This window comes from Stenotrophomonas sp. ZAC14D2_NAIMI4_7, from assembly GCF_003086675.1.
In the GTDB taxonomy this organism is placed as follows: domain Bacteria; phylum Pseudomonadota; class Gammaproteobacteria; order Xanthomonadales; family Xanthomonadaceae; genus Stenotrophomonas.
Map to the genome: position 1 here is coordinate 1721698 of NZ_CP025995.1, position 54887 is coordinate 1776584.

The following is a 54887-nucleotide window of genomic DNA, read 5'->3' on the forward strand; positions in this document are numbered from 1 at the left end:
GGCACCAAACAGGAAGAGGGTGTCGTGCATCGCTCGAGTTTCAGATCCGGGTGACATCGTTGTCAATCGCTTCATGGCTGGGTTCAGGGGACATCCGCGCTACTGTCTGTCCGAGGTTCGCTGGAGGCGGCTTTCCGGACTTCCGGACGACCGTTCCATTCGAAACCACCGCAACGGCCCGCTTTCGGTTGGCCGCTGTTGCAGGTCGGTGCGCGCCGACTATCGGATAGTGCCACGTGAAAACGTTTACATGGCAGAATGGGCAACTGTATTCGATTGCAGTGCTCGCCGTCATGCGGCGACCGCGCAATCATCACTGCCATCGGGAGGGCCGAAGGCAGTCCCCAATGACAGCCCGGCACCGGGCGGACTGGATAGAGTGATATGGCAAAAGTGCAGTTGCAGGGTGTGCGCAAGGTCTACGACAACGGCCAGGTCGCAGTGAAGGACGCCACCTTCGAGGTGGCCGACGGCGAGCTGATGGTGCTGGTCGGACCGTCCGGCTGCGGCAAGTCGACGCTGCTGCGGATGGTGGCGGGCCTGGAGGAAATCAGCGGCGGCACGCTCACCATTGGTGACCGGGTGGTCAATGACGTGGCGCCGAAGGATCGCGACATCGCGATGGTGTTCCAGAGCTACGCGCTTTACCCGCACATGACCGTGGCCGAGAACCTGGCCTTCGGCCTGAAGCTGCGCGGCCACGACAAGGCGACCATCGACAGGCGCATCGCCGAAGCGGCGCAGACGCTGGGCCTGACCGAGATGATGGACAAGCTGCCCAAGGCGATGTCCGGTGGCCAGCGCCAGCGCGTGGCCCTGGGCCGCGCCCTGGTGCGCGAGCCGGCGGTGTTCCTGCTGGACGAACCGTTGTCCAACCTGGACGCCAAGCTGCGCCACAGCGTGCGTACCGAAATCGCACAGCTGCACCGCAAGCTGGGCACGACCATGATCTACGTGACGCATGACCAGGTCGAAGCAATGACCCTGGGCCAGCGCATCGTGGTGCTCAAGGACGGCATCATCCAGCAGATCGACACGCCGATGGCGCTGTACGACCGCCCGGCCAACCTTTTCGTGGCCGGCTTCCTGGGCAGCCCGGCAATGAACGTGCTGCGCGGCACGCTGCAGGGGGATGCCGGTGGCGTAAGCGTGGTGGACGGTGCGTGGAGCGCCCCGCTGGGCCAGGCCACCATCGACCCGGCATGGCTGCAGAAGTCGATCGCCGTGGGCGTACGTCCGGAGCATCTGCAGCCGGCGGCCGCCGATGATGCGCATGCCTTCATCGCGCGCATCGAGGGCATCGAGCCGGTTGGCAACGAGATCTTCGTGAACCTGAGCAGTGGCCAGCATGCGCTGACCATGCGCGTGGCGCCGCAGGCACTGCCGGCGGTGGGCGAGGAGATCCGCGTGGCAATCCACCCGCAGGGGCTGCACTTCTTCAGTGCAGAAACCGGCGAGCGTCTGTAAGGACGTTTGGTCGGCGTGCGGACCAAGGTCCGCACCTGCCAAAGCGGGGTACCGTGGATCCACGCCATGCGTGGATGAGGCGCCATCAGAAGCAGTGCGGACCAAGGTCCGCACCCACCAGTTCAGGTCCGCACCCGCCAGATCAGATCCGCATCCGCGGGCTGGGTTCAGCGCGCCAGGCCGTCCAGCAGTGGCACGCGCTGGGCGGCCACGCCGCCGACCTGCAGATCGCCGTCGCTGGTTTCCAGCGGCAGCACCGCCAGGGCCAGGTCTCCGGCGACGCTGGCGATCGTGCCGAGCGCCGCCCCATCCTGCTGCACCGTTTCACCAGCCTGCGCCGGCGCGGCAGTCTGCAGCAGCTGCACCGCACGCTTGGCCTTGCCCAGGAAATGGGTGCGGGCCACGATTTCCTGGCCCGGGTAGCAGCCCTTCTTCACGCTGTAGCCGTTCAGCCGGTCCAGGCCCAGCTGCTGAGGTGTCCACACTTCGCGCTGGCTATCTTCCAGGCGCGGCAGGCCGAAGCGCAGGTCAGCCTGGCGCCACGCCAGGGCGAATGCGGCTTCGTCGGCCTCGCTGCTGGCCGCAAAGCCTTCAGCCGGGCCGATGCGCAGGGTGCGCGGCAGGGCGTCGCTGCCCAGGTCCAGTTCCCAGCCTGCATCGCCACCACCGGCAATGGCCGCGCCACTGGCCGCTTCCGGCGCAGTGAACGCGCCAGCGACGGCAATATCCGCATGCACCTGCACCTTCACCTTGCGCCGGAACACGAAGCGTTGCAGTTGCGACGCAATCGCATCGGCGTCGCCGTCGGCCAGCACCAGCATCACGTGGTCTTCGGCCAGCCGCAGCAGCTGGAATACCGCCAGCGTGCGGCCTTTGGCGCTCAGCCAGGCGCTCCATTGCCAGTGCAGCGGGGGCAGGGCGGTCACGTCGCTGCTGAACTGGGCGTGGGCGAACGCGGCCGCATCGGCGCCCTGCAGGCTCACCAGCTGGTGGCCGGGCAGGCGCGGATATGCGACGAAAGCAGGGGGAAGGTTGTCAGGCACGTGAACGAGGTCTAAAATTTGTGCGTTGCGAGACCGAACATGATAGGCCAAACAACCCCCACTCCCGACGACGAAACTGAAGCCCCGCTGGTTCCTGCGGCACCCGTGCCCGTGGAAAAACCAGAGGCGGAAGAGGAATTCGGCGGCCGCGGCGGACTTGATCCGGTGCGGTATGGCGATTGGGAGAAAAACGGACGCTGCATCGATTTCTGATCAGCATTGAGCCAACGCGGCATCGTGCCGCCCAGCCGAGACAACGAGCCCAGCGAATGGCGACCAGACAACGCCCCCTATCCCCGCACCTCCAGGTGTATCGCTGGCAGATTCAGATGGCCACCTCGATCCTGCATCGAGCCACTGGCGTCTTTCTGTCCGTGGGTGCCCTCATCATCGCTGCCGGCCTGCTGGCCCTGATGATGGGCCCCGATTCGTGGAACTGCTTCACCGGCCATGCCGGGGCCTGGTATGGCCGCGTGTTCCTGTTTGCGTGGACATGGTCGTTCGCCTATCACCTGTGCAATGGCATCCGCCACATCGTGCAGGACTTCGCCGTTGGTTTCAGCATTCCGGCCTTCGTGCGCAGCAGCTGGATCTCGGTCTTCGGCAGCCTGGTGATCACCGCGCTGGTCTGGGCCTACGTGTTGTTCGGAGGTGCTGCATGAGCAAGTTCCGTACCCCGCTGAAAAACGTGCGCGGCCTGGGTTCGGCCAAGACCGGCACCGAGCATTTCGTGCACCAGCGCCTGACCGCCGCCGCTCTGGTGGTGCTGGGCCTGTGGTTCCTGGTGTTCGTGGTGCGCATGGCCGGCGCCGATTACGCCACGGCCGTGGCCACCATCGCCAAGCCGTGGAATGCCGTGCCGCTGATCGGCCTGCTGATCACCATGTTCTGGCACGCACAGCTCGGCATGCAGGTCGTGCTGGAAGATTACATCCACGAATCGCTGCTGGCCCTGGTGCTGCAGACCGCGGTGAAGTTCGTCGCCGTGCTCGGCATGATCGTCAGTGTGTTTGCGGTGGGCCGCATCGCCCTCGGCGTTGCCTGAGCCCAGGCACCAAGACAGGAATCCAGACTAGATGTCCGCTTACAAGATCACCGAACACAAGTACGACATGGTCGTGGTGGGCGCCGGCGGCGCCGGCCTGCGCGCCACGTTCGGCCTGGCCGCCAAGGGCCTGCAGACTGTGTGCCTGACCAAGGTCTTCCCGACCCGTTCGCACACCGTCGCTGCACAGGGTGGCATTTCCGCCGCGCTCGCCAACATGGGCGAAGACGATTGGCGCTACCACTTCTACGACACCATCAAGGGCTCGGACTGGCTGGGCGACCAGGACGCCATCGAGTACATGTGCCGTGAGGCCATCCCGGCCATCATCGAGCTGGAACACTACGGCGTGCCGTTCAGCCGCACCGCCGAAGGCAAGATCTACCAGCGCCCGTTCGGCGGCATGACCACCAAGTACGGCGAGGGCCCGGCGGCGCAGCGTACCTGCGCGGCGGCCGACCGTACCGGCCACGCCATGCTGCACACGCTGTACCAGCAGTCGCTCAAGCACGACGCGCGCTTCATGATCGAGTACTTCGCACTCGATCTGATCTTCGATGACGAAGGCGTGTGCCGTGGCGTGCTGGCCCTGGACATGTCCGACGGCACGCTGCACCTGTTCCGCGCCCAGGGCGTGGTGCTGGCCACCGGCGGCTACGGCCGTGCGTACTTCAGCGCCACCTCGGCGCATACCTGCACCGGCGACGGTGGCGGCTTGGCCATGCGTGCCGGCATCGCCATGCAGGACATGGAGTTCGTGCAGTTCCACCCGACCGGCATCTACGGCGCCGGCTGCCTGATCACCGAGGGTGTCCGCGGTGAAGGCGGCATCCTGCGCAACAGCAGCGGCGAGCGCTTCATGGAGCGCTACGCACCGCATTACAAGGATCTGGCCTCGCGTGACGTGGTGGCCCGTTCGATGACCATCGAGATCCGCGAAGGCCGCGGCGTCGGCGAGCACAAGGATCACATCCTGCTCGACCTGACCCACCTCGGCCCGGGCGTGATCGACGAGAAGCTGCCGGGTATTGCCGAAAGCGCCCGCATCTTCGCCGGCGTGGACGTGCACAAGCAGCCGATCCCGGTCATCCCGACCGTGCACTACAACATGGGTGGTATCCCGACCAACTTCCACGGCGAAGTCGTGCGCAAGGACGGCGACAACCCCGATGCCGTGGTGCCGGGCCTGTATGCCATCGGCGAAGCGGCCTGCGTGTCGGTGCACGGCGCCAACCGCCTGGGCTCGAACTCGCTGCTGGACCTGGTGGTGTTCGGTCGTGCCGTGGCCAACCGCTGCGCCGAGACCATCAAGCCGGGCGCTGCGCACAAGCCGCTGCCGGCCGATGCCTGCGACAAGGCGCTGGGCCTGCTGGACAAGCTGCGCCATGCCAATGGCGATACGCCGACCTCGGTCATCCGCGACAACATGCAGCGCACGATGCAGGCCGATGCCGCCGTCTTCCGTACCAGCCAGACGCTGAAGGAAGGCTGCGAAAAGATGGCCAAGGTCTTCGATTCGTTCCAGGACGTGAAGGTCAGTGACCGTTCGCTGGTCTGGAACTCGGACCTGATCGAGACCTACGAGCTGAACAACCTGCTGCTGAACGCGGTGGCGACGATCAACTCGGCCGAGCAGCGCAAGGAAAGCCGTGGTGCGCACGCGCACGAAGACTTCCCGGACCGCGACGACGTCAACTGGCACAAGCACACGCTGGTCACCGTCGACGAGAAGGGCAAGTGCAGCTTCGACTACCGTCCGGTGCACATGTACACGCTGACCGACGAGGTCGACGTGGTGCCGCCGAAGCCGCGCGTGTACTGATCGCGACCCCCGCCTACCATGCAATCCGCGCCGTGATGGCGCGGGCCGCCTGAGCCAACGAGAGCAGCCATGGCCGAGTTTTCACTCCCCAAGAATTCCAAGGTCACGAAGGGCCAGCACTTCCCCGCCAAGACCGGCGGCAAGAACGTGCGCACCTTCAAGATCTACCGCTGGAGTCCGGACGACGACAGCAATCCGCGCACCGACACCTATGATATCGATCTGGACGCCTGTGGCCCGATGGTCCTGGACGCGCTGATCAAGATCAAGAACGAGATCGACCCGACCCTGACCTTCCGCCGCTCGTGCCGCGAAGGTATCTGCGGTTCGTGCGCGATGAACATCGACGGCACCAACACCCTGGCCTGCACCCGCGCCATCGCGGACTGCGGCAAGAAGGAAGTGCCGATCTACCCGCTGCCGCACATGAACGTGGTGAAGGATCTGGTTCCGGATCTGACCCACTTCTACGCGCAGTACGCGTCGATCAAGCCGTGGATCCGTACCCAGACCCCGGCACCGCCGGACCGTGAGCGCCTGCAGTCGCCGGAAGACCGCAAGAAGCTGGACGGCCTGTACGAGTGCATCCTGTGCGCCTGCTGCTCGACCAGCTGCCCCAGCTACTGGTGGAACGGTGAGCGTTACCTGGGCCCGGCGATCCTGCTGCAGGCCTACCGCTGGATCATCGACTCGCGCGATGAAGACACCGGTGCGCGCCTGGACGATCTGGAAGATCCGTTCAAGCTGTACCGCTGCCACACCATCATGAACTGTGCCCGCACCTGCCCGAAGGGCCTGAACCCGGCGCTGGCGATCGCTGAGATCAAGAAGCTGATGATGGAACGCCGCGCCTGATACGGCGCCGCGTTGTTGCATGACCCCAGTAGAGCCACGCCATGCGTGGCTTTGCTGTATCTGGAGAAACACGATGGAAGAAGACGTCCTGCTGAAGAAGCTGCGCTGGCGCTGCCGCCGCGGCATGCGCGAACTGGACCAGCTGTTCGGCCGCTACCTCGACCGCGAATGGAGCACTGCGCCGACCGAAGAGCGCGAGGTTTTCCTGTTCCTGCTCGAGTGCGAGGACGATAAGTTGTGGCGCTGGTTCATGGGCTACGAGGCCTGCCCGCATGCCCACGCCATTCCGCTCATGCAGAAGATCCTCGCCCTCAAGGCTTGAGTGGCGCCCCTCGCGCCTGCAGGGCGCAGCGCAGCTGGCGGCGCTGATCGCTGTCCCCTGGCTGCTGCAGGCGTCGGCGCTGCCGCACGCGCTGTACTGGCCGGTGCTGGCGGCGGTGTGGGCGGTGGGCCTGGCTGAACTGCTCTGGCGCCTGTACCGGCCGCGGCGCGTGCTGCTGCTGCCTTCGCTGCCGGCGCCGCTGCAGGTGGCCGGGCAGGACATCGACAGCCCTCGGCTGCTGTCCCGTGGCCCCTGGCTGCTGCTGCGCTGGCGGCAGCAGGGCCGGCGCCGGCACCTGTTGTTCTGGCCGGATGTGCTGGATCGCGCACAGCGACGTGAACTGCGACTGGCCGTGGCAGCACGAGCGGTTTCCCGTCAGCCCCGGACGGTGGCACCATAAGCTGAATTGACCGGCGTGCCTGCATGTTCAAACCCATCCCCGTGGCCATCGGCCTGCGCTACCTGCGCGCCAAGCGCCGCAACGGCTTCATCTCCTTCATCTCGATGGCATCGATCCTGGGCATTGCGCTCGGCGTGACGGTGCTGATCACCACCCTGGCGGTCATGAGCGGTTTCCAGAAGGAAATCCGCAGCCGCCTGCTGCAGATGACCGCCCACACCACCATCAGCCGTGACGGCGAACCGATGCCCGACTGGATGCGCGTGGTGGACGTGGCCAGCAAGGACCCGCGCGTGGCCGGCGCCGCGCCGTACATCGAGATCCAGTCGATGATCAGCGGCCCGCGCGTGCAGGGTGCCATCGTGCAGGGCATCGACCCGGCGCTGGAACCGAAGGTGTCGGTGATCGACCAGAAGGTGGTCAAGGGCAGCTACGACAGCCTCAAGCCGGGCAGCTTCAACCTGCTGCTGGGCAAGGAGCTGGCGATCTGGCTGGGCGTGGACGTGGGCGACCAGGTGCTGGTCACCTTCGCCGAAGTGCAGGGCACGCCCGCCGGTGCGGTGCCGCGCATGAAACGCTTCACGGTCAGCGGCATCTTCGAGGCCGGTTACAACGAAGTGGACCGCGGCGTCGGCTTTGCCAACATGCAGGATCTGCAGCGCGTGCTGCGCAGTGATGGCGCCACCGGCGTGCGCCTGAAGCTGCACGACATGGACCGCTCGCTGGAGGTGGGTGTGGACCTGGCGCAGAACCTGGGTGGGGCCTACCGGGTAAGCGACTGGACCCAGCAGAACGCCAATCTGTACCACTCGCTGCGCATGGAAAAGGTGGTGATGGGCATCCTGCTGTCGCTGATCATTGCCATGGGCGCGTTCAACCTGGTGTCCTCGCAGGTGATGCTGGTGACCGACAAGCAGGCCGACATCGCGATCCTGCGCACGCTGGGCCTGACCCCGGGCGGGGTGATGCAGGTGTTCATGGTGCAGGGCTCGCTGATCGGCATCTTCGGCACCCTGGCCGGTCTGATCGGCGGCATTACCCTGACCCTGAACCTGGAGCGCATCCTCAGCGCCATTGAATCGGTGTTCAACGTGAAGCTGCTGCCGGAGGACGTGTACTACATCACCGGCCTGCCGACGGACATGCAGACCGGCGACATCGTGGCGATCACCCTGATCGCGCTGCTGATGAGTTTCCTGGCCACCCTGTACCCCGCCTGGCGGGCCGCACGCACCCAGCCGGCCGAGGCCCTGCGCTATGAATAAGATCGTCAACCGCGGCGATGAAGTGATCCGCGCCGAAGCGCTGGGCAAGACCTACGCCGAAGGCCGCATGCAGACCCCGGTGTTCGATGGCCTGGACCTGCGGGTGAATGCCGGCGAGACCGTGGCGATCATCGGCGCATCCGGGGCCGGCAAGAGCACCCTGCTGCATCTGCTGGGCGGGCTGGACGTGCCCAGCGCCGGCGAAGTGTATGTGACCGGCCAGCGCATGTCGGCGCTGTCGGACACCGCGCGCGGCCTGCTGCGCAACCAGGCGCTGGGCTTCGTCTACCAGTTCCACCACCTGTTGCCCGAATTCACCGCGCTGGAAAACGTGATGATGCCGGTGATGCTGGCCGGTACCGCGGTGGCCGAGGCGAGCTCGCGCGCCACTGCATTGCTGGAGGCCGTTGGGCTGGGGCACCGCTTGGACCACAAGCCGGGCGAACTGTCCGGTGGCGAGCGCCAGCGCGCGGCCGTGGCACGCGCGCTGGTGAACCACCCGGCCTGCGTGCTGGGTGACGAACCCACCGGCAACCTGGACGATCGCACGGCGGCCACGGTGTTCGAGTTGATGCTGGAACTCAATCGCGCCCGCCATACCAGCCTGGTGCTGGTGACCCACGACCGCAGCCTGGCGCGACGCCTGGACCGGGTACTTGAGCTGCGCGAAGGGCGGCTGCACGCGCTGGCGCACGCCGAGGTCTGAGTGGCGTTTGCCGCGCGCCCACCAAGGTGGGCGCCTACCGGGGCGGGGCGTGCCCACCAAGGTAGGCGCCTACCGGGGCGGGGCGTGCCCACCAAGGTGGGCGCCTACCGGGGCGGGATGTGCCCACCAAGGTGGGCGCCTACCGGGGTGGGGTGTGCCCACCAAGGTGGGCACCTACCAAGGCTACGTGCGGGCGGATCTCGCCGACCAGCGGCTGAATCGGGCGGCCGATCGTCGCGCCGGTGTTGCCCGGCGGGGCGCATGATGTGCGCACTTCCCCGTGGAGATGCCGATGAAGACCCCGTTGTTGCTGGCTGGGCTGTGCCTGGCCTTGGCCGCCTGTGCCACCACAGGTCGGCTGAGCAGTGCCGAGCGCCTGGATCTCTATCGCGCCCACGCTGGCGCGCCGCAGAAGGACATGCAGTTCTTCGGCACGCTCAATGGCTGGACCGAACTGGGTGACAGTGCGCTGGCGGTCTGGACCAAGCCCAGCGAGGCCTACCTGCTGGAACTGACCGGGCCCTGCCCGGATCTGTCCTTTGCCCCGGCCATCGGCCTGACCAGCCACATGGGCCGGGTCAGCGCGCCGTTCGACAAGGTGCTGGTGCGCGATCCCACTGGTGGCCCGCGCATGCCGTGCTTCATCAAGACCATCCGCAAGCTGGACGTGAAGGCACTGCGCGCGGAGGAAAAGGAAATGCGCCAGGCGCAGGTGCAGGAACGCGAAGAACCCGGGAAATAACCGATAGCGCCGGGCCGTGCCCGGCGGAACCCGGCTCAGGCTTCGGGAGTGAACCCGGCCGGCTTTTCGGCATCCTTTTCGAACAGGAACTTCACCAGTTCCGCCTCCAGCATCGCGCGATGTTCCGGGTTGCGCGGCGACAGCCGGTTTTCGTTGATCAGCATGGTCTGGTGCGCCAGCCATGCCGTCCACGCCGGCTTGCCGATCTGGTTGAACACGCGCTGGCCCAGCTCGCCGGGGTAGGGCACGAAGTCCAGGCCCTCGGCATCGCGTTGTTCGTAGTGGCAGAAGACGGTACGGGGCATGGTGGTTACTCGTGGTTGCGGGGTTTCGGGGTCTTTCGTTTCGGCGCCTTGGGGCTGGTGCCATCCAGCAGCTTGCGGATCGGTGCCGGCAGGCCCAACGCGGGCAGTTCTTCGGCGGCGACCCAGCGCAGCGTGGGTTCTTCCACGCGCAGGCCGCGCACCTGTCGCGACAATACCTGCAGGTGCAGCCTGTAGTGGCTGAAAGTGTGCTGCAGCAGCGGTAGTTCTTCGGCATCTTCCAGCGAGCCGTCGACGTTGGCGTCGAACCAGTCCTGCAGCGCGCTGCCGGCGTCGGCCTGGGGAAGGGTCCACAGCTGGGCCCAGATGCCGGTGTCCGGCCGCTTCTGCAGCAGCACGCGCTGGCGCGCATCGCGCAGCAGCAGGGCCACCGCTTCGCGCTCGGGAAGGGTCTTGCTGGGCTTGGTGGTGGGCAGTTCGGCGGTGCGTCCTTCGCGGCGGGCCACGCAGTCGTCCTGCAGTGGGCAGATCACGCAGGCCGGTTTGGCCCGGCTGCAGACCGTAGCGCCCAGATCCATCTGTGCCTGGGTGTAATCGGCCATGCGCCCCTCCGGCACATGCGCGACATGACCTTCGGCCAGAGCCCACAACTGTTTCTCGACGAGCGGCAGGCCGGGGAAACCCTCGATGCCGTGATAGCGGCTGAGCACGCGTTTGACGTTGCCATCGAGGATGGCGAACCGGTCGTTCCAGGCCTGGCTGAGGATCGCGCCAGCGGTGCTGCGGCCGATGCCGGGCAGCGCATGCAGCGCCTCGAAATCGCGCGGCAGCTCACCGTCGTGCAGTTCCACGCAGCGCTTGGCGGCGGCATGCAGGTTGCGCGCGCGGGCGTAGTAGCCGAGCCCGGCCCACTGCGCCATTACCGCATCGTTGCTGGCGGCAGCCAGGTCGGGCAGGGTCGGGAAGTGCTGCAGGAAACGGTGGAAATACGGGATGACCGTGGCCACCTGGGTCTGCTGCAGCATGATTTCCGACAGCCAGACCCGGTAGGGGCTGCGCGGGTGCTGCCAGGGCAGGTCGTGGCGGCCGTGCGCGTCGAACCAGTGCAGCAGGCGGGCGACGAAGCGGCCGTCCTGGGCAGTGTTGGTGCTGGCGTGCGGCTGGCGGGGCATGTGTGTTCCGGGGAAGGGCAGCCACCCGTGGGGGGGCTCTACCAGGGCGCAGCGTTTGGGCCGGTAGAGCCACGCCATGCGTGGCTGCACGGTGTATCAGCCGCCCAGTGCTTCAGGCAGCAGGGCGTCGACAAAGGCTTCCGGGTCGAACACGCGCAGGTCTTCCGGACGTTCGCCGATACCGGCAAAGCGGATCGGAATGCCGAACTCGCGGGCCAGCGCAAACACCACGCCCCCCTTGGCCGTGCCGTCCAGCTTGGTCACCACCAGGCCGGTCACCTTCACCGCCGCATTGAACTGGCGCAGCTGCGAGAGCGCGTTCTGGCCGGTGGTGCCGTCGATGACCATCAGCACTTCGTGCGGCGCGGTCGCGTCGATCTTGCCGAGCACGCGGCGGATCTTGCCCAGTTCGTTCATCAGGCCGGACTGGGTATGCAGGCGGCCTGCGGTATCGGCAATCAGCACCGAGGTGCCACGTGCCTTGCCGGCCTGCAGCGCGTCGTAAGCCACTGAGGCAGCGTCGGCGTTCTGCCCCTGGGCGACCACGGCCACACCGTTGCGCTCGCCCCAGGCCTGCAGCTGGGCCACCGCTGCGGCACGGAACGTATCGCCGGCGGCCAGCATCAGGCTGTGGCCGTCGTCCTTGAAGCGCTTGGCCAGCTTGCCGATGGTGGTGGTCTTGCCGACGCCGTTGACGCCGACGGTGAGCACAACGAACGGTTTTGCGTTGCGGTCGATCACCAGCGGCTGCGCCACCGGCTGCAGGATCGCGATCAGTTCGCTGCGTAGGGCGGCCAGCAGGGCATTGGCATCGGCGAATTCACGCGACTTCATGCGCTTGCGCAGGCCTTCCACCAGATCGGTGGTGGCGCCCACGCCGACGTCGGCGGTGATCAGCGCGGTTTCCAGCTCGTCCAGCAGGTCGTCGTCGAGCTTGGGGTTGCGCGAGAACAGGCCGCCGAAGCTGCGTGCGATGACGCTGTTGCGCAGGCGCTCGCGCCAGCCCGGCTTGCCGGCCGGGGCCGGCGGGGCGTCCACCAGGGCCGGCAGGTCAGCGGCGGGCGCGGCCGGTTCCACGGCCGGAGTGACCGGGGCCAGCGGGGCCAGCACGGCGGCTGCGGCGAGCGCTTCGGCCTGCACGTCCTCGGCGGCGATGACCGGCTGCGCAGGCGGCACGGCGGGCGCTTCGGCGACGGGCGCCGGCACTGGGGCCGGGGCCGGTTCTGGGGCCGGTTGCGGTGCCGGTGCAGGTGCTACGGCTTCGGCCACCGCAGCGGTGGGCGCTTCTTCGGCCGGGGCGGCAGACGGGAACGCCGCCGCCAGCTCTTCAGCCGAGTAATGCTGGGTCTTGGGCGCGTCCGGTGCGGCGGCGTCCTGGGGCTTCTTGCGGCGGAAAAAACTGAGCATTGGCAAAAGGCGCTGAAATCAGGGGGATATGCTACCACTCGGGCCTGTCGGGCCGATGTGGACTGAAGGTTGCTGCCTGCCGGCCGCTAACGGGTACGGAGGGCTGCGTTGGGCGGCCCGGAGGCCAACATGAACAGCGTGATGGGAACCGCTCTTTCCGGCATGCGCGCCGCCCAGCAGGGCGTGCAGGTGGCCGCACACAACGTGGCCAACCTGGCGACCCCGGATGCGCAACGGCTGCAGGTGCAACGCAGCGTGGTGGAGCAGGGTGGGGTGGAGACCGTGGTGATTACCGCCGAGCCCGATCCCAGCGCACCGCTGGGCGACCTGCTGGCGGCGAAAACCGAGGTGGTGACCTTCGCTGCCAACGCTGCGCTGGTGCGCCGCCAGGACCAGATGCTGGGCAGCCTGCTGGATCGCAACGCCTGAACTGACTGGCCCCGGTAGGTGTCAACCTTGGTTGACACGCCCTTGATGTGCCAACCAAGGTTGGCACCTACCAGAGCAGGCATGCCAACCAAGGTTGGCACCTACCAGGGCAGGCATGCCAACCCAGGTCGGCAACCGCATTGGTCAGGCCGACAGTTCCAGCAACAGCTTGTTCAGGCGGGCCACATAGGCGCCCGGATCCTTCAGGCTGTCACCGGCGGCCAGCGCGGCCTGGTCGAACAGCACCCGGCCCAGATCGTCAAAGCGCGCACCATCGGCTTCGGCATCCAGCTTGGCGATCAGCGGGTGGCCCGGATTGATCTCCAGCACCGGCTTGCTGTCGGGCACCTTCTGTCCGCTGGCTTCCAGGATCTGGCGCATCTGCAGGCCCAGGTCCTGTTCGCCGATGGCCAGCACCGCCGGTGAATCGGTCAGGCGGTGCGACACGCGCACTTCGGCCACGTCATCGCCCAACACCGTCTTCAGTCGCTCGACCAGGGCCTGCTTGTCCTTGGCGGCCGCTTCCTGTTCCTGCTTGTCGGCCTCGCTTTCCAGCGCGCCCAGGTCGAGGTCGCCGCGGGCGATGTCGACGAAGCCCTTGCCGTCGAAATCGGTCAGGTAGCCCATCAGCCATTCGTCGATACGATCGGTCAGCAGCAGCACTTCCACGCCCTTCTTGCGGAACACTTCCAGGTGCGGACTGTTGCGCACCTGGCTGTAGCTCTCGCCGGTCAGGTAATAGATCTTGTCCTGGCCTTCGGCCATGCGGCCGATGTAATCGGCCAGCGAAACGCTCTGCGCATCGGCCTCGCCACGGGTGGAGGCGAAGCGCAGCAGGCCGGCCACCTTCTCGCGGTTGTTGTAGTCCTCGGCCGGGCCTTCCTTCAGCACCTGGCCGAATTCCTTCCAGAACGTGGCGTACTGCTCCGGCTTGTCGGCGGCCAGCTTGTCCAGCATGTCCAGCGAGCGCTTGGTCAGGGCGGCCTTCATCGAGTCGATGACCGGGCCGGACTGCAGGATCTCGCGCGAGACGTTCAGCGACAGATCGTTGGAATCGACCACGCCCTTGATGAAGCGCAGGTACAGGGGCAGGAACTGCTCGGCCTGGTCCATCACGAACACGCGCTGCACGTACAGCTTCAGGCCCTTGGGCGCATCGCGGTGGTACAGGTCGAACGGCGCGCGGCCGGGCACGTACAGCAGCGAGGTGTATTCCAGCTTGCCTTCGACCTTGTTGTGGCTCCACGCCAGCGGGTCGCTGTGGTCGTGCGCCACGTGCTTGTAGAACTCGGTGTACTCGGCGTCGCTGATCTCGGTGCGCGGGCGGGTCCACAGCGCGCTGGCGCGGTTGACGGTCTCCCACTCGCCGGCGGCGTCGTCGCCTTCCTTCGGCATCTGGATCGGCAGGCCGATGTGGTCCGAATACTTCTTCAGGATGCTGCGCAGGCGCCAGCCGTCGGCGAAGTCATGCTCGCCGTCCTTAAGGTGCAGCACGATGCGGGTGCCGCGCTCGGCCTTGTCGACGGTGGCTACCTCGAAATCGCCTTCGCCGCGCGAGGTCCAGCGCACGCCTTCGCCAGCGGCCAGTCCGGCGCGGCGCGAGGTCACTTCCACTTCGTCGGCGACGATGAAGGCGCTGTAGAAGCCGACGCCGAACTGGCCGATCAGCTGGGAATCCTTCTTCTGGTCGCCGGACAGCTGGCGCAGGAAATCGCCGGTGCCGGACTTGGCGATCGTGCCAAGGTGGGCGATGGCTTCGGCGCGGCTCATGCCGATGCCGTTGTCTTCGATGGTGATGCTGTGGGCGGCGGCGTCGAAGCTGACGCGCACGCGCAGCTCGCTGTCGCCTTCCAGCAGGGCGGGCTGGGTCAGGGCTTCGAAGCGCAGCTTGTCGGCGGCGTCGGCCGCGTTGGAGACCAGCTCGCGCAGGAAGATTTCCTTGTTCGAGTACAGCGAGTGGATCATCAACTGCAGCAGCTGCTTGACCTCGGTCTGGAAGCCAAGGGTTTCGGTCTGGGTGGTCTCGGTCATCGATAGGGCTCCGTGTGCAATGCCGCGCCAGCGCGTGCGGCCTGGCCCAAGGGGTATGGCTGATTGTCCCGAAATCAAGGGGTTGTTCGGGCAGGGCTGCGCCCTGCACCCGCCGAGTCAACGTCAACGTCAACTTCAACGTCAACTTCAACGTCAAAAGCGTGCATTCCGTGGGATGGCGGGGCGGTGTGGGTGGGCAGGACACGCCGTAAACCCCCAGGCCGGCCCAGCCGCTGGCGGCTGTGCGTTCGGGCGCTTGCGAAGCAGTGCTTCGCAAGCAAAGCGCCCTCACCCATGGGGGCTCGTAGGCGCCTTGCTCGTGTGCGCAATCCTGCGCACACGGCAAGACCGGGGTTGGGCGTCCTGCCCAACCCGCCCGAGGCATGCCTCGGGCCCATGGCGCCTGCGGTCCTGCCCACCCACACCGCCCCACCTCTGACAGTCCCCCGCGGCTGTTGGTAGGTGTCGACCTTGGTCGACACGGTAGATCCACGCCATGCGTGGATGAAATCTGTCAGATACCGATATAGAACTGGGGTCGGAGCCCGTTGCGGAGCAACGGGATCTGACCCCCGGGATCGCGTCTGGGGCAGAGCCCCCTGAGTCAGGGGGCGGCCGCGAAGCGGCGGGGGTGTGGGAGTTGGTAAGGGGGGCCCACGTTTCGCGCAGCGAAGCGTGGGAGCGACAGCGCGTATGCGTTGGCGCGTACCCGGGCGCCGCCCGGCCGACTACAATCACGACCATGCTGAATTTCTCGAACAACCCCCACCGGGGGCGCCGGTGAGCGGCCGTGGTGGCAATGACGGCCAGGTCCGCATCATTGGTGGGCGCTGGCGCAATACCCGCCTGCCGGTGCCGACCCTGCCGGGCCTGCGGCCCAGCAGCGACCGCGTGCGCGAAACCCTGTTCAACTGGCTGATGCCCAGGCTGGCCGGTGCGCGTGTGCTGGACCTGTTCGCCGGCAGCGGTGCGCTGGGCCTGGAGGCCGTCTCGCGCGGCGCCGCCCACGCCACCCTGGTCGAGCGCGATGCCCAGCTGGGGCGCAATCTGTCCGCCGCAGTGGCCAAGCTGCAGGCCGCCGACCAGATCACCGTGGTCCCGGCCGACGCCCTGCGCTGGTTACAGGGCGCGCCGGCCCAGCAGGCGGACCTGGTGTTCATCGACCCGCCGTTCGCCGATGGCCTGTGGCAGGACGTGCTGGCCCAGCTGCCGCGGCACCTGGCTGCCGATGCCTGGCTGTACCTGGAATCGCCGGCCGGGCACGCGCCGCTGCTGCCGCCGGAATGGCTGCTGCACCGCGAGGGCGCCACCCGCGAAGTCCGCTTTGCCCTGTACCGCCGCGCCGCTGCTACACTTTGACCTCATCTGAACATCTGCAACCGCCCATGACCGTGGCCAACCGCCGCATTGCCGTCTACCCCGGCACGTTCGACCCCATCACCAATGGTCACATCGATCTGGTGAGCCGGGCCGCGCCGCTGTTTGAAAAGGTCGTGGTAGGCGTGGCGCAGAGCCCGTCCAAGGGTCCGGCGCTGCCGCTGGAGCAGCGCGTGCAGCTGGCCCGGGGCGCCCTGGGCCACCATGGCAATGTCGAAGTCATCGGCTTCGATACCCTGCTGGCCCATTTCGTACGCTCGGTGCAGGGCGGGGTGCTGCTGCGCGGCCTGCGCGCGGTGTCCGATTTCGAGTACGAATTCCAGATGGCCAGCATGAACCGCCACCTGATTCCCGAGGTCGAGACCCTGTTCCTGACCCCGGCCGAACAGCACAGCTTCATTTCGTCTTCGCTGGTCCGCGAGATCGCGCGCCTGGGCGGCGACGTGTCCGGCTTCGTGCCGGCCGCCGTGCTCGAAGCGCTGCGCAAGGTCCGCGAAGCGAAGGCGGCACAGTCGTAACCGCTGCCAAGCGGCCGTTCCTGTAGTACCACGCACCCCCATTACGTAAACCAACACGCACCATCTCGGGAGGAAACCCATGAACACCACCATGCGCGCGATGCTGATCGCCTCGTTTGCCCTGGCCTTCACCGCTTGCAAGAAGGAAGAGGCTGCTCCGGTCGAAGAGGCCAAGCCGGCCCTGGTCGCACCGGCCAAGGACGACGATGCGGGCTGGAAGAAGTACCTGCAGGAAGTGGCCATCCAGAACATGGGCAACATCAGCAACAGCCCGTTCCTGTACTACCTCTCGCCGGAATCGGACCCGGACTTCCAGGCCAAGTACGAGCGCCAGACCGAAAGCGCGACCCAGGCGGTGGCCCGTGGCGTGCAGCCGGGCAACATGCTGGCCTTCGGTTCGTCGGCCTCGGGCAAGATGGCTGACATGATCCAGGCCGTGTTCAAGGACGTGTCGCCGGATTCGATGAAGGGCGTGCGCGTCGTCTTCATCGGCCTGTCGGCCGACAACGCCCGCGTGCAGGCTGCCGTGCAGCCGACCGGCGCCGAGTACATTTTCGTCGAAGCCAAGTAAGACCGAGCCGTGGCGGCCACGCTGCGGCGTGGCCCGGGCGGCATCCCGCAAGGGGTGCCGCCGATGACCTGACCGGTGCGCGCGCCCGCGCGTGCCGGTCCTTGTCCCAAGGCGCGGGCGAGGAGTATCGCCATGTCGCTGAAAATCAATGAGCTCTGCGTCAACTGCGACGTATGCGAGCCGGCCTGCCCGAACCAGGCCATTTCGATGGGTGAAACCATCTACGTGATCGATCCCGCACGCTGTACCGAGTGCGTGGGTCATTTCGACGAACCCCAGTGCGTGGTCGTCTGCCCGGTCGAATGCATCGACCCGGACCCGGATATCGTGGAAACGGAAGTCCAGCTGCTGGCCAAGCTGCGCCAGCTGCAGAACGATCATCCCGAACTCTATGCGGAGCCCCCATCCGAATGAAGCTGATCGTCCGCCCCCTGTTGCTGCTCGGCCTGCTGTTGGCCCCCCAGGCCTGGGCTGAAAGCCCCGCCCAGACCCCCGCCCGCGCCGAGCGCCCCGATGGGGTGGCCGTGGCCAGTGGCCATGCGCTGGCCACCCAGGCCGGCATCGACATCCTGGCCCAGGGCGGCAACGCCTTCGACGCGGCCGTGGCGGTGTCGTCCACGCTGGCGGTGGTTGAACCGATCAGCTCCGGCCTTGGTGGTGGCGGCTTCTTCCTGCTGCACGACGCGGCCACCGGCAAGGACGTGATGCTGGACGCGCGCGAAACCGCGCCGGCCGCGGCCACGCCGCAGGCGTTCCTGGACAAGCAGGGCAACCTGGACCGCGACCGCTCGGTGAACGGGCCCTGGTCGGCGGGCATTCCGGGCCTGCCGGCCGCGCTGGTGGAACTGTCGTCCAAGCACGGCAAGCTGCCGCTGGCCACCTCGCTGCAGCCGGCCATCCGCATTGCCCGCGACGGCTTCCCGGTGTACGAGCGCATGGCCAAGGGCTACGCCTCGCGCCGTGAGGTGATGGAGCGTTTCCCCGGCACGCGCGAGGTCTACCTGCGTAATGGCAAGCCGATCGCCACCGGCGATCTGTTCAAGCAGCCCGAACTGGCGCAGACCCTGGAACGCCTGGCCGCCGGCGGCCGTGATGGCTTCTATAAGGGCCAGACCGGCAAGCTGCTGCTGGAAGGGGTGAAGCAGGCCGGCGGCAAGTGGACCGCCGATGAGCTGGCCGGCTACCAGGTCAAGCTGCGCGAGCCGATCGTGTTCGACTACAACGGCTGGAAGATCACCACCGCGCCGCCGCCGTCGTCCGGCGGCATCGCCCTGGCCAGCATGCTGCAGATCCTGGAAGGCTGGGACATCAAGCAGATGGATGCGGCGCACCGCACCCACCTGGTGGTGGAGGCCATGCGCCGCGCCTACCGCGACCGCACGTTCTTCCTGGGCGACCCGGATTTCGTGCAGATTCCGCAGAAGGTGCTGACCAGCAAGGACTACGCCCAGGGCCTGCGCGCCACCATCCACCCGGAAAAGGCCACCCCCAGCGACCTGCTGTCGGGTAACCCGACCCCGCTGGAAGATGACGAAACCACCCATTTCTCGATCATCGACCGCGATGGCAACCGCGTGGGCGCCACCCAGACGGTGAACCTGCTTTACGGCTCGGGCCTGATTCCCAGGGGCACCGGCGTGCTGCTGAACAATGAAATGGACGACTTCGCGCTGAAGCCGGGGACCCCCAATGCGTTCGGCGTGATGGGCTATGCGGCCAATGCACCGAAGCCGGGCAAGCGCATGCTCAGCTCGATGACGCCCACCTTCATGGAAAACAGCGACAAGGTGGTCGTGCTCGGTACACCCGGTGGCAGCCGCATCATCACCATGGTGCTGCTGGGCATCCTGGGCTATGACGCCGGCCTGGACGCACAGCAGGTCGCCGCGCTGCCGCGCTACCACCACCAGTGGCTGCCCGACCTGATCGAGGCCGAGAGCGATGCCTTCGACGCCGAGACCGTGAAGCAGCTGCAGGCGATGGGCCACAAGATCGATCTGCCGGGCGATGTCGCCGCCGGTGGCCGCGGTTCCAGCCACGTCTGGGGCAACCTGCAGACCGTGGAATGGGACCGCAGGGCCAACAAGCTGTTCGGTGGCAGCGATCCGCGCAACCCGGTCGGCAGCGCGCAGGTCGTACCGGCGCACTGAATTGCCGCTGGCGCCGGACCACGCCCGGCGAATGTAGAACCCGCGAACCCCGCCACCCGGCGGGGTTTTCCATTTTCCGGCTAGCGATTATTTAACGGCAGTCGACTGATAATCGCTGCATGAAACTCTGGTCAATTCGTGGAAACTCGCAGCGCCTGGATGGCGGGGCGATGTTCGGCAACGCGCCGCGCGCGTTGTGGGAAAAATGGGCGGCTCCGGACGAGCTCAATCGCATCGAGCTGGCCTGCCGTGCGCTGCTGGCCAGCCCGCTGGAAGGCAAGACGGTGTTGTTTGAAACCGGCATCGGCGCCTTCTTCGATCCGCGCATGCGCGAACGCTACGGCGTGCAGGAAAGTCGGCATGTGCTGATCGATTCGCTGCGCGAAGCCGGTTTCGAACACGAAGATATCGACGTGGTGGTGCTCAGCCACCTGCATTTCGATCATGCCGGCGGCCTGCTGGCGCCGTGGACCGAAGGCCGTGGCCCGGAACTGCTGTTCCCCAACGCCACCTTCGTGGTCGGTGCACAGCACTGGCAGCGGGCCTTGCAGCCGCATCCGCGCGATCGGGCCAGCTTCATCCCTGAATTGCCCGCGCTGCTGCAGGCCAGCGGTCGGCTGGAAGTGGTGGAGGGTGAATACTCGCAGGTGCTGGGCCGCAGCGTGCGCTTCAGCTACAGCGACGGCCACACGCCGGGGCTGATGCTGGCCGAGATCGTCGGCCATGCGCATGCCGACCAGGCGCCGCAGGGCGGCGTGGTGTTCTGTGCCGATCTGATTCCCGGGCGCTCCTGGGTGCACGTGCCGATCACCATGGGCTACGACCGCAATGCCGAACTGCTGATCGACGAGAAGCGCCAGTTCCTGGAAGACAAGCTGGCGCGCAACGTCCATCTGTTCTTCACCCACGACCCGCAGGTGGCACTGGCCCAACTGGGGCGCGATGAGAAGGGTCGTTTCGTGACCCTGCATGAGCAGGGCGAACTGAAGGCGCGCGCGCTGGGCTGAGCAGGGGTCAGAGCCCTGCGTGGTCGTAGAGTCGAGCTTGCTCGACTGGCGCGGGATGCATCCGCGCATCGGGGTCAGAGCCCTTTCTGCGAAAGGGATCCGACCCCTGGCGCGGTTCACGCCACGCGGGTACCGAAAATGCGGTCGCCGGCATCGCCCAGGCCGGGCAGGATGTAACCCTTCTCATTGAGATGGGCATCGATCGCGGCGGTGTAGATCTCCACGTCCGGGTGCACGGCCTTCACTGCCTCGATGCCTTCCGGTGCGGCGACCAGGAAAATGCCCTTGATGCGGCGGGCGCCAGCACGCTTGAGCATGTCGATGGTGGCGATCAGGGTGCCGCCGGTGGCCAGCATCGGGTCCAGGATCAGCGCGTCGCGCTCTTCCAGGCGGCCGGTCAGGCGTTCGAAGTAGGGCACCGGCTGCAGGGTTTCTTCATCGCGCTGCAGGCCGACCACGCTCACGCGCGCGGCCGGAATGAGCGACAGCACGCCGCTGAGCATGCCCAGGCCGGCGCGCAGGATCGGCACCACGGTGATCTTGGCACCGGCGATGCGCTGCACGGTGACCGGGCCGGCCCAGCCGGGCAGGGTGTGCGGTTCGGTGTCCAGGTCGGCGGTGGCCTCATAGGCCAGCAGGGTGCCCAGCTCGTTGGCCAGTTCGCGGAAATCCTTGGTGCTGAGCGCAGCGTTGCGCATCAGGCCGATCTTGTGCTGCACCAGCGGGTGGCGCACTTCGACGATCTTCATGGTCGGAAAGGGGGTCTGGGAGAGGGCTCCATTTTGCCGGAACGCCGGTCCGAACCCAAACGCCGGATGCCGCCGGCTGCACCGGCATGTCACGCCCGTGCAACCTTGCGGACATACCGTGCAGACCCATTCTTAACAGGAACGGGGCTTCAACGTGCATATCAAGACTCCGCTGGCCATGGCCATCACCCTGACGCTGGCGATGGGGGCTGCAGCGCCACTGCACGCTGCCGGGCAGCAGGTCGTGGCTGGTGCCGGAGCGGTTGCCGCCGATGCGGTCGACCTGGACCGCATCGAAGTGCGCGCCCAGCTGGAATCGCAGGTGCGTGCCGTCGATCTGAAGCGCAGCAGCAACGCGATCGAAGATGCGGTCTCGTCCGATGCGTTGGGCCAGTACCCGGACAAGAACGTGGCCGAATCGCTGCAGCGCCTACCGGGCATCAGCGTGACCCGCGACCAGGGCGAGGGTCGCTTCGTGGTCATCCGCGGCCTGGATGCCAACCTCAACAGCGTCAGCGTGGATGGCATTGCCGTGGGCACGCCGGAAGATTCCAGCCGCGCCGCACCGCTGGACGTGATTCCGTCCGATTCGACCGAACGCCTGCGCGTGGTCAAATCGCCCACCCCGGACATGCCCGGTGATGCCATCGGTGGTGCGGTGCTGGTCGAATCGGCCTCGGCCTTCGACCGCGATGGCCGCAGCCTGCGCGGCAAGATCGAAGCCAGCCACCAGCAGCTGTCCGGCGAAACCAGCCCCAAGGCGGCCTTCAACTACAGCGAAGTGTTCGCCGATACCTTCGGCGTGGCACTGGGCGTGAACTACCAGAAGCGCACGTTCGAGTCGGACAACAGCGAAGTCGAGTATGACAATCTCGACGGTGACATCGATCCGCAGGACGTGAAGCCCGGTGACGTCACCGCGATCAACCTGCAGCACCGCAAGTACGAGATCGAGCGCAAGCGCATCGGTGCCAACCTCAACATGGACTGGCGCCCGAACGAGGACAGCCAGTACTACCTGCGCACGCTGTACAGCCAGTTCGACGACGCCGAAACCCGCCAGCGCGTGATCTACAACTTCGACAAGGCCAGGATGGCCAGTGCCGGTGACGACCAGTACCGCCTGGACGGCATGACCAAGGATTCGATCGACAAGCGCATGCGTTACCGCACGAAGGAGGAAAACACCTTCGCGGCCAGCCTGGGCGGTGAAAACAAGCTCACCAACGCAGTGGTGGACTACAGGATCGGCTACACGCGTACCGAAGAACGCGTGAACGATGAGATGGAAGCGCGCTTCAAACTCAATGGCAAAGCGTTCAATGGCACGCTGGACCAGAGCAGTCGCTTGCCTACCTACACCTTTGACAACCCGCAATGGATGGACAACGCGAACTACGCGTTCGACCGCTTCGTGATCTCGCCCAAGCAGGTCAACGACGAAGAGCGCAGCGCGCAGGTCAACGTGCGTTTCGACGGCGACAACAGCAGCATCAAATTCGGCCTGCTCGGCCGCTGGCGCGACCGTGATGTCAACGTGGACGAGAGCGAGCTGCGCCGCGGCCCGGGCATCGACCTGGCCAGCTGGACGGCCGCCGATCCGGAACACCGCCATGGCGTGATGGGGCAGGGCATGAGCTCGGCCGCCATGCGCAGCTACTGGGCACAGAACGGCAGCCGCTACACCGCGCGTCCGCAGGACGTGGCCGGCAACGCCGCGACCTCGCTGGAAGAGGATTACACCGCCAGCGAAGACATCTTCGCCAGCTACGCGATGGGCACCTGGGACATCGGTGCGCTGCGCATCATCGGCGGCGTGCGCGTGGAGAACACCCACTTCAAGGCCACCGGCAACAGCGTCGAGCTGGACGACGATGACGGCTATACCGCCAGCCCGGTGCAGGCCAACCGTAGTTACACCAACGTGCTGCCGGGCCTGCACCTGCGCTACGACGCGGCCGACGACTGGGTGCTGCGTGCCTCGGCCAACAAGACGGTCTCGCGTCCGTCCTTCGGTGACATCTCGCCGCGCCGCGCGCTGAACGCCGGCGACGAAGAGCTGCGCTTGGGCAATCCGCAGCTGGATCCCTACGAATCGAAGAACATCGACCTGTCGGTCGAGAAGTACATCGGCACCACCGGCATCGTTTCACTGGGCCTGTTCCACAAGTCCATCGATGGCTACATCGTGGAAACCGTGAGCCAGAATGACCCGGCTTACGACGGCCTCGACGTGACCCGTCCGATCAACGGTCGCAAGGCCACCGTGCGCGGCGCCGAGTTCAACTGGCAGCAGCAGCTGGCGTTCCTGCCGGGCGCGCTGGACGGCCTGCTGGTCGGTGCCAGCGGCACCTGGCTGGATACCAAATTCGATGCGGGCATCGCTGACCGCGAAGGCGAGGAGTTCATGCTGCCGCGTGCCTCCAAGCACGTGTACAGCGCGCACATCGGCTATGAGAAGTACGGCCTGAGCACGCGCCTGGCCGCGGTCTACCGCAGCGAATACCTGGACACCGTCGGTGCCGGCCGCGCGTTCGACATCTACGTCGCGCCCAATACCCAGCTCGACTTCTCGCTGGACTTCAAGTTCACCCCGCGCATCAGCATGTACTTCGAAGCGCAGAATCTGCTGGACAAGCCGCTGGAGCTGTACCAGGGCACCCGTTCGCGCACCCTGCAGATGGAAGAGTACGGCCGCACCTACGCGGTCGGCCTGAAGGTGGCCCTGTGATGGCGCGCGGTATGACCCTGCTGGCAGCCGCGATGGCCGCCTGCCTTGCCGCTGGTTGCACGCCGGCGGCTGCTCCGGCCGGTGCCGATGCAGGCACCGACGCGAAGGCCCCGGCGGAGACCGCACGCGCGGTGTCGACCATCGCCGAGGCGTTCCTGACCCCGATGACCCCGGCCGACAACATCGATTCGCCGGCCAGCTGGCAAGCACCGGATGGCGCCACCTGGCTGATCGCCACGGCCAAGGCCACCGACAAACTGGTGGTCTACGATGGCAGCAGCGGCAAGCACCTGCGTGATGTCGGCAGCAGCGGGACGGCGCTGGGCCAGTTCGACCGTCCCAATGGCATTTCGGTGACCGATGACCTGCTGTGGATCGTGGAGCGCGACAACCACCGCGTGCAGGTGTTCTCGCTGCCCGATTTCACCCCGCTGGCGGTGTTCGGTGGCGAGGATCTGCGCAAGCCCTACGGCCTGTGGGTGGACAAGCGGGCCGACGGCTACAGCGTGTATGTCACCGATTCCTGGGACAACGGCGAGGACGCGCAGGGCAAGGACATCCTGCCGCCGCTGGCCGAGCTGGACAAGCGCGTGCGCCAGTACGACGTCAGCCGTAATGGCATGAAGCTTGAAGCCACCCTGGCCGCCAGCATCGGCGATACCAGCGAGGCCGGTGCGCTGCGCGTGGTCGAATCGATCTGGGGCGACCCGGCCAACGACCGCCTGTTGATTGCCGAAGAAGACGAAAGCTACGCCAGCGAATTCAAGGTCTACACCCTGGCCGGCCGCTTCACCGGCACCACCTTCGGCCGCGATGTGTTCAAGGCGCAGGCCGAAGGCGTGATGCTGCGCACCTGCGGCAAGGATGGCTGGTGGATCACCACCGAACAGGGCAAGCAGCGCAGCGTGTTCCATCTGTTCGACCGCCACACCTTGAAGCCGGTCGGCGCGTTCCAGGGCAATACGGTGGCCAACACCGACGGCATCTGGATGATGCAGCAGCCCACGTCGCGCTTCCCGCATGGCGCCCTGTATGCGGTGCATGACGACCAGGGCGTCGTCGCCTTCGATTGGCAGGCCATCGCCAAACAGCTTTCGCTGCCGCTGGAGTGTGGCGCATGAGCGGTCGCTGCATGCGCGCATTGACTGTCGCCCTGTTGCTCGCCGCACCGCTGCTGGCGGGTGCGGCAGCCGAGCCCAATACCCAGGTTCCGCAGGGCAGCCGCCATTACGCGGCCACGCCACTGCCGGACCGCATCGTGGCCTCGCCCTCGGCCGATCCCGCGCACGCGTTCGCGGTGGCCTGGCGTACCGACGGCAGCGTGCAGGCGCCGCTGCTGGAAGTGGCCGTGGCTGGCGATTCGCCGGCCATCGAGGGCGTGCGCCAGCTGCGCGCGAGCACGCAGACGCTGCAGACCGAGAACGGCCTGTCCCATCACCACCGCGTGCAGGTGGAAGGGCTGCAGCCGGATACGCTGTATGTCTACCGCGTGCAGGGCAAGGGCGGCTGGAGTGCCTGGAACCAGCTGCGCACCGCAGGTGCAGCGGGACAGCCGCTGACCCTGCTGTACTTCGGTGATACCCAGAACAAGAACCTGAGCCATGTCAGCCGCGTGGTGCGTGCCGCGCAGAAGGCCGCGCCCGATGCGCGGGTCAGCCTGTTTGCCGGCGACCTGGTCAGCGGTGGCGACGGCGCCGATGACAGCGAGTGGGGCGAGTGGTTCGCGGCCACGGGCTGGCTGGCGCAGGAAACGCTGGTGGCACCGGCCATCGGCAACCACGAATACTTCGAGGAATTCGAAGACACGCCGCAGGAACGCCGCGTGCTGGGCCGCCATTGGCCGGTCACCTTCGCGCTGCCGGGCAACGGTGTGGCAGCGGCGGATACCAGTACCTACTGGTTCGACGTGCAGGACGTGCGCGTGGTAGTGCTCGATGGCACATCGGCGCTGGACCTGGGCACCGCGCAGGCGCAGGCGCAGTGGCTGGACACCGTGCTGAGCAGCAACCCGCGTGCATGGACGATAGTGCTGCTGCACCAGCCGTTCTATTCGCCGCGCGAAGGCCGCCAGAACGCCGCGCTGCAGCAGGTGCTGCAGCCGGTGATCCGTCGCCACAAGGTGGACCTGGTGCTGCAGGGCCACGACCACACCTACGGCCGTCGTGGCGAAGGCCAGGCGGCTACGCCGCAGTACGTGGTGACCGTGGCCGGGCCGAAGCAGTACCGGCTGTCGGACGAGGCGAAACAGACCATGGACCCGGTGGCCGAAGACACCCAGCTGTTCCAGGTGCTGCGCATCGATCCGCAGAAGCTGCGTTACGAGGCCCGCACGGTCACCGGTCGTCTGTACGACGCCTTCGAACTGCGCCGCGCTGCCGATGGCAGCACGCAGAAGGTGGAGCTGCAGCAGGGGCGCATCACCCCGCGTGCATGCCCGCGTGCGCAGACTGCCAAGGGTCGCGCAGACCGCTGCTGGGAATGAGGAACCAACGATGATCGTATCCCGACGTTTCGTGCCGGTGGCGGCGCTTGCCGCGGCCGTGCTGCTGGTGGCAGGGGCTGCCACCGCTGCCGAAGCCGTACTGCACCCGTTCCTGGCCGCGCAGCCGAAGCAGGCCCCGCAGGAAGTGAACCTGGCGGTGGAGATCCCTGCCGGCAGCTTCACCAAGTACGAGATCAAGGAAGACGGGCTGGTCCACGTGGACCGGTTCCAGTCGATGCCGGTGGCCTATCCGGCCAACTATGGTTCGATGCCGCGCACCCTGGCCGGTGACAACGACCCGCTGGACGCCCTGGTGCTGACCCGCGAGCCGCTGCATCCTGGCGTGATCGTGCGCTTTCGTCCGATCGGTTACCTGAAGATGATCGACAACGGTGAGCACGACGAGAAGGTGATCGGCGTGCCTACCGACAAGGTGGACCCCAGCTACGCCAATATCCGCGACCTGGCCGATCTGCCCGAGATCGAGCGGCAGCGCATCGAAGCCTTCTTCCGTGTCTACAAAGACCTGCCAGTCGGGCGCAATCCGGTGCAGCTCAATGGCTGGGGCAATGCGGCCGAGGCACGGGCGGTGATCAGCGAGGCGATGAAGCGTTTCGAAAAGTAGATCCACGCCATGCGTGGATTCACCCCTGCAGCGTCTCGATGAACGACTCGGCCTGCAGGCGGTCGCCCAGCACCTGGGCCACCGCCTGCACGGCTGCCTCCTGGTGCTCGGCGCGGATGCCGCCCTCGTCGTCATCGTTGTAGAGATCATCGCCGGCTTGCAGATACACCGCGCCGGCGGCGGCCAGCGCGGCCATCAGAGTCGGCAGGTCTTCCAGGAACACACCGGCGTCCCAGTGCCCGCGCCCATGCTGGGCAAACAGGATGCGGCCATCGTCCATGTCCAGGATGAAGGGGTCGGCGCCAAGGTCGGCAATCACCAGCCAGTTCGAAGGCCAGTCCTCGAACGGCTCGCCGCTGATGCCATGCCAGCGATAACCGGCCTGGTGGCTCCACAGGCGCTGCAAGGGCGGAATCCAGACCTCAAGCCCGGGAATGGTGATGCCGGCATGGCCGACCTTGGCATTGATCTCGCGGCCCAGGGGCCCGACCTGCGCGTAGAAGCGGGCCACGACCGGCGGCAGCGGGAACGGTCCCTGCCAATCGTTTTCATCCTGCGCCTGCAACGGGCCAAACACGGTGAACCGGTCACGTAGATCCTGCATGCAACGTTCCACTGGTGGGCGGGCCAGCCTAGCAGACCGCGCCGCGCACGGCCTTCACTGTCGCTGGCTATCATGTGCGGCACTCAGAACGAAGGCGATGCACGTGTCGGTAGCGTTGGTATGGTTCCGCCGCGATCTGCGGCTGCAGGACAATCCGGCCCTGCAGGCCGCATGCGATGCCGGGCATGACGTGGTACCGGTGTACATCCATGCGTCGCAGGAAGAAGGCGAGTGGATGCCGGGTGCCGCATCCGACGCCTGGCGCCACCGTTCGCTGGCGGCGCTGGATGCCGATCTTCGTGCACGCGGTTCCGCGCTGGTGCTGCGTGCCGGCGACAGCCTGGCCGAACTGCAGTCGCTGATCGAGCAGACCGGCGCCGAAGCGGTGTACTGGAACCGCAAGTACGAGCCGGCCACCCAGCCGCGCGATGCCACCATCAAGCGCACGCTGCGCGAGCAGGGCATCGATGCGCAGAGCTGCAATGGCAGCCTGTTGTTCGAACCGTGGGATATCGCCACCCAGCAAGGGCAGCCGTACAAGGTATTCACCCCGTACTGGCGCAACGTGCTCAGCCACTGGCGCCTGCCCGCGCTGCATGCCGCGCCGCAGCGACTGCCGGCGCACGCGGTACACGGCCTTGCGCTGGACGCGCTGCAGCTGGCGCCCACGCTGGACTGGGACAAGGGCTTCTGGGAGCACTGGCAGCCGGGCGAAGCCGGTGCGCTGGAAGCGCTGTCGGTGTTCGAAGACGGCGCGTTGCGCGGCTACCGCGAGCAGCGTGACCTGCCTGATCGCGTGGGCACCTCGCGCATGTCGCCACACCTGCATTTCGGTGAAATCGCACCGTGGCGCATCGCCCATGCATTGGAAGCCCTGCGCAGCGCCGGCACCGACGCCGATATCGATGGCTACCTGCGCCAGCTGGGCTGGCGCGATTTCGCCTACCACCTGCTGCATCACTTCCCGAAGACGCCCACCGACAATCTCAATCCGCGTTTCGACCGCTTCCCGTGGGCCAATCCAAGTCCCGCGCAACTGCACGACTGGCAGCGTGGCAACACCGGCGTGCCGATCGTCGATGCGGGGCTGCGCGAACTCTGGCACACCGGCTACATGCACAACCGGGTGCGCATGATCGTGGCCAGCTACCTGTGCAAGCACCTGCGCGCGCATTGGCTGCACGGCGCACGCTGGTTCTGGGACACCCTGGTCGATGCGGACCTGGCCAACAACACGATGGGCTGGCAGTGGGTGGCCGGCACCGGTGCCGATGCGGCGCCGTACTTCCGCGTGTTCAATCCGGTTACCCAGGCCGAGAAATTCGATCCGCAGGCGCGCTACATCAGCCGTTGGGTACCGGAACTGGCGGCGTTGCCGGTCAAGGCGCGCTTTGCCCCGTGGCAGCACCCGCAGCTGCTTGCCGGGAAAGCGCCCGGCTACCCGCGCACGCCACTGGTCGACCTGGCGGCCGGCCGCGATGCCGCACTGGCCGCGTACCGAAGCACGGGCGGGGCGTAAAGAGGCTGGATGAAGGCCGGGTCAGAAAGCTGAATGCAGCACGTCCGGCCTTCACATTCATCATCCCGGCATCGCGCCGGCGTGTATATCCTCCTGACCGTTCGCACGCCGCATCGGCCGGCATCCAAGGAGACCACCATGATCCGCAACACCACCCGCAACGTCGCACTGGCCCTGATGACTGCCGCCGCGCTGAGTGCGTGCGCCACCGGCGGCTCCTACGTGCAGAGCGATCAGTACGGCAACCCGACCGAGCAGCAGAACCGCACCGGTCGTGGCGCGCTGATCGGCACCGCCGTGGGTGTGGCGGCCGGCCTGCTGACTGGCAACAGCGCCACCGAACGCCGCCAGCATGCCTTGATCGGCGCGGGCATCGGCGCGCTCAGCGGTGCAGCCATCGGCAACTACCAGGACCGCCAGGAACGCGCGCTGCGTGAGCGCACCGCCAACACCGGCATCGACGTGCAGCGCCAGGGCGACAACATCACCCTGAACCTGCCCGATGGCATCACCTTCGATTTCGGCAAGTCGGCGCTGAAGCCGCAGTTCTACAGCTCGCTCAACGGTGTTGCCAGCACGCTGAACGAGTACAACCAGACCATGATCGAAGTGGTCGGCCACACCGACAGCATCGGCAGCGATGCGGTGAACAACCGCCTGTCCAAGGAACGTGCCGATTCGGTGGCACAGTACCTGGTCGGCCAGGGCGTGCAGCAGGTGCGTATCGAAACCCTGGGTGCCGGCAAGGCCTACCCGATTGCCGACAACAGCACCGACGCCGGCCGCGCACAGAACCGCCGCGTGGAAATCCGCGTGATTCCGTTGAAGCAGTAACGCTGCGCGTTACTGCTGTTCCGGCAAAGCCGGAACAAAAATGCCGCCCTTGCAGGCGGCATTTTTTGTAGGTGCCGAGCCATGCTCGGCACACCACGGAACTCTTGTAGAGTCGAGCCATGCTCGACTGCTTCAAGGCGTGCCGACCAAGGTCGGCACCTACCAGCAGCCGGTAGAGTCGAGCCATGCTCGACTGCTTCAAGGCGTGCCGACCAAGGTCGGCACCTACCAGCAGCCGGAGTAGATCCACGCCATGCGTGGATGACGACCACCGGTCACGCCGCAGCCGTCACCTTCTCCAGAATCCGCTTGCCGCTGCTTTCCAGCGCGGCGTCTTCCTTCTCCTGCTGCCGTTGTGCCAGCTTCGCGGCCGGGCACTGGGCCAGCATGTAGTTGGCGTCGAAGTTGAGCTTTTCCACCAGGAAATCGACGAATGCGCGTACCTTCGGCGACACCAGGCGGCCGCCGGCGAACACCGCATTGAAGTCCACTTCCGGGCCGGTCCAGCCGGCCAGCACGCGGCGCACCATGCCCGATTCAACGAAGGGCTTGGCCATCACATCGCCGGTCAGCAACAGGCCTTCGCCGCACACCAGCGCACCATTGAGCGCGGACATGTCGTTGGCGGTCATCAGCGGGGTGACGGGGAAGTCACGCAGCTCGCCGCCGTTCTCACCCAGCTGCCAGGTAAAGCGCGGCGAATTGCCGGTGTGGTGCGGCTTACGCATCGCCAGGATGCGGTGGAACTGCAGCTCTTCCGGGTGCAGCGGCTCGCCGTAGCGTTCAATGTAGGCCGGGCTGGCGAACACCTGGGTGCGCAGGCTGCCCAGCTTGCGCGCCACCAGGTTGGAATCGGGCAGGGCGCCCACGCGCAGGGCCAGGTCGGCTTCGCCTGCAATCAGGTCCAGCTTCTCGTTGCCCATGTGCATGTCCAAGCGGATTTCCGGATACTGCGCATGGAACTGGCCCAGCAGCGGCGCGATCCAGGTAATGCCGATCGAGTAGGGCACGGTGAAGCGCAGCCAGCCGCGCGGGCCGGACTGCAACTGGCTGACCGCGCTCTCGGCCTCTTCCAGTTCGCGCGCGATGCGCTGGCAGTGCTCGTGGTAGATCGACCCGGCTTCGGTCAGGCCGAGCCGGCGCGTGGTCCGGTGCAGCAGGCGCGCGCCCAGGCGCGTTTCCAGCTCCTGCACCTTGCGGCTGACCGTGGTCTTGGGCAGGCCGAGCGACTTGGCGGCGGCGATGAAGCTGCCTTGCTCGACCACCTTGACGAAGATCAGGGTTTCATTGAGATCGTGGGACATGATCGGGATCCTGGACGCCGGGGACGGGGATATCGTGACAGAACGATTGGACCGGGGACGGGATGATTATTCCCCTTAATCCGGACTAATCAAGTAAAGGTTTGAGGTCTATCGTGGCGCCATTCGTTGATTGGAGCCCGTCCGCCATGAGCCTGCGCAACATTCTTGCCCGCTTCCGGCTTGCCGGCCAGGACACCCTGGACCAGGCAATGACCGTGGAAGTCCGCCCGAGTTCCTTGGTACACAAGGATTTCCGGGAGTTCACCGCCCCCCTGCGTCAGCAGCGTGGCGGTTCCATCCGCCTGGCCCCCCGCCAGGGTGATCGCCTGCGTCGAATTGGGACTATCCCGGATTTGGGAGGAAATGTCCCGTGAATGGGATTCTGACCCCCGAGGTCCTGGTCCTCGGCGGCACCGGCGCGGTCGGCCAGGGCGTGGTCGGTGCGCTGCTGGAGGCCGGCAGCCCGGTGCTGGTGGTCGGCCGCGATCCCGGCCGGCTGGCAGCGCTGCGCGAACAGTTCGCCGATGAGCCGGGCCTGCAGACGATGCTCGGCTCGCTCAGCGACGATGCGTCGGCGCGCACCGTGGCCGAGCGCGTGGCGCAGCGCCCGCGTCCGCTGGCCGCCGTGGTGGCGGCCATGGGCGGCCCGTACAACCGCGGCCGGGTCACCGCGCGCAGCGGCGATGCGCTGCTGGGCGCGCTGCAGGCCGACCTGATGCCGCACGTGCACGCTGCGCGCCATCTGCTGCCGTTGCTGCAGGACAACCCGCACGCGCGCCGCTATGTGCTGATCGGTAGTCCGGCCGGTGCCAAGCCATGGGCCGGCTACGGCGAAACCTCGATCACCACTGCAGCGCTGCGCATGTACGCGCAGGTGGTGCACCAGGAAGCGCAGGCGATGGGCGTGCGCGCGCAGATGCTGGAGGTCGGCAATCCGGTCTGTACCCCCAGCAATGCGGCCAATGCCTGCATCGAATGGCCCAGCTCGCTGCTGGTTGGCCGCCGCGTGGTGTCCCTGCTCGACGGCTGCCGCGACAACCGCGCCATCGTCCGCTGTGACAGCAGTGATGCCGAACTGCCGCGCGGTCTGTTGAACCTGGACCTGCCACCGCTGTGGCGCGACACCGCAGGCGTTGCTTGACCTCAACCATCGTTGAGGTCGCAGGCTACGCCGCCAGAAAAACGAACACGTCACCGAACCACCACCCCTTCCGTACGGATGCATGCCATGACTTCCCCCAACACCCCTCCACACCGTATCGGTCATCGCCTGGCGATGGCCGGTGTCTCCATCCTTGCTGCGGCGGTGCTGGCCGCCTGCAGTGGCGGTCATGCCGAAGAGGCCGGTGCACCGCCGCCGCCGCAGGTCAGCGCCGCGCCGGTACTGGTCAAGCAGGTCAGCCAGTGGGACGAATTCAGCGGCCGCGTTGAAGCCGTGCAGAGCGTCGAGCTGCGTCCGCGCGTGTCCGGCTACATCGACAAGGTCAACTATGTCGAAGGCGAAGAAGTGAAAAAGGGCGCTGTACTGTTCACCATCGACGCCCGCAGCTACCAGGCCGAGTATGATCGCGCCGCCGCTGAACTGGCCCGCGCCCGCACCCAGGCCAGCCTGGCACGCAGTGAATCGGAGCGCGCCAAGCGTCTGTCCGAACAGCAGGCCATTTCCACCGAAACCGCTGAACAGCGTCGCGCCGCGGCGGACCAGTCCGGCGCCGCCGTGCAGGCCGCGCAGGCCGCACTGGATGCGGCACGCCTGAACCTGGAATTCACCAAGGTACGTGCGCCCATCGATGGCCGTGCCGGCCGCGCGATGGTCACTGCCGGCAACCTGGTGACCGCCGGCGACAGCGCCAGCGTGCTGACCACCCTGGTGTCGCTGGACACGGTGTTCGTCTACTTCGATGCTGACGAGAGCACCTTCCTGCGCTACACCCAGATGGCCCGCAACGGCCAGCGCCCGAGCGAGCGTGACAGCGAGCTGCCGGTGAAGGTGGGCCTGTCCGGCGAAGACGGTTATCCGCACACCGGCAAGGTCGATTTCCTCGACAACCAGGTCACCCGCAGCACCGGCACCATCCGCGTGCGTGCGCTGCTGGACAATGCCGACCGCCAGTTCACCCCAGGCCTGTTCGCGCGCGTGCAGCTGCTGGGCAGCGGCCAGTTCGAAGCCCGCCTGATCGACGACAAGGCAGTGCTGACCGACCAGGACCGCAAGTACGTATACGTGGTCGACAAGGAGGGCAAGGCGCAGCGTCGCGATGTCCGCCTGGGCCGAACCGCCGAAGGCCTGCGCATCGTCGAAGACGGTCTGGCTGCCGGTGACAAGGTGATCATCGACGGCGTGCAGAAGGTCTTCATGCCGGGCATGCCGGTGCAGGCCAAGGCGATGGCGATGCAGCCGCAGCCGGCCCCCGCACCGGGCCGCGATGCGACCGCCGCACTGAAGCACTGATCCGCGTTTCCCTCTAGCTGCCGGCGCCTGCGGCAGCCTTCCCTGCCTTCGTCATCCTGGCGAGGGGCAGGGCGGCTGTTGCCCGTCGGCGGCATTTCCCAGGAATTCCTCCATGGACTTTTCCCGTTTCTTCATCGACAGGCCGATCTTCGCGGCGGTGCTGTCGATCGTGATCTTCGCCGCTGGCCTGATCTCGATCCCCATCCTGCCGATCGGCGAGTACCCCGAAGTGGTGCCGCCGTCGGTGGTCGTGCGCACGGTCTACCCGGGCGCCAACCCCAAGGTCATCGCTGAAACCGTGGCCACCCCGCTGGAAGAAGCGATCAACGGCGTCGAGGGCATGATGTACCTCAAGTCGGTGGCCGGTTCGGACGGCGTGCTGCAGATGACCATCACCTTCCGCCCGGGCACCGACCCGGACGAAGCGGCGGTGAAGGTGCAGAACCGCGTGGCCCAGGCGCAGGCGCGGCTGCCCGAAGACGTGCGCCGGCAGGGCGTGACCACGCAGAAGCAGTCGCCCACCTTCCTGATGGTGGTGCACCTGACCTCGCCCAATGGCAAGTACGACACGCTGTACCTGCGCAACTACGCTCGCCTGCACGTGAAGGACGCGCTGGCACGCATCCAGGGCGTGGGTGATGCGCAGATCTTCGGTGGCGGTGACTACGCCATGCGCGCCTGGCTGGACCCGGACAAGGTGGCCGCGCGCGGCCTGACCGCCAGCGACGTGGTGGCCGCCATGCGCGAACAGAACGTGCAGGTCTCGGCCGGCCAGCTCGGTGCCGAACCGCTGCCCAACAGCCAGTTCCTGACCCTGATCAACGCGCAGGGCCGACTGAAGAGCGAGCAGGAATTCGGCGACATCGTGCTCAAGAGCGGCACCGATGGCGAGATCGTGCGCCTGTCCGATGTGGCCCGTCTGGAACTGGGCGCCGGCGATTACACCCTGCGTTCGCAGCTGGACGGCAAGAACGCGGTGGGCATCGGCATCTTCCAGTCGCCCGGCGCCAACGCGCTGGAAATCCGTGATGCTGTGATCGGCACCATGGACGAGATGCAGAAGAGCTTCCCGGCCGATGTGAAGTACGAAGCGGTGTACGACACCACCATCTTCGTGCGCGATTCGATCAAGGCCGTGGTGTCCACGCTGCTGGAAGCCATCGCCCTGGTGGTGCTGGTGGTGATCCTGTTCCTGCAGACCTGGCGCGCTTCGATCATTCCGCTGATCGCCGTGCCGGTGTCGGTGGTGGGCACGTTCGCTGCGCTGTACCTGCTGGGCTTCTCGATCAACACGCTCAGCCTGTTCGGCCTGGTGCTGGCGATCGGCATCGTGGTCGACGATGCGATCGTGGTCGTGGAAAACGTTGAACGCAACATCGAAGAAGGCCTGTCGCCCACTGCGGCGGCGCACCAGGCCATGCGCGAAGTGTCCGGGCCGATCATCGCCATCGCCCTGGTGCTGTGCGCCGTGTTCGTGCCGATGGCATTCCTGTCCGGTGTCACCGGCCAGTTCTACAAGCAGTTCGCCGTCACCATCGCCATCTCCACGGTCATCTCGGCCATCAACTCGCTCACCCTGTCGCCGGCGCTGGCAGCGCGCCTGCTGAAGCCGCACGGTGCGCCCAAGGATGCGCCGACGCGCCTCATCGACCGTCTGTTCGGCTGGGTGTTCCGTCCGTTCAACCGCTTCTTCAAGTCCAGCTCGGAAAAGTACGAGCGTGGCGTTTCGAAGATCCTCGGCCGTCGTGGTGCGGTGTTCGTGGTCTACGCCATCCTGCTGGTCGGTACCGGTGTGATCTTCAAGATGGTGCCGCCGGGCTTCATTCCCACCCAGGACAAGCTGTACCTGATCGCCGGTGTGAAGCTGCCGGAAGGCTCGTCGATCGCGCGTACCGATGAAATGCTGCGCAAGGTCGCCAAGATCGCCCAGGAAACCGATGGCGTGGCCCACACCATCTCGTTCCCGGGTCTGAACGCGCTGCAGTTCACCAACACGCCCAACACCGGCGTGGCCTTCATCCCGCTCAAGCCGTTCAACGAGCGCCACGGCCGTACTGCTGCGCAGATCAATGCCGAGATCAACCAGAAGATCGCTGGCCTGCAGGAAGGCTTCGCGTTCTCGATGATGCCGCCGCCGATCCTCGGCCTGGGCAACGGCAATGGCTACCAGATGTTCATCGAAGACCGCGGCAACCTGGGCTATGGCGCCCTGCAGAATGCGGTGCAGTCGATGCAGGGTGCAGTGGCACAGACCCCCGGCATGGCGTTCCCGATCACCAGCTACCAGGCCAACGTGCCGCAGCTGGATGCCGAAGTGGACCGGGTGAAGGCCAAGGCGCAGGGCGTGCAGCTCACCGAGCTGTTCGACACCCTGCAGACCTACCTGGGCTCGGCCTACGTGAACGACTTCAACCAGTTCGGCCGTACCTGGCAGGTGATCGCCCAGGCCGATGGTCCGTTCCGTGAAAGCGTGGAAGACATCGGCAAGCTGCGTACCCGCAACGACCGTGGCGAGATGGTGCCGATCGGTTCGATGGTCACCGTGAAGCAGACCTACGGCCCCGACCCGGTGCTGCGCTTCAACGGCTACCCGGCCGCCGACCTGGCCGGCGAAGCCGACCCGCGCGTGCTGTCTTCGGCCGAAGCCATGAACAAGCTGACCGAGATCGCCGGCAAGGTGCTGCCGGTGGGCATGACCACCGAATGGACCGACCTGAGCTACCAGCAGGCGACCCAGGGCAAGGCGGCCTTCATCGTCTTCCCGGTGGCGATCATGCTGGCCTTCCTGGTGCTGGCTGCGCTGTACGAAAGCTGGTCGCTGCCGCTGGCGGTGATCCTGATCGTACCGATGACCCTGCTGTCGGCCCTGTTCGGCGTGTGGCTGACCGGCGGTGACAACAACGTGTTCGTGCAGGTGGGCCTGGTGGTGCTGATGGGCCTGGCGTGCAAGAACGCGATCCTGATCGTCGAGTTCGCCCGCGAGCTGGAAATGGGTGGCAAGGGCATTGTCGAGGCCGCGCTGGAAGCCTGCCGCCTGCGCCTGCGCCCGATCGTGATGACCTCCATCGCCTTCATCGCCGGCACCGTGCCGCTGGTGCTGTCGCATGGCGCAGGTGCCGAGGTACGCTCGGTTACCGGCATCACCGTGTTCGCCGGCATGCTGGGCGTGACCCTGTTCGGCCTGTTCCTGACCCCCGTGTTCTACGTCGCCCTGCGCAAGTTCGTCACCCGCAACGGCGGTGGCCAGCTGGTGCAGCACGGCGAACCGACCATCCATCACTGACCTGGAAACCCGCGGTTGCGCCGGCCCGGTGCCGGCGCCCGCTTTCCCCTATCGAGGCATGACCCATGAACACCCATCAGAACAAGATTGCCCTGGTTACCGGTGCCACCCGCGGCATCGGCCTGGAAACCGTGCGCCAGCTGGCGCAGGCCGGCGTGCACACGCTGCTGGCCGGTCGCAAGCGCGAAACGGCGGTGGAACAAGCGTTGCAGCTGCAGGCCGAAGGCCTGCCGGTGGAAGCCATCCAGTTGGACGTGACCGATGCGGCCAGCATTGCCGAAGCCGCCGAACAGGTGCGCCAGCGCCACGGTCGCCTGGACATCCTGGTGAACAACGCCGGCATCATGATCGAAAACCCGGCGCAGGCACCGTCCGAGCAGTCGCTCGATACCTGGCGCCGCACCTTCGACACCAACGTGTATGCGCTGGTGGCCGTTACCCAGGCCTTCCTGCCGCTGGTCAAGCAGGCCAAGTCCGGTCGCATCGTCAACGTGTCCAGCATGCTCGGTTCGCAGACCCTGCATGCCGACCCGAACTCGGGCATCTACGATTTCAAGATTCCCGCCTACAACGCCTCCAAGGCGGCGGTGAACAGCTGGACCCTGGCCCTGGCCTACGAACTGCGCAACACGCCGATCAAGGTCAACACCGTGCACCCCGGTTACGTGAAGACCGACATGAACGGTGGCAACGGTGAAATCGAAATCAGCGAAGGCGCCCGTTCCAGCGTGGAAATGGCGCTGATCGGCGATGCCGGCGCCAGCGGCAGCTTCACCTATCTGGGCGAGGTGCTGCCGTGGTGATCCGTACCTTGGCCGCAGCCGTGTCCAGCCTGGTGCTGGCCGGCTGCGTGACCGTCGGCCCGAACTACAAGGCGCCGGTGCAGGAACCGGTGGCCCTGCAGAGCGCGCAGCAGACGGTGTTCAGCACGGCCGCGCCGGTGGCCAGCTGGTGGGCGCAGTTCGACGATCCGGTGCTGGAAGAGCTGGTGCACGGCGCGCTGTCGGACAACCTGGACCTGCGCGTGGCCGTGGCCCGCGTCAGCCAGGCCCGCGCGGTGTTCGTGGAAAGCCGCTTCGACCAGGCCCCGCATGTCACCGCCGGTGGCAGCTACGACCGCCGCAAGCAGCCTGATGCACAGCAGGGCGGCGAGCGGGTGTTCAGCGAAAGCTACCAGCTCGGCTTCGATGCCGGCTGGGAGCTGGACCTGTTCGGCCGCAAGCGTCGCGCCGCCGAAGCCGCGCGTGCCGATCTGGGCGCCGAGCAGGCCAACCTGGCCGACGCGCAGGTGCTGGTGGCGGCCGAAGTGGCGCGCAACTACTTCGAACTGCGTGGCACCCAGAAGCGCATCGCGGTGGCCCAGCACACGCTGGAGAACCTGCGCGATACGCAGAAGCTGACCGAAGCACGCTGGGAACTGGGCGCCGGCAGCGAACTGGACGTGCAGAGCAGTCGCGCGCGCCTGAAGGCGATCGAGGCTGACATTCCGCTGCTGGAAGTCTCCGAGGCACAGTCGCGCAACCGCTTGGCCGTACTGCTGGGCCAGCGCCCGGAGGTGCTGACCGCGATGCTGGCCCCGCATGACGTGCCGGCATTCGCCAAGGCGCTGCCGCTGGGCGATACCCGCGAGCTGCTGCGCCAGCGTGCCGACGTGCGCATGGCCGAACGCCGCCTGGCCGCTGCCACCGCGCGGGTAGGTGTGGCTACCGCCGATCTGTTCCCGCGCCTGTCGCTGTCCGGCTTCGTCGGTTTCCTCGGCGGCGATGCCAGCGGCCTGGTCAACGGCAACAACAAGGCGTGGTTGCTCACCCCGTCGATCAGCTGGGCCGCGTTCGACTTCGGCACGGTGAAGGCGCGCCTGCGTGCCAGCAAGGCCGAAGCCGAAGGCGTGGCGGCGCAATACGAACAGGCCGTGCTGCTGGCCCTGGAAGACACCGAAAACGCGCTGACCCGCTATTCCAAGCAGCAGGCGCGACTGGCGATCGTGGTCGAGCAGGCGCAGGCGGCACGTCGTGCCGAATCGCTTGCGCAGATCCGCTTCCGTGAAGGTTCGGAAGACTTCCTGACCCTGCTGGATGCGCAGCGCACCCAGCTGGCCGCCGACGATGCCTTGGCCGCAGCCGAGGCGGAAGTGAATGTCAGCGTGGTTGGTGTTTACAAGGCACTGGGCGGCTGGGGCCAGGCGCCGCAGCCGGCGGTGGCCAGCCGCTGACTGCAGGCGAGGGCATCACGTCGTTTCCAGCGTGGCTGGCGGCGTGATACCCGCGCTCTGCACGGTCTGGCGGCAACGCCAGTCGGCGCCATGTCGTTTCTGACTCTGCCGGAATCTGCCCGCGCGGTGTACCTAGTGGCACACACCCCAGCAAGGACCGGCGATGCGTGACGAGAAGCGATCCACCCAGCGGATGCTGTTTGGAGACCCCGGCCTGCCTGGCGCAGGGCTGTCGGTGGCAGTGGTGGTGCTGATGGTGCTGGCCGCGCTGACCGGCGCAGTGGGTTTCATGCGCCTGCCCGATTCCATGCTCGGCGTCGGCCTGATCTGCGTGGCTCTGTTCCTGGCGGTGGCCGCACGCATCTTCCAGGCGCGCGACCAGCACCAGGCCCTGTTCCGTCTGTTGGACAAGCGCCCCCCGCCCTGAGCAGGGGGCGTATCGGTCAGGGTTTCGGCCAGTCCAGTTCCACCACCAGCGGGAAGTGGTCCGAGGGCAGCACACCGCCGATGCGGCGGTCGTCGGTGGTGAAGCTGCGCGCGTGGAAGCCGCGCACCAGCACCCAGTCCAGCTGCGTGGTGGCCGTGCCGGTGAAATCATGGAAGGTCTTGCGCGGCCCCTTCGGTGCGGCCACCTGGGTGCGGGTGTCCTGCAGCACGCGGGTGAAGGCCTGGTAGGTGCCGCTGCCCGGTTCGCTGTTGAAGTCGCCGGTCAGCACCACCGGCAGATCCGCCGGCAGGCCGGCCACGCGCTGGGCGATCAGCTCGGCGCCCTTCTGCCGGCGCGGCTCATCCTCGTCGCGGTAGGGCAGGTGGGTGTCCATGAAGTAGAAGCGGCGGCCGTCGTCCAGGCGGCGGAACAGCGCCCAGGTGACCATGCGCGGGAACAGGTTGCCCCAGGTGATGCTGCCCGCCACGTCGGGGGTGTCCGACAGCCAGAAGTCGCCGGACTGCTCGACCGCCAGTACTTTGCTGTCGTAGAACACGCCCATGTGCTCGTCGCCGTCGCCGCCGCGGCGGCCTTTGCCGAACCAGCGGTAGCCCGGCAGGTGCTCGGCCAGGTAGCTGGCCTGTTCCGGCACCAGTTCCTGGGTGCCGATCACCGCCGGGTGGGCCTCCAGGATGACCTTGACCATCGCACCGCGGCGGTCCGGCCAGCGCTTGCCCGGCTCGGTATCGGCCGGCGTGCGTACGTTGAACGACATGACTTTCAGGGGTGCCGGGCTGGCAGCCCAGACGGCGGCCGGCAGGGCCAGGGCCAACAGCGCGCAGAGCGCGGTGCGGCGGACGTGCTGCAACATCGTGGAATCCCTCCATTCCATGAAAACGATTCCAGAGGATCGCACGGATGGCACCCGGCGGATATGCCGGGTGTGGCCGCTGGCCGCTGGCCGCTGGGAGGGGCTTCAGTCGCGTGGCGCGTCGTGCGCCTGCATGTCCTCGTGCAGGATGCGCCGCAGCTCGACGATGGCCGGTGTCGCTTCCTGCACGCTGTGGCCGGACACGATCACCTTTTCAGACTGCGCATGCGGCAGGTGCGAGCTCCAGTACGGCACCAGACCATCGCTGCTGTCCTGCAGCGGGCCCTGCGCGCTGGAGCGGGCAATGATGGAGTGATAACGCACCTTCGGCGCCATCGGCAGGTCGGCCACCGCCTTGATGAAGGCATCGTCCTTGTCCAGGTTCTGGATGCTGTTCATGCGGTAACCGTGCTTGTCATCGTTGCGTTCGATCTGGCCGTCGTTGGCCAGGCTGGCCACGTCTTCCAGCACGGTCAACGGCAGCCGCACGAACTTGCCGATCCATTGGCCCAGGCGCGTGCCGGCCACATCGGTGCCACGGTGCGGGGTGGCGATGAACACCACCCGCGAAATTTCCGGTTCCGGCTGGAAATTCAGCAGCGGTGCGCCGCGCGTGCGCAGCAGCTCGCGCTGCACCGGCGACATCTGCGCAGTGTCCAGCAGGGTCTGCACCAGATGGTCGCCGGACGAAGAAACCAACAGCCGCGAGATCACCCCGCCCATGCTGTGCGCGACCACCACCATGTCGTGCGAAGCCACATCCTTGCCGCCCGGATCGAAGTGCGCCAGCACATCGTCTAGCGTGTGGCGGATCGCATCGTGGCTGAGCGCGATCGGCATGTTGGTGGGGTAGTAGAACTGCCAGATCTGGAAGTCGCGACGGATCTCCTCGTCGCGCATCAGTTCGTTGGCCACGTTCACCCACGCTTCCGGGCTGCTGGCCAGCCCGTGGATCATCAGCAGCACGCGCCGGTCCGGGTCGAACGGCTGCATCATGAACAGATGCGGGCGCTCGATGCCGCCCTTGCCACCGAACAGCGAGCGCAACGACTGCCGGCTGAAATTGGAGCGCGCCAGCCACAGCGCATAGCCGGCGGTGAAGTTGGCCGCCAGCGGCACCTGTTCGCCGTGCAGCTGCACTTCGGACACCTGGTAGGGGTCGTGGATTTCCAGCGTGGGCGCGTTGTCGTGCAGCACTTCCCACAGGTTGGCGCCGGCAAAGCGCAGCAGCACCGTCATCGACGGCGAGGGCATCTCGCTCCAGTCGCGCACGGTGGCCGCTGCTGCCGCCTGCGGGCTGCCCGGCGCGGGCGCGGTCGCAGTGGGCTGTTCGCTGGGGTCGGCCATCACCGCCACCAGTTCGGCGCCGAAGCCATCGCGGCGGTGCACGCTGCGCAGGGTACCAGTGAAGGACATCGACGCGGCCGGCACCAGCTCGACCAGTTGCCGGCCATCCTGGGTGGCCCCGTCGGCATCGGGGGCCAGCACGAAGGTCCACGAACCCACCTGCAGGCGCGAACGGTCGCTGCCGGCGTCACCGCGCGAATACACCTCGAACAGCATCACCGAGGCTTCCTGCACGGCCAGGTTGTAGTAATCGCGCACCTGGGTCTGGCGGTCTTCGAAGCCACGCTGGTTTGCGGTGCGCTCGGTGAAGAACAGATACGCGTAGGCCTGGCGGGCCACCTGCATCCATGCATCCAGGCGCGGCTGGAAGCCGGCATCGAGCGGGGCCAGCGGCTGCGTCGGCGCCGCCGCACGTGCCGCGGCCGGGGATTCGCGCTTGGGCGCGGGCAGGCTCATCGCATACTGCAGCCACAGTTCGGCCAGGCTGGAACGCTTGTCTTCCTCGCGCACTACGATGCTGGCTTCCATCGCCTCGATGCAGGCCGGCCCCGGCTTGGCACACGCGGTTTCATCCAGCCCGGCCACGCGCAACGTTTCCCAGGTGGCCGCACTCAGCTTGCCGCTGGTCAGGATGTCACCGCGCTTCAGCGCGATGTACTGGCCCGGGGTGACCGTGCCCACCTGCACCGACGGGCCGAACTGGCGCAGCGTGGCGCAGCCGCTCAGCAACAGCAGGGCGGTGGCGGCCAGCGCCATGTGGCGAACGACGGTGAAACCCGGTAATGCCATGCGGTCCTCCTGCGCAGTGGCGCCACTCTAGCCGGAGCGGCGTCAACGCGGAAGAAAGTGGCGGCGTGTGTGACACTGCGGGCCTTGCGCTGACGCCTGGGGATGCCGATGCACCTGCTGGAAACCCGCATTCCGCCACCGCTGGTCATGCTGCTGTGCGGCCTGGCGGGGTGGGCGCTGGACGGCCTACTGCCCGGGTGGGCGCTGCCGATGCCGGTCTGGGCAGCGGTTTCCATCGGCGTGCTGGGCCTGCTGCTGAACCTGCTGCCGAAGTGGACTTTCGGCCGCGTGCGCACCACGGTGAATCCGCTGCGGCCGGCTTCGACGACGGCGCTGGTGACCAGCGGCATCTATCGCTACAGCCGCAACCCGATGTACCTGGGCCAGGCGCTGGTGCTGCTGGGCGCGATGCTGCTGCTGCGCAACGCGCTGGCGCTGCTGGTGGTGCCGCTGTTCGTGGCCTGGATCACCCGCCTGCAGATCGTGCCGGAAGAGCGCGCGCTGGCCGCGCGCTTTGGTGTCCGCTATGCCGCCTTCCGCAACCAGGTGCGGCGCTGGCTGTAGGCGTCGTGCCGCGCAGGGTTACGGCGAGATCTGGCAGCTGACCGCGGCCGAATAGCCCTCGTAATCGTCGGCCGCGCCCACGTGCTGGGTGTGGCGTGCATCGACTTTGCGGATGTAGGAGGGCGCATCGGTGTCGGCATCATCGTTCACCGTGGTCACCGATAGACTGCGGCCGACCTGCGCGGCGGTGATGCCCAGCAGGTACACGTGGATGCTCTTCTGCCCGCCGGCAATCACGCTGACATCGGCACTGGTCACGCTGCCGCCCAGCAGTGCCACCTTGCCGCCCTTGGGCTGGAACACGCCGCCCGGCACCGGGGTCAGCCCGGCTGCGCGCAGCGCCTGTTCGGCCTGGGCCTGGGTGAAATCGGAACCGGGCCGGCAGGCCAGCAGGGTTTCCAGAGCGGCGGTGGGCTTGGTGGCGGGCGCGGCGGTGGCGGATGCGCCAATGGCCAGGGCGAACAGCAGGGCGGGCAGGCGGAGGTTCATTGCAGATCCTTATGGGGTGGCCGGGCAGGGCGTGTGGCCGTTGGTTCTGCAGTGTGCGGCAGGCATGGGGGGGCTGTCACCGCGCGCACGAAAACGGCAACAAAAAAGCCGGAACCCCTTCATAGGAGATCCGGCTTCTTGCGGCCTCGACAGGCCATACAGATGGTGGAGGTGGGCGGAATTGAACCGCCGTCCGAAGGCACTCCATCCCCAGCACTACATGCTTAGCTCACCGTTGGATCTCGCCCCCGAGCAGCACGGTGTGCAAAGCGCACCCGGGGACCAGCCTGTTGTGTTCTAGTGCCGGACTGACAGGCAGCCGCCCAGCGCGATTCCATGATAGTGACTCTACACCGCGAGCATGGACACAAGCGGTTTCGAGGCTTAGGCCTTAAGCGGCCAGAGCGTAGTTGTCGTCGTTGGCAACTAGAGTTTTGCAGCTGGATTTACGAGGAAAGCTACCCCCTCGGCATGCGCCAGGCGACTTCACAACCCCCGTCGAAACCAATGCACCCCCGGTTTCTTCAAGTATTGCAAGGCTTTCAGGCCCTTGGTTGACCAAATGTTGACCAAGAACCCGCCTAACGATGTGGATGGTACGGCAATCTTCCTGAACAGTCACGCGGCAAGTCATTCCTGTTCATCTTCACTTGCTGAACAATCGCAGCGTATGCGACGCTCTGGCCGGACGCTTAAGGGGCAAGGAGCTCCGGCATGTCGGTCACGCAATTGCTGGGACCAAGCAGCTACCTGTCTTACCTTGGTAAGGCGGGTGACGGCTATGACGCCAACACGCACAAGGCGAGGGTGGAGTTTGAGCCTGGCACGCCAGTCGATGCCTATGTGAAGGTTTATGACGAAGGTGACGCGCCCAAGGGTCTCGTCAATGAACTCATCGGCTACGTCTTGGCGAAGCATGCTGACATCGATGTGCCGGTGCGATCCGCGATCATGTTGTTGTCGAATGCCCAGACGGGCTACCTGCCTGATGGGTTCAGGCCGATGAAGGACGCGAGCGGCAGCGTCGTGGCGTGGTGCGTCGAGGACGTTGGCGGCAACACTCCAAAGCAGGCCTTTAGATGGACAGAAGAGCCGGGACTAGAAGCACTTCGTGATGACCTAAAGAAGTGGCAGAAGCTGGTTGATGTGGTTGCACTGGATGCTTGGGTACTCAATGAGGATCGGAATCTCGGAAACCTCGTCCGCATGGCGCCTGGGAAATATGCTGTCATTGATCACGGCCGGGTCTGTACGGGGAACGCGTGGGCTGTTCCGTTGGATAGAGCTCGTGTGAGTCACACGAATAAGCTGGCTCTCGCCGCTTGGGACTCTCATGACGTCGAGCAGGCCCCTGCGAAAGTCAGATCCGGAGTTCTCAGCGCATTTGAGGCTCATGCAACCGTTCTTGCCAAGGCGGATCTCGACCTGTTGGAGTGGCTGCCCCGTCTTGTGGAGGGGCTAGAGGAACAAGACGTGAAGGATTTCCTGCAGCAGCGCGCAACTTCCGTCCCGAAACACTACAAGACAGCATTCCAGGTGCTGCTATGAATCTGACAAGTCTACTAAGGACGTCCAATTCGAGTGCTGGCCAGGCCGTTGAAGGTGTGTGGCAGAACATTCGCTGGCTGCCATGCGGCCACAGGTGAAGTATTGAACCTTGGCGTCCGGTTCAGGGCAGGCAATGGACAGAGCATAGTGCGCTTGATCGACTCATTCGATAGGGTCAAATGTCTTTATGACGCAAGCGTGGCAAGCGATGCGCAGTTTCTCGTGAGGGTCGTCGGTGACGCGTTGGCGGCTGGATTCGAGATACCAGCAACTGGCATCTTCCTCAGCGAGGAAAAGTATGCCTCCGGAACCAACGCCCGTGCAGTTGTCGATGACCTATTTTTCCGAACCGTTCCGCTGGCCCGCCCGCGCGCGGAGGCAGAGCGCGGTGGAAAGTGGCTGAAGACGGAGCCGAATGACGCCATCAGAAGTGTCGTCTTTGACGAGCTACGGCGCATCTCCGGACTTCGCGCTGAGACCATCATCCGCGGGGAGAACCAATTCGAGGTTAGGGAGCCCGGGAAGACTCACTACCTAGATATTCCACTCCAGTCCAATCGGGCGCTCGGTACGATCGTCTCGGCAAGGTTCGCCAAAAGGAAGGATGCCGAGCTAAGGCTCTTGCGCGCAGACAACGATCTGCAGATTGCAAAGCGTGTCTACCAAGGAGATCGGATGCTGATGTACGTGGTTCGACATGATTCAGGAGCTGCGGCAGCCGAGCGGTTTGATGAGCTGCTGGATGATTTCTCATGGAAATTCAGCAGGGTCGGAGTAGAGATGAAGAGCTACTCTGATCCTCTGCTCGTTGCCGAAGACGTCGTCACTGACATGTTGGCCGCCTAACAGGAGCTCGGTTTGGACGGACAGCTAGACAGCGAACCTGATGCGCCCATTGAGGACTTGGGTGAGTTTGGGAGCTCGGGCTGGTATCGACGGATCAGAGCAGATCTCTATGCTGCCGCGAAGCGCCTATTTGCCTTTCAGCGGGAAAGGGAATGCGAGCGCCACTTTCTCTTAGCGGCAATTCGTAGGACGCTTTCCTTGGAGATGGCGTTCCGCCAAGCTGTTGACTCAAAGAACGGTCAAATGGCTATGACCATTGTCAGGTTGAATCTTGATACCTTGGCCAGGACATACGCAATTTACTGGGCCGAGCAGACTCCCGGTCTGACGGCGGAAGAGTTTGCTAGGAGTGTCGCATCGGGTGTGAGTATCAAGGATATGAAGCTTCGTGGGGCAAAGGAAAAGGCTAGCGATCGATGGCTGATAGATCAGATTAAGCCCTTGGCAGATTGGATCCCCGATGTCTATCGACGAACATCGGGTGCTATCCATTTCTCTGAATTTCACATCGCGCAGATGCTGCAGCAGTCCGAGAACAAGGGTACGGAAGGGGGCGGGTCCGTGCTCATAAGGCTGGCTCTTGGGCCGACGGATGAAGTGCGAAGCCCGACCCATTACCGCGAGGTTTCCCAAGCCTTTCTCCACATTACGATGATGTTGATCGCATTGCTAAAGCATAGGTGTGAGCTAGCCCATCTTGCCAGGCAATAAGGTCCAGGCGGCCGCGGCCTTCGCACCAGCATCGGGGACCATCGACGGGATCCATCGGCCGTACTTCTTCGCCGTGATTGTCCAGTCACGGTGGCCCATCTGCCTTGCCACCCACATGACGTTTTCGCCCGCGCTGAGCGCCTGTGATGCGAAGGTCTGGCGCATCTGATACGGGTACCGGTACCGGACGCCAGCCTTGCGCAGCGCGCGCTGCCATTCGCCGGCGCGGATGCTCTGATCCGACCCCCACCGCGCGTTCGTCCTGGGGTCATGGAAGACGAACTCGCCGGCGGTGGCGGTATGGGCACGCTGGGCCTTCAGGGCATCGATTGCCGGCTGCAGCAGCTGCACTTCTCGCACGCCTGACTCGGTCTTGGGGGCCTTCATCTTGCCCATGACCCAGGCGCGCCGGATCTTGACCGTCCCCTTGCGCCAGTCGATGTCCGACCAGCACAGGCCGATCATTTCCGAGGTGCGCAGGCCCGTGGCGAAGTTGAACTGGCAGTAGTTGCGGACCTGGTCCTCGCGGCAGGCGGCCAGGATCGCCTGAACTTCCTCCGGCGTGAAGGGGTCGACCTCTTCGCGCGCGTTGGCCTTGGCACGCCGCTTCACCCTGAAGCCGTCGAGGGGATTGCTCTGGATCAAGTCGTCGGCCACGGCCTCATCCAAGGCGCCGCGGAGCGGGCCCAGGACGTTGTTGATGCGCTTGGCCGACGTCGACTCATCGAACGTGGCCACCAGCTCCTTCAGCGCGATACGGTCGAAGTCACGCAGCGCGATCGCGCCGCAGCGGGGCACCAGGATGTTCTCGATGATGCGGCGGTAGCCGATCAGGCTGCTGTGCTCGAGCTCGGGCTCTTTCTGCGCCAGCCACCGGGTCAGCACCTGCTCCAAGGTATCCAGGGCCGCCGGCTTCCCTGCCACCTGCACCGCACGCTTACTGCCGGGGAAGTGGGTGGCATAGTCGAAGGTGCCTTTCTCGGTCTCGACCTTGATCTGCCCCAGCAGATTCTCGCAGTAGCGCAGGTTCCGAGCTGTCGGGGCGAGCTTGATCCGCTCACGGCAACGCTTGCCCCGATAGTAAAAGTCTATTGCGATGCTGCTCTGTGTAGCTGGCCTGAAGCCGCCTTGCCGTGGATTACCCACTCTTCGTACCCCTCCAAGTCAATCAGGTTTCTTCCATCCGGCGCCTTGATGAACACGGCACCCTCCAGCCAGTCGCCACGCTTGATCTTCGAGTTGACCGCGTCGACCGTGTAGCCGGTCAGCGTCTCGAATTGCTTGAGCGTGACGAACCGAACCGGGCGCAGGTTCGCGGGGGTTCCGACCCTCGGCAATCCTCCTGCAGGGGATCTGCTACTCATAAGTCGTCTCCGGTGGCCAAGCGGTGGAGCAATTGCAGCGCAGTCATGGGAGAATCCCTCCGACCGGACCGTGATAAGGAAGCGCGGATGAGCACATGTTTGCTAGCAGCTGATTTAGGGAATGCGGCCGACTGGGCGGGCGTGCTGATGGCGTTGCTATCCACGATTGCCGCTTGGGCATCCGTGGGGGTCGGTGTCATAGCAGTTGTGGCGACAACATTCGTTGCAGTCCTCGCCTATCGCACGTCTCGCCAAGCCACCTCGATTGCTGCTGAGGCGACCAGAATTGCCGAGCAGCAGCATTTGGAAGTGGTTGGAGTAAGGGATGGGAACGCTCGCATAGTTGCTCGAGTGCTTGTTCACGAGGTTTCGGGACTGCCCATGGAGCTTTACATCCTGCATCAACATTGCATTGAGGCTTTGGCTCGAGGGACACCGAAGAATGATGAAGACGTTGCCTTCTTTGAGCGTACGTTCCAGCTGGGTGCGCGATCGCTTTTGCCCGGTACCGAGAAGTCGGAAGACAGGCTTCATTATTTGCCGGAGAAGCTTGGTAACGATCTTGCAGTCCTGATCGGATACAGCCGAACTTTAAGCGATACCTGTCAAGTGCTGCTTTCTCAGGTGAAAGTAAGGACCCGACCCGACCATGTCCCGCGTGAGATCAAGGTTTTTGCGGGATCGATGGACCAGATTGAAAGCCTGAAAAAGTACGTCGAGAAGTTCTCCGCCTATTGCATGGAAACGGCAGCGAACATTCGAGAGTTCTCGGGTGCACAGCCGCATGATTTTTCCAAGACCGATCTCCGAAAAGAGAAATCTAGCGCTTCTTAGGTTCACGGGCTCTTCGACGTGCCCGCCCACCTCTCTGCGGTGCTTACGCATGGTCGATCTCCGTCAGCGGCGCAGGTGCGGCGATGTCACCGGGCAAGCCTATCGGCGCCGCAGCGCCGGCAGCGTCATCGTAGGCACGGATCGCGTGGGCGATCGCGTAGAGGCGCCAGATGAAGTGGAGCGTGTACTGCTGCAGGGACGATGCGTATTCCCAAGCGTCGGTGATCTGGAAGTCGCTGTAGTCGGGGGCGCTCGGCTTGAAGTCCGACATGGCGCTGATCGCGTTGATAAGTGCATCGTGGTCTTCCGAGTCATTCAGCACTTCGAGCTCGAGCTCCTGCCACCAGCCCCTGCAATTCAAGGCGCCAGGAGGGCAGGGTCTGCAGGAGGTCAACCGCAAGAACGTTCTACATGCGATCAAGGTGATCCAGCAGCAGATGAGGGAACGCAGCGGCGACACCAAGACAAACATGATGAATGAAGTGAAGGCGCTGAAAGCAATGCTGAAGGTCGAACCACGTCGCCGCAGGCAGTACGCTCCGTTGGTTGAGCAGTGGTCACAGCTGTCACCCGAAGCGCGGAGGTTCTACAGCCAGTTCCGTGATGCCTATCGAGCCAGGTCCGACGCGGTGGAAGAGGCCCTGATCCAACGCATCGAGGACCTGAAGGGTGGTGATCTGGTTGGAGGCCAGGTCATCAGCGACAGTAGCCGCCGCATGCTGGTGAACAAAATCCGTGAGCAGTTCGAATCCGCGCGGCTGCAAGGCGTCTACTTCCCCCTGCAGCGCTTCGGCAAGTTCTTCGTCGCAGCGGAGAAGGGCAGCACAAGCACTTTCCTGATGTTCGAATCACAGAACGAGCTGGACCGAGCCGTGAAGGACCTCCAAGCCAAGGAGTGGGCCATCACCGCCCGAGGAATGAAGATGGAGGGCAGGGCGGCCGACGCACCGAGCGGCACCTTCGTCGCCGACGTGATCGACCAACTGCGGACGGCGCACGTGTCCGACGCGGTCCAGGACCAGGTGTACCAGTTGTACCTGCAGACCATGCCGGAGCTGTCGATGCGCAAGCACCAGATCCACCGCAAGTCGGTGCCTGGCTTCGACCCTGATGCCGTGCGTGCCTTCGCCTACAACATGCAACACGGGTCGCACCAGCTGGCCCGACTGCGATACGCCCACAAGCTGCAGGGGGTGCTAACCGACCTGAAGGACGCGCAGAAGAAGATTCAGGCATCGCCCAACGTCGACACACGAAAGATCGTGGCGGGCGACGCCCTTCTGGAAGAGCTGGGCAAGCGGCACGAATGGATCATGAATCCGACCGACTCGGCGCTGACAAACCTGATCTCGTCGTTCGGCTTTACCTACTACCTGGGCGCGACTCCGGCGGCGGCGTTGGTGAACGTGACTCAGACCGCCCTGGTCAGCTACCCCTACCTGGCCGCACGGCACGGCGGGGTCAAGGCCATGAACTACCTGCTGGCCGCCAGCCGTGACGCCGTGCGCACCGTGGGCAACATCCAGAGGACGCTGGCCGACCCCGACGAGCTCCGCGCCTACCAGGCGCTTGAAGCCTCCGGTGCCATCGAGAAGACGCAGGCCCACAATCTCGCCGGCATCGCCGAAGGTGGCATGACGGGCTACAACCCAGCCTGGAGAAAGGCCATGGAGATCATCGGCTGGGGCTTCCACAAGACCGAGGTGGTCAACCGCGAGGCGACCGGCATGGCCGCCTACCGCCTGGCCCGTGCCGACGGCAAGTCATTCGACGAGGCGGTGAAGTTCGCCCGGGACGCCATCTTCGACACCCACTTCGACTACAGCAACGCCAACCGCGCCCGCTTCATGCAGAGCGGTACCGCCAAGGTGCTGCTGATGTTCCGGCAGTACAGCCTGAACATGACCTGGGCGCTCGGGCGCATGGTGTGGCAGGCCACCAAGGGGCAGGACCCCGAAGTGCGCCGGGTGGCACGTCGCAACTTGACCGGCCTGCTGGGCATGAGCGCACTGTTCTCCGGCGCCATGGGCCTGCCGATGATGGGCATGATCATGGGGGCGCTCAATGGCATCCAGGCCACCTTCGGGGATGACGAAGAGCCGTGGGATGCAGAGACCGAGCTGCGGGCTTTCCTCACCGGCATGCTGGGGCAGGGCGGTGCGGATCTGCTGCTGCACGGGCCGGCCGACAAGCTGACCGGCGCCAACATTTCCGGCCGTGTCGGCCTGGACAGCCTGTGGATCCGCGACGCCGATCGCGAGCTCGACGGCCGCGGCATGTTCAACAACCTGCTCGAGCAGGCCGCAGGGCCAATGGGCGGGGTCCTGAAGAACGTGCTGGTCGGCAAGCAGCAGGTCGACGAGGGCCACATCTGGCGTGGGGTGGAGACCATGCTGCCGAAGGGCTTCAAGGACATCATGAAGTCGATCCGCTACGGGGCTGAAGGTGTCAACACCCTTCGCGGCGATCCGGTCGTCGAGGATCTCTCGCCCTGGCAGATCTTGCTGCAGGGCAGTGGCTTCGCCCCGGAGAAGGTGTCCAGGCAGTACGAGACCACCCGCGCGCTGAAGAACTACGAGCAGCACATCCTCGACCGCCGCAAGTCGCTGGTGAACGCCTTCGCCATGGCCCTGCGCAACGGCGACGCCAGCGACCGGGCTTCGGTGCTCAGCAAGATCGGCGCCTTCAACAAGGCCAATCCGGAGCTGGCGATCACCTCGAGCGGTCTGCAGCAGGCCATCAAGAACCGTGCCCGCTACAGCGCCAGGGCCGAGGCCGGCATCGTGCTCAACCCGAAGCTGGCCGCGCGCCTGAACAAAGCGGTCAGCGAGTAGTTGCTGCAACTTTGCGCCCCCGTCGGATCTGCTTGGATGGAACCAATGTGAAGACGCCGGCGCTGGTGCCGGCGTTACCGATACAGGGGTCAGTAGCCGATGGACAAGAAGGACTCGCAGTTGGTGGCCATTGGAGAAGGAAAGCAGGAGAACGGCCAGCCCATGGACAGTGGTGCTGGTTTTCTTTCCCCTGCAAGAGGCCTGGAGATGGGGCCCACGGCATCCAGGGGGCGGCACTCTCGCCGCCAGACGCTGGAGAAGGGCATGGAAGATGAGCGCCAAAAGGCTCAGGTGGTCTCGATGGAGGCCTTCAAGGCAGGCCGGGTAGGGAAGATCCCCCCGGAGGTGCTGGAGATGTATGACCAGCTGACCCGCGACCAGCACGCGCTGGTGCGGACCTCGATCGTGCTCGTGGCAGCCTTGCGGAGGCGCTTGGGACTGCCGGACATCTGACCGCCTGAGTGCTGCTATGACAGCAGTAGCCGATAAAAGCTGTCCCGGGTAGGTGAACTAGGGAGAAGCGTAGGCAAGTACTGGCAACGTGCTTCTTCACACGTTGCCAGTATCCAGATCGTGTCAGCCGATTACCGTGGGATCACCAACGATAACCACCCCACCGCCACCACCACCGCCGCCGCCGCCGCCGCCGCCGCCTACATCTCCCCACCAGCCGCCGTCACCGCCGCCGCCGCCGAAGTCACCGCCACCACCGCCACCGCCACCCGATGCTTCCTTTTGGGTCCCAGGCACTGGTTCCACACACACGGTGCCGCTCAGGCAGAGCACTTTTCCCTCTTCCACCGATCCATCCGGCCAAGTGACCTTGATGGTGCTTCCGATTGGAAGCGAGCCAATACCGAAGGTGGCGCGGTGCATCCCAGCCAGGCCAGTCAGCCCGGCAATACGCAATTCGGCCATTTCGAAAGCCGATATGCCCTGCGCAGCCGCAACCTGGTTGTACGGATACGCACGCGCGTTGATTTCCACCGTCGCTGCGACTACGACGAATGCAGCAAAGAACAGACCAAGCAGACTCCACTTCCTCTTACCAGAAACAAGGCTCATTTAAAACTCCATTTTTAGATTGGCTTTTTTCCTACGACTCTCTGCACTTCAGCTATCGCCTTGTCGAGCGATTCTTGTTGGCCAGCCGGTACGGCATTCGTCCGGATGGCACTTTCATAGTCCCCAGAGTTGCATATGCCCGTGTTGACGCAGAGCGAGTCCATTCGATAAGAGTCTGATCCGCAATCAGCTCCCATCCGACATGCGGCGATTCCCCATGCATAGTTGGCGTAGGGGCCAGTGACGGCTGGACGGTACTCCGCCAGATCAGAATCCTGCGGTGCAAGTGCGAGCAAGTCCCCCAATGCAAACACCGCTTCTGGATCGGATGAGTTGACTACGTCCCGCGCCAGCGACTGGTAATCTGATGCCTGAAGTTTGGAATAGTTTTTTGATGCGAGGGCGACTTTGGCGTACGGGTCTCCCTGGCGCGCTGCTTTGTCGAGCCAAGTCATGTAAGCATCTTTAGGAATCACCTGCCCGCCGTCGACTCCTGAGCAAACCGTCGAGAAACGCTTTTTAATGCCATCGTACGCGGTAGGTGAGGCCCCCCTGACTCGTGCAAATGCATCAAGCATCGAGTACATATTTGAAGGTGAGAGGCTAAAAACCGAACACCGTTCGAAAAGTTCTGCTAGCTGGCGCTGGGCAATGACATCTCCAGCTTCCGCTCGTCCACGCAACTCTAGGAAGCGCGATTCCGCGGCGCTGGAGCTGAGGTGTGCCCAATCCTTGCTTGGTGAAGTCCCCGTTCCCGGTCTTGGGCTTTCTTCGCGCTGCTCCTCGAATTTGAGGGCCTCGCCGGCTGTCGCCGAACGTTCTTCAGCCTGTGGCGCACTGCCTGTCGCCGCGTAATACCCGTAAAGCGACGCCGCCGCGCCGAGCACGACTACCCCAATAACGACTTTGCTCTTGCGCCCCATCATTCTTCCCTGATCGAAACCTGAACGCCGATCCTAGCATGTGAACGGTGCATGAATTCAACGGGTAGCAAACTTTTCGTCCCATCTGATCTATTCGTCAAATCGTTCAGGCAAGATGTCCACAGACACAGGGGGTGGGGCTAAAGATGTTGGAAGCTCTTTTCGTGGCGGCGGCCAAGGCTCCTCCGGCGGCCACCGCAGTGACGAACAATGGAGGCGACTGGAATTGGGTGGTACCGGTTGCCACCCTGATTCTGGGCTTCGGGCTGAAGTGGCTACAGGATCACGTGACGGAAAAGCGGCGGAGGCTGCACGATAAGGAGCTGCGTCGGGAGCAGCGCTATGACCAACTCCGCATACGCCGGCTCGAGGCAGAACGCGCCAATCTTCTTGCCTTGCAGCCACTAGCGGTTCGGTTTGTTCGTGCAGCGACAGTGGCTGCAAGCGAGAAGCGTAGATCCTTCGAGATTGGAAGGCCGTGGAATCAGGCTCGGTCGACCGACGAGGCTGACGCGGAACTGCGAAAGTCCGCGCTGGAGCTGATCCCGCTACACGCACGTATCCACACGCCAGAGGTTTCCGTACCGCTAAACAACGTGGTCAACCTAATCACGACGGCATTTCAGGCCGGCGGTGCTGCCGCATTCGAGGACATTTGGGCTGGCGTCAATCCAGCGAACAACGAACTGCACAGAGTGATGGGCCTGGTCATCAAGCAGCTCGAGGACGAGAACCAGCAGCTCGGTGATCCGCCAGCGGGCTGATCATGGTGTTGGTCAACATCGAATGTTGACCAAGAAGTTGACCAAACGCTGCCAATCGATGCCCACTTCTGCCCATTTTGCCTCCCGCAACGAGAAAGCCCATCAAGCATAAGTGTTTGATGGG

At 65.5% G+C, this 54887-nt stretch carries 56 protein-coding genes and 1 other RNA gene (1 of these 57 running past the window's edge); 39 read left to right on the forward strand and 18 right to left on the reverse strand.

From position 1 onward, the window contains the following. Positions 1 to 30 carry the 5' portion of a glucose-6-phosphate dehydrogenase gene (gene zwf, locus C1922_RS08060; protein WP_108749281.1) on the reverse strand. The gene continues 1407 nt to the left of window position 1, outside the view, so 30 of the gene's 1437 nt are visible here — the first part of the coding sequence; it begins with the start codon at positions 28 to 30; the stop codon falls past the left edge of the window. 354 nt (positions 31 to 384) lie between these two features. Here zwf and ugpC point away from each other — a divergent pair, with 354 nt between their 5' ends. Continuing rightward, entirely contained in the window at positions 385 to 1467 is a 1083-nt protein-coding gene (gene ugpC, locus C1922_RS08065) for a sn-glycerol-3-phosphate ABC transporter ATP-binding protein UgpC (protein WP_108749282.1), read from the forward strand. 167 nt (positions 1468 to 1634) lie between these two features. Here ugpC and C1922_RS08070 read toward each other — a convergent pair whose 3' ends face one another. Then, positions 1635 to 2510 carry a folate-binding protein YgfZ gene (locus tag C1922_RS08070; RefSeq protein WP_108749283.1) on the reverse strand — a complete coding sequence of 292 codons (876 nt, stop codon included), beginning with the start codon at positions 2508 to 2510 and terminating at the stop codon, positions 1635 to 1637. Positions 2511 to 2549: 39 nt separating this feature from the next. Here C1922_RS08070 and C1922_RS08075 point away from each other — a divergent pair, with 39 nt between their 5' ends. The 10 genes from C1922_RS08075 to C1922_RS08120 all read left to right on the forward strand — a co-directional run bounded on the left by C1922_RS08075 (position 2550) and on the right by C1922_RS08120 (position 9667). Then, the gene (locus C1922_RS08075; protein WP_079221501.1) at positions 2550 to 2723 is read left to right on the forward strand and encodes a DUF1674 domain-containing protein; all 174 of its coding nucleotides are present in this window, start codon (positions 2550 to 2552) and stop codon (positions 2721 to 2723) included. A 56-nt stretch (positions 2724 to 2779) separates the two neighbouring features. Beyond that, a complete protein-coding gene (sdhC, locus tag C1922_RS08080) occupies positions 2780 to 3172 on the forward strand; it encodes a succinate dehydrogenase, cytochrome b556 subunit (RefSeq protein ID WP_108749284.1) in 393 nt (130 codons plus the stop codon). After that, positions 3169 to 3555: a succinate dehydrogenase, hydrophobic membrane anchor protein gene (sdhD, locus tag C1922_RS08085; protein WP_079221503.1), complete on the forward strand. Its 387-nt coding sequence runs from the start codon at positions 3169 to 3171 to the stop codon at positions 3553 to 3555. The genes sdhC and sdhD overlap by 4 nt, the downstream gene beginning before the upstream one ends. A gap of 31 nt (positions 3556 to 3586) precedes the next feature. Then, complete coding sequence (gene sdhA / locus C1922_RS08090; protein WP_108749285.1) at positions 3587 to 5377, forward strand: succinate dehydrogenase flavoprotein subunit; 1791 nt, start codon at positions 3587 to 3589, stop codon at positions 5375 to 5377. A gap of 69 nt (positions 5378 to 5446) precedes the next feature. Further along, the gene (locus C1922_RS08095; RefSeq protein ID WP_108749286.1) at positions 5447 to 6232 is read left to right on the forward strand and encodes a succinate dehydrogenase iron-sulfur subunit; all 786 of its coding nucleotides are present in this window, start codon (positions 5447 to 5449) and stop codon (positions 6230 to 6232) included. A 73-nt stretch (positions 6233 to 6305) separates the two neighbouring features. Continuing rightward, positions 6306 to 6554 (forward strand): succinate dehydrogenase assembly factor 2, encoded by a 249-nt coding sequence (locus C1922_RS08100; protein WP_108749287.1) that lies wholly within the window; start codon positions 6306 to 6308, stop codon positions 6552 to 6554. Continuing rightward, complete coding sequence (locus C1922_RS08105) at positions 6505 to 6954, forward strand: hypothetical protein (RefSeq protein WP_108749288.1); 450 nt, start codon at positions 6505 to 6507, stop codon at positions 6952 to 6954. The genes C1922_RS08100 and C1922_RS08105 overlap by 50 nt, the downstream gene beginning before the upstream one ends. A 23-nt stretch (positions 6955 to 6977) precedes the next feature. Next, entirely contained in the window at positions 6978 to 8219 is a 1242-nt protein-coding gene (locus tag C1922_RS08110) for a lipoprotein-releasing ABC transporter permease subunit (RefSeq protein ID WP_108749289.1), read from the forward strand. Then, complete coding sequence (gene lolD / locus C1922_RS08115) at positions 8212 to 8925, forward strand: lipoprotein-releasing ABC transporter ATP-binding protein LolD (protein ID WP_108749290.1); 714 nt, start codon at positions 8212 to 8214, stop codon at positions 8923 to 8925. Before C1922_RS08110 ends, lolD begins: the two co-directional genes overlap by 8 nt. Before the next feature lie 292 nt (positions 8926 to 9217). Beyond that, positions 9218 to 9667, forward strand: coding sequence for a DUF6491 family protein (locus C1922_RS08120; protein WP_108749291.1), 450 nt, complete (start codon positions 9218 to 9220; stop codon positions 9665 to 9667). A gap of 35 nt (positions 9668 to 9702) precedes the next feature. On the opposite strand, the gene C1922_RS08125 is transcribed toward C1922_RS08120, so the two are convergent. From C1922_RS08125 to ftsY, 3 genes are all read right to left on the reverse strand, one after another. Beyond that, positions 9703 to 9972 carry an oxidative damage protection protein gene (locus C1922_RS08125; RefSeq protein WP_108749292.1) on the reverse strand — a complete coding sequence of 90 codons (270 nt, stop codon included), beginning with the start codon at positions 9970 to 9972 and terminating at the stop codon, positions 9703 to 9705. Positions 9973 to 9977: 5 nt separating this feature from the next. Continuing rightward, the gene (gene mutY / locus C1922_RS08130; RefSeq protein ID WP_108749293.1) at positions 9978 to 11102 is read right to left on the reverse strand and encodes an A/G-specific adenine glycosylase; all 1125 of its coding nucleotides are present in this window, start codon (positions 11100 to 11102) and stop codon (positions 9978 to 9980) included. Between the two features lie 96 nt (positions 11103 to 11198). Then, positions 11199 to 12509 carry a signal recognition particle-docking protein FtsY gene (gene ftsY, locus C1922_RS08135; protein WP_108749294.1) on the reverse strand — a complete coding sequence of 437 codons (1311 nt, stop codon included), beginning with the start codon at positions 12507 to 12509 and terminating at the stop codon, positions 11199 to 11201. 129 nt (positions 12510 to 12638) lie between these two features. Here ftsY and C1922_RS08140 point away from each other — a divergent pair, with 129 nt between their 5' ends. Next, on the forward strand, positions 12639 to 12938 hold the full coding sequence (locus C1922_RS08140; protein ID WP_108751525.1) for a flagellar basal body protein: 300 nt from the start codon (positions 12639 to 12641) through the stop codon (positions 12936 to 12938). Between the two features lie 144 nt (positions 12939 to 13082). On the opposite strand, the gene htpG is transcribed toward C1922_RS08140, so the two are convergent. Next, positions 13083 to 14969 (reverse strand): molecular chaperone HtpG, encoded by a 1887-nt coding sequence (gene htpG, locus C1922_RS08145; protein WP_108749295.1) that lies wholly within the window; start codon positions 14967 to 14969, stop codon positions 13083 to 13085. A gap of 693 nt (positions 14970 to 15662) precedes the next feature. Here htpG and rsmD point away from each other — a divergent pair. The 6 genes from rsmD to C1922_RS08175 all read left to right on the forward strand — a co-directional run bounded on the left by rsmD (position 15663) and on the right by C1922_RS08175 (position 20592). Further along, entirely contained in the window at positions 15663 to 16328 is a 666-nt protein-coding gene (gene rsmD, locus C1922_RS08150) for a 16S rRNA (guanine(966)-N(2))-methyltransferase RsmD (protein ID WP_325051580.1), read from the forward strand. A 26-nt stretch (positions 16329 to 16354) separates the two neighbouring features. Continuing rightward, a complete protein-coding gene (gene coaD / locus C1922_RS08155) occupies positions 16355 to 16864 on the forward strand; it encodes a pantetheine-phosphate adenylyltransferase (protein ID WP_005409091.1) in 510 nt (169 codons plus the stop codon). Between the two features lie 79 nt (positions 16865 to 16943). Continuing rightward, positions 16944 to 17435 carry a hypothetical protein gene (locus C1922_RS08160; protein WP_108749297.1) on the forward strand — a complete coding sequence of 164 codons (492 nt, stop codon included), beginning with the start codon at positions 16944 to 16946 and terminating at the stop codon, positions 17433 to 17435. Positions 17436 to 17567: 132 nt separating this feature from the next. Then, entirely contained in the window at positions 17568 to 17849 is a 282-nt protein-coding gene (locus tag C1922_RS08165; RefSeq protein ID WP_108749298.1) for a YfhL family 4Fe-4S dicluster ferredoxin, read from the forward strand. Beyond that, the gene (ggt, locus tag C1922_RS08170) at positions 17846 to 19585 is read left to right on the forward strand and encodes a gamma-glutamyltransferase (protein WP_108749299.1); all 1740 of its coding nucleotides are present in this window, start codon (positions 17846 to 17848) and stop codon (positions 19583 to 19585) included. Before C1922_RS08165 ends, ggt begins: the two co-directional genes overlap by 4 nt. A 119-nt stretch (positions 19586 to 19704) precedes the next feature. Further along, positions 19705 to 20592 carry an MBL fold metallo-hydrolase gene (locus C1922_RS08175; RefSeq protein ID WP_108749300.1) on the forward strand — a complete coding sequence of 296 codons (888 nt, stop codon included), beginning with the start codon at positions 19705 to 19707 and terminating at the stop codon, positions 20590 to 20592. A 116-nt stretch (positions 20593 to 20708) separates the two neighbouring features. Here C1922_RS08175 and upp read toward each other — a convergent pair whose 3' ends face one another. After that, positions 20709 to 21341: a uracil phosphoribosyltransferase gene (gene upp, locus C1922_RS08180; RefSeq protein ID WP_108749301.1), complete on the reverse strand. Its 633-nt coding sequence runs from the start codon at positions 21339 to 21341 to the stop codon at positions 20709 to 20711. A 154-nt stretch (positions 21342 to 21495) separates the two neighbouring features. On the opposite strand from upp, the gene C1922_RS08185 reads away from it, so the two are divergent. Genes C1922_RS08185 through C1922_RS08200 form a run of 4 tightly spaced genes read left to right on the forward strand, consistent with a single transcriptional unit; the run spans position 21496 to position 27179 of the window. After that, a complete protein-coding gene (locus C1922_RS08185) occupies positions 21496 to 24072 on the forward strand; it encodes a TonB-dependent receptor (RefSeq protein ID WP_108749302.1) in 2577 nt (858 codons plus the stop codon). Then, a complete protein-coding gene (locus C1922_RS08190; RefSeq protein ID WP_108749303.1) occupies positions 24072 to 25193 on the forward strand; it encodes a phytase in 1122 nt (373 codons plus the stop codon). Before C1922_RS08185 ends, C1922_RS08190 begins: the two co-directional genes overlap by 1 nt. An 11-nt stretch (positions 25194 to 25204) precedes the next feature. Next, the gene (locus C1922_RS08195) at positions 25205 to 26554 is read left to right on the forward strand and encodes a metallophosphoesterase family protein (RefSeq protein WP_234413506.1); all 1350 of its coding nucleotides are present in this window, start codon (positions 25205 to 25207) and stop codon (positions 26552 to 26554) included. Between the two features lie 10 nt (positions 26555 to 26564). Then, entirely contained in the window at positions 26565 to 27179 is a 615-nt protein-coding gene (locus C1922_RS08200; protein WP_108749305.1) for an inorganic diphosphatase, read from the forward strand. A 19-nt stretch (positions 27180 to 27198) separates the two neighbouring features. Here C1922_RS08200 and C1922_RS08205 read toward each other — a convergent pair whose 3' ends face one another. Next, positions 27199 to 27783 carry a hypothetical protein gene (locus C1922_RS08205; RefSeq protein ID WP_108749306.1) on the reverse strand — a complete coding sequence of 195 codons (585 nt, stop codon included), beginning with the start codon at positions 27781 to 27783 and terminating at the stop codon, positions 27199 to 27201. Positions 27784 to 27886: 103 nt separating this feature from the next. On the opposite strand from C1922_RS08205, the gene C1922_RS08210 reads away from it, so the two are divergent. Both C1922_RS08210 and C1922_RS08215 read left to right on the forward strand, forming a co-directional pair. Next, complete coding sequence (locus tag C1922_RS08210; protein WP_108751526.1) at positions 27887 to 29302, forward strand: deoxyribodipyrimidine photo-lyase; 1416 nt, start codon at positions 27887 to 27889, stop codon at positions 29300 to 29302. A 138-nt stretch (positions 29303 to 29440) separates the two neighbouring features. After that, on the forward strand, positions 29441 to 30136 hold the full coding sequence (locus C1922_RS08215; RefSeq protein WP_108749307.1) for an OmpA family protein: 696 nt from the start codon (positions 29441 to 29443) through the stop codon (positions 30134 to 30136). A gap of 275 nt (positions 30137 to 30411) precedes the next feature. Here the strand turns inward: C1922_RS08215 and C1922_RS08220 are convergent, their stop codons facing one another. Next, positions 30412 to 31440 carry a LysR family transcriptional regulator gene (locus C1922_RS08220; protein ID WP_108749308.1) on the reverse strand — a complete coding sequence of 343 codons (1029 nt, stop codon included), beginning with the start codon at positions 31438 to 31440 and terminating at the stop codon, positions 30412 to 30414. Between the two features lie 146 nt (positions 31441 to 31586). Between C1922_RS08220 and C1922_RS08225 the strand changes: the two genes are divergently transcribed. The 7 genes from C1922_RS08225 to C1922_RS08255 all read left to right on the forward strand — a co-directional run bounded on the left by C1922_RS08225 (position 31587) and on the right by C1922_RS08255 (position 39814). Beyond that, a complete protein-coding gene (locus C1922_RS08225; protein WP_108751527.1) occupies positions 31587 to 31814 on the forward strand; it encodes a hypothetical protein in 228 nt (75 codons plus the stop codon). Next, entirely contained in the window at positions 31811 to 32581 is a 771-nt protein-coding gene (locus C1922_RS08230) for an SDR family NAD(P)-dependent oxidoreductase (protein ID WP_108749309.1), read from the forward strand. Before C1922_RS08225 ends, C1922_RS08230 begins: the two co-directional genes overlap by 4 nt. A gap of 87 nt (positions 32582 to 32668) precedes the next feature. Next, complete coding sequence (locus tag C1922_RS08235) at positions 32669 to 33892, forward strand: efflux RND transporter periplasmic adaptor subunit (RefSeq protein WP_199912237.1); 1224 nt, start codon at positions 32669 to 32671, stop codon at positions 33890 to 33892. Between the two features lie 112 nt (positions 33893 to 34004). Then, complete coding sequence (locus C1922_RS08240) at positions 34005 to 37175, forward strand: multidrug efflux RND transporter permease subunit (protein ID WP_108749311.1); 3171 nt, start codon at positions 34005 to 34007, stop codon at positions 37173 to 37175. Positions 37176 to 37240: 65 nt separating this feature from the next. Beyond that, entirely contained in the window at positions 37241 to 37978 is a 738-nt protein-coding gene (locus C1922_RS08245; RefSeq protein ID WP_108749312.1) for an SDR family oxidoreductase, read from the forward strand. Further along, positions 37972 to 39387: an efflux transporter outer membrane subunit gene (locus C1922_RS08250; protein WP_108749313.1), complete on the forward strand. Its 1416-nt coding sequence runs from the start codon at positions 37972 to 37974 to the stop codon at positions 39385 to 39387. The genes C1922_RS08245 and C1922_RS08250 overlap by 7 nt, the downstream gene beginning before the upstream one ends. Before the next feature lie 163 nt (positions 39388 to 39550). After that, the gene (locus tag C1922_RS08255) at positions 39551 to 39814 is read left to right on the forward strand and encodes a hypothetical protein (RefSeq protein ID WP_108749314.1); all 264 of its coding nucleotides are present in this window, start codon (positions 39551 to 39553) and stop codon (positions 39812 to 39814) included. A 16-nt stretch (positions 39815 to 39830) separates the two neighbouring features. On the opposite strand, the gene C1922_RS08260 is transcribed toward C1922_RS08255, so the two are convergent. After that, on the reverse strand, positions 39831 to 40685 hold the full coding sequence (locus C1922_RS08260) for an endonuclease/exonuclease/phosphatase family protein (protein WP_108749315.1): 855 nt from the start codon (positions 40683 to 40685) through the stop codon (positions 39831 to 39833). Positions 40686 to 40790: 105 nt separating this feature from the next. Continuing rightward, the gene (locus C1922_RS08265) at positions 40791 to 42821 is read right to left on the reverse strand and encodes an alpha/beta fold hydrolase (protein ID WP_108749316.1); all 2031 of its coding nucleotides are present in this window, start codon (positions 42819 to 42821) and stop codon (positions 40791 to 40793) included. A gap of 108 nt (positions 42822 to 42929) precedes the next feature. Between C1922_RS08265 and C1922_RS08270 the strand changes: the two genes are divergently transcribed. Then, the gene (locus C1922_RS08270) at positions 42930 to 43385 is read left to right on the forward strand and encodes a methyltransferase (protein WP_108751528.1); all 456 of its coding nucleotides are present in this window, start codon (positions 42930 to 42932) and stop codon (positions 43383 to 43385) included. An 18-nt stretch (positions 43386 to 43403) separates the two neighbouring features. On the opposite strand, the gene C1922_RS08275 is transcribed toward C1922_RS08270, so the two are convergent. Then, complete coding sequence (locus C1922_RS08275; RefSeq protein WP_108749317.1) at positions 43404 to 43874, reverse strand: hypothetical protein; 471 nt, start codon at positions 43872 to 43874, stop codon at positions 43404 to 43406. 163 nt (positions 43875 to 44037) lie between these two features. Continuing rightward, positions 44038 to 44391: a transfer-messenger RNA gene (gene ssrA, locus C1922_RS08280) on the reverse strand. Between the two features lie 197 nt (positions 44392 to 44588). On the opposite strand from ssrA, the gene C1922_RS08285 reads away from it, so the two are divergent. The 3 genes from C1922_RS08285 to C1922_RS08295 all read left to right on the forward strand — a co-directional run bounded on the left by C1922_RS08285 (position 44589) and on the right by C1922_RS08295 (position 46979). Beyond that, on the forward strand, positions 44589 to 45422 hold the full coding sequence (locus C1922_RS08285; RefSeq protein WP_108749318.1) for a hypothetical protein: 834 nt from the start codon (positions 44589 to 44591) through the stop codon (positions 45420 to 45422). A 153-nt stretch (positions 45423 to 45575) separates the two neighbouring features. Further along, positions 45576 to 46268 carry a hypothetical protein gene (locus C1922_RS08290; protein WP_159091890.1) on the forward strand — a complete coding sequence of 231 codons (693 nt, stop codon included), beginning with the start codon at positions 45576 to 45578 and terminating at the stop codon, positions 46266 to 46268. A gap of 12 nt (positions 46269 to 46280) precedes the next feature. Then, positions 46281 to 46979, forward strand: a complete 699-nt coding sequence (locus C1922_RS08295) for a hypothetical protein (protein ID WP_108749320.1) — start codon at positions 46281 to 46283, stop codon at positions 46977 to 46979. Here C1922_RS08295 and C1922_RS08300 read toward each other — a convergent pair. Next, the gene (locus C1922_RS08300; protein WP_108749321.1) at positions 46956 to 48125 is read right to left on the reverse strand and encodes a DUF3596 domain-containing protein; all 1170 of its coding nucleotides are present in this window, start codon (positions 48123 to 48125) and stop codon (positions 46956 to 46958) included. The two genes, C1922_RS08295 and C1922_RS08300, sit on opposite strands and share 24 nt — an antisense overlap. Continuing rightward, positions 48068 to 48343: an excisionase gene (locus C1922_RS08305; RefSeq protein ID WP_108749322.1), complete on the reverse strand. Its 276-nt coding sequence runs from the start codon at positions 48341 to 48343 to the stop codon at positions 48068 to 48070. Before C1922_RS08305 ends, C1922_RS08300 begins: the two co-directional genes overlap by 58 nt. A gap of 45 nt (positions 48344 to 48388) precedes the next feature. On the opposite strand from C1922_RS08305, the gene C1922_RS08310 reads away from it, so the two are divergent. Further along, positions 48389 to 49177, forward strand: coding sequence for a hypothetical protein (locus C1922_RS08310; protein ID WP_234413480.1), 789 nt, complete (start codon positions 48389 to 48391; stop codon positions 49175 to 49177). Between the two features lie 43 nt (positions 49178 to 49220). On the opposite strand, the gene C1922_RS08315 is transcribed toward C1922_RS08310, so the two are convergent. Then, on the reverse strand, positions 49221 to 49448 hold the full coding sequence (locus C1922_RS08315; protein ID WP_234413481.1) for a hypothetical protein: 228 nt from the start codon (positions 49446 to 49448) through the stop codon (positions 49221 to 49223). On the opposite strand from C1922_RS08315, the gene C1922_RS08320 reads away from it, so the two are divergent. Both C1922_RS08320 and C1922_RS08325 read left to right on the forward strand, forming a co-directional pair. Then, positions 49447 to 52011, forward strand: coding sequence for a PLxRFG domain-containing protein (locus tag C1922_RS08320; protein ID WP_234413482.1), 2565 nt, complete (start codon positions 49447 to 49449; stop codon positions 52009 to 52011). The two genes, C1922_RS08315 and C1922_RS08320, sit on opposite strands and share 2 nt — an antisense overlap. A gap of 99 nt (positions 52012 to 52110) precedes the next feature. After that, positions 52111 to 52464, forward strand: a complete 354-nt coding sequence (locus C1922_RS08325; protein WP_108749324.1) for a hypothetical protein — start codon at positions 52111 to 52113, stop codon at positions 52462 to 52464. Between the two features lie 123 nt (positions 52465 to 52587). Here C1922_RS08325 and C1922_RS20515 read toward each other — a convergent pair whose 3' ends face one another. Both C1922_RS20515 and C1922_RS20350 read right to left on the reverse strand, forming a co-directional pair. Next, positions 52588 to 53076 carry a hypothetical protein gene (locus tag C1922_RS20515; RefSeq protein WP_199912238.1) on the reverse strand — a complete coding sequence of 163 codons (489 nt, stop codon included), beginning with the start codon at positions 53074 to 53076 and terminating at the stop codon, positions 52588 to 52590. A 14-nt stretch (positions 53077 to 53090) separates the two neighbouring features. Next, positions 53091 to 54002, reverse strand: coding sequence for a hypothetical protein (locus C1922_RS20350; RefSeq protein WP_159091892.1), 912 nt, complete (start codon positions 54000 to 54002; stop codon positions 53091 to 53093). 143 nt (positions 54003 to 54145) lie between these two features. On the opposite strand from C1922_RS20350, the gene C1922_RS08335 reads away from it, so the two are divergent. Beyond that, on the forward strand, positions 54146 to 54763 hold the full coding sequence (locus tag C1922_RS08335; RefSeq protein WP_108749325.1) for a hypothetical protein: 618 nt from the start codon (positions 54146 to 54148) through the stop codon (positions 54761 to 54763). The last annotated feature ends 124 nt before the right edge of the window (positions 54764 to 54887 follow it).

Excerpts from the sequence above, each read along its gene's own strand:
- ugpC (WP_108749282.1), top strand. The coding sequence starts at position 385 with ATGGCAAAAGTGCAGTTGCAGGGTGTGCGCAAGGTCTACGACAACGGC.
- C1922_RS08075 (WP_079221501.1), top strand. The coding sequence starts at position 2,550 with ATGATAGGCCAAACAACCCCCACTCCCGACGACGAAACTGAAGCCCCG.
- sdhC (WP_108749284.1), top strand. The coding sequence starts at position 2,780 with ATGGCGACCAGACAACGCCCCCTATCCCCGCACCTCCAGGTGTATCGC.
- sdhD (WP_079221503.1), top strand. The coding sequence starts at position 3,169 with ATGAGCAAGTTCCGTACCCCGCTGAAAAACGTGCGCGGCCTGGGTTCG.
- sdhA (WP_108749285.1), top strand. The coding sequence starts at position 3,587 with ATGTCCGCTTACAAGATCACCGAACACAAGTACGACATGGTCGTGGTG.
- C1922_RS08095 (WP_108749286.1), top strand. The coding sequence starts at position 5,447 with ATGGCCGAGTTTTCACTCCCCAAGAATTCCAAGGTCACGAAGGGCCAG.
- C1922_RS08100 (WP_108749287.1), top strand. The coding sequence starts at position 6,306 with ATGGAAGAAGACGTCCTGCTGAAGAAGCTGCGCTGGCGCTGCCGCCGC.
- C1922_RS08105 (WP_108749288.1), top strand. The coding sequence starts at position 6,505 with ATGCCCACGCCATTCCGCTCATGCAGAAGATCCTCGCCCTCAAGGCTT.
- C1922_RS08110 (WP_108749289.1), top strand. The coding sequence starts at position 6,978 with ATGTTCAAACCCATCCCCGTGGCCATCGGCCTGCGCTACCTGCGCGCC.
- lolD (WP_108749290.1), top strand. The coding sequence starts at position 8,212 with ATGAATAAGATCGTCAACCGCGGCGATGAAGTGATCCGCGCCGAAGCG.
- C1922_RS08120 (WP_108749291.1), top strand. The coding sequence starts at position 9,218 with ATGAAGACCCCGTTGTTGCTGGCTGGGCTGTGCCTGGCCTTGGCCGCC.
- C1922_RS08125 (WP_108749292.1), bottom strand. The coding sequence starts at position 9,972 with ATGCCCCGTACCGTCTTCTGCCACTACGAACAACGCGATGCCGAGGGC.
- mutY (WP_108749293.1), bottom strand. The coding sequence starts at position 11,102 with ATGCCCCGCCAGCCGCACGCCAGCACCAACACTGCCCAGGACGGCCGC.
- ftsY (WP_108749294.1), bottom strand. The coding sequence starts at position 12,509 with ATGCTCAGTTTTTTCCGCCGCAAGAAGCCCCAGGACGCCGCCGCACCG.
- C1922_RS08140 (WP_108751525.1), top strand. The coding sequence starts at position 12,639 with ATGAACAGCGTGATGGGAACCGCTCTTTCCGGCATGCGCGCCGCCCAG.
- htpG (WP_108749295.1), bottom strand. The coding sequence starts at position 14,969 with ATGACCGAGACCACCCAGACCGAAACCCTTGGCTTCCAGACCGAGGTC.
- rsmD (WP_325051580.1), top strand. The coding sequence starts at position 15,663 with ATGCGTTGGCGCGTACCCGGGCGCCGCCCGGCCGACTACAATCACGAC.
- coaD (WP_005409091.1), top strand. The coding sequence starts at position 16,355 with ATGACCGTGGCCAACCGCCGCATTGCCGTCTACCCCGGCACGTTCGAC.
- C1922_RS08160 (WP_108749297.1), top strand. The coding sequence starts at position 16,944 with ATGAACACCACCATGCGCGCGATGCTGATCGCCTCGTTTGCCCTGGCC.
- C1922_RS08165 (WP_108749298.1), top strand. The coding sequence starts at position 17,568 with ATGTCGCTGAAAATCAATGAGCTCTGCGTCAACTGCGACGTATGCGAG.
- ggt (WP_108749299.1), top strand. The coding sequence starts at position 17,846 with ATGAAGCTGATCGTCCGCCCCCTGTTGCTGCTCGGCCTGCTGTTGGCC.
- C1922_RS08175 (WP_108749300.1), top strand. The coding sequence starts at position 19,705 with ATGAAACTCTGGTCAATTCGTGGAAACTCGCAGCGCCTGGATGGCGGG.
- upp (WP_108749301.1), bottom strand. The coding sequence starts at position 21,341 with ATGAAGATCGTCGAAGTGCGCCACCCGCTGGTGCAGCACAAGATCGGC.
- C1922_RS08190 (WP_108749303.1), top strand. The coding sequence starts at position 24,072 with ATGGCGCGCGGTATGACCCTGCTGGCAGCCGCGATGGCCGCCTGCCTT.
- C1922_RS08195 (WP_234413506.1), top strand. The coding sequence starts at position 25,205 with ATGCGCGCATTGACTGTCGCCCTGTTGCTCGCCGCACCGCTGCTGGCG.
- C1922_RS08200 (WP_108749305.1), top strand. The coding sequence starts at position 26,565 with ATGATCGTATCCCGACGTTTCGTGCCGGTGGCGGCGCTTGCCGCGGCC.
- C1922_RS08205 (WP_108749306.1), bottom strand. The coding sequence starts at position 27,783 with ATGCAGGATCTACGTGACCGGTTCACCGTGTTTGGCCCGTTGCAGGCG.
- C1922_RS08215 (WP_108749307.1), top strand. The coding sequence starts at position 29,441 with ATGATCCGCAACACCACCCGCAACGTCGCACTGGCCCTGATGACTGCC.
- C1922_RS08220 (WP_108749308.1), bottom strand. The coding sequence starts at position 31,440 with ATGTCCCACGATCTCAATGAAACCCTGATCTTCGTCAAGGTGGTCGAG.
- C1922_RS08225 (WP_108751527.1), top strand. The coding sequence starts at position 31,587 with ATGAGCCTGCGCAACATTCTTGCCCGCTTCCGGCTTGCCGGCCAGGAC.
- C1922_RS08235 (WP_199912237.1), top strand. The coding sequence starts at position 32,669 with ATGACTTCCCCCAACACCCCTCCACACCGTATCGGTCATCGCCTGGCG.
- C1922_RS08240 (WP_108749311.1), top strand. The coding sequence starts at position 34,005 with ATGGACTTTTCCCGTTTCTTCATCGACAGGCCGATCTTCGCGGCGGTG.
- C1922_RS08245 (WP_108749312.1), top strand. The coding sequence starts at position 37,241 with ATGAACACCCATCAGAACAAGATTGCCCTGGTTACCGGTGCCACCCGC.
- C1922_RS08255 (WP_108749314.1), top strand. The coding sequence starts at position 39,551 with ATGCGTGACGAGAAGCGATCCACCCAGCGGATGCTGTTTGGAGACCCC.
- C1922_RS08260 (WP_108749315.1), bottom strand. The coding sequence starts at position 40,685 with ATGTTGCAGCACGTCCGCCGCACCGCGCTCTGCGCGCTGTTGGCCCTG.
- C1922_RS08265 (WP_108749316.1), bottom strand. The coding sequence starts at position 42,821 with ATGGCATTACCGGGTTTCACCGTCGTTCGCCACATGGCGCTGGCCGCC.
- C1922_RS08270 (WP_108751528.1), top strand. The coding sequence starts at position 42,930 with ATGCACCTGCTGGAAACCCGCATTCCGCCACCGCTGGTCATGCTGCTG.
- C1922_RS08275 (WP_108749317.1), bottom strand. The coding sequence starts at position 43,874 with ATGAACCTCCGCCTGCCCGCCCTGCTGTTCGCCCTGGCCATTGGCGCA.
- C1922_RS08285 (WP_108749318.1), top strand. The coding sequence starts at position 44,589 with ATGTCGGTCACGCAATTGCTGGGACCAAGCAGCTACCTGTCTTACCTT.
- C1922_RS08305 (WP_108749322.1), bottom strand. The coding sequence starts at position 48,343 with ATGAGTAGCAGATCCCCTGCAGGAGGATTGCCGAGGGTCGGAACCCCC.
- C1922_RS08310 (WP_234413480.1), top strand. The coding sequence starts at position 48,389 with ATGGGAGAATCCCTCCGACCGGACCGTGATAAGGAAGCGCGGATGAGC.
- C1922_RS08320 (WP_234413482.1), top strand. The coding sequence starts at position 49,447 with ATGGCGCTGATCGCGTTGATAAGTGCATCGTGGTCTTCCGAGTCATTC.
- C1922_RS08315 (WP_234413481.1), bottom strand. The coding sequence starts at position 49,448 with ATGTCGGACTTCAAGCCGAGCGCCCCCGACTACAGCGACTTCCAGATC.
- C1922_RS08325 (WP_108749324.1), top strand. The coding sequence starts at position 52,111 with ATGGACAAGAAGGACTCGCAGTTGGTGGCCATTGGAGAAGGAAAGCAG.
- C1922_RS20515 (WP_199912238.1), bottom strand. The coding sequence starts at position 53,076 with ATGAGCCTTGTTTCTGGTAAGAGGAAGTGGAGTCTGCTTGGTCTGTTC.
- C1922_RS20350 (WP_159091892.1), bottom strand. The coding sequence starts at position 54,002 with ATGATGGGGCGCAAGAGCAAAGTCGTTATTGGGGTAGTCGTGCTCGGC.
- C1922_RS08335 (WP_108749325.1), top strand. The coding sequence starts at position 54,146 with ATGTTGGAAGCTCTTTTCGTGGCGGCGGCCAAGGCTCCTCCGGCGGCC.